The organism is Croceitalea vernalis, assembly GCF_031846405.1.
GTDB lineage: Bacteria > Bacteroidota > Bacteroidia > Flavobacteriales > Flavobacteriaceae > Croceitalea > Croceitalea vernalis.
In genome coordinates, this window is the sequence record NZ_JAVRHU010000004.1 from 57672 (window position 1) to 115342 (window position 57671).

The following is a 57671-nucleotide window of genomic DNA, read 5'->3' on the forward strand; positions in this document are numbered from 1 at the left end:
TTAGAAAAATTCACAAGCTTATATTCTACTCAAGATCATATTATTAAGACAATTTTATATTTGAAGGAGAATCAAATCTGCAATCATCTAGAGATCGAAACTTATACTTGGGAAGTACTTCCAAAACACCTTAAAAAAGAACTTACCGAATCAATTGTTAGAGAAATTGAATGGTTAAAAGGTCAACTAACATGAATAAAACAGTTGTTATAAATGTAGTCGGTTTAACCAAAAGATTAATTGGAGAACATACTCCATTTATAAAATCCTTTTTAGAAAAGGGTAAAAGTAGCTTCATTAGACCCGTCATACCAGCAGTGACATGTACGGCGCAATCTACATATTTAACAGGAGAATGGCCTTCAAATCACGGTATTGTTGGTAATGGGTGGTATTTTAAAGAAGAATGTGAAGTGAAGTTTTGGCGACAATCTAATAAGCTTGTTCAAGCTCCAAAACTATGGAAAAAGCTTAAAAGTGAAAATGAGAGCTTTACATGTTCCAATATGTTTTGGTGGTATAATATGTATTCAAGTGTTGATTTTAGTTTAACTCCAAGACCAAATTATTTAGCAGATGGTCGCAAATTACCCGATGTTTATTCTTTCCCTTCAAGCCTTCGAGATACTTTGCAAAAAAAACTAGGTACTTTTCCTTTATTTAGTTTTTGGGGTCCCAAAACGTCAATTAAATCAAGTAAATGGATAGCTGATGCAAGTATTGAAACTGATAAAATTCATGACCCGACCTTGACCCTTGTTTATCTTCCACATTTGGATTATAACCTTCAGCGATTCGGAATTGATTTTGATATCATTGCTAATGATTTGAATGAAATAGACAAAGTTGTAAAAGACCTTGTAGACTATTACCAATCAAAGAATTCTGAAATCATTTTACTTTCCGAATATGGAATAACTAACGTTAATAACCCGATTCATTTAAATCGAGTGTTACGTGAAAAGAACTACTTAGCGATTAGAGAAGAGCGAGGGCTTGAGTTGCTTGATGCAGGAGCAAGTGAGGCTTTTGCAGTTGCTGATCACCAAATTTGTCATATATACATCAAGAATCAATTGAATGTTAAAGCGATAAAAGCAATAATAGAAGAAGTTAAGGGGGTTGAAAAGGTTATTGAAAAATCAGAATTGAATGAAATACAATTAAATCATGAGCGCGCTGGTGATTTAGTTGTAATTGCAAATAGCTCATCATGGTTCACCTATTATTTTTGGAATGACGATAAAAAAGCACCCGATTATGCTCGTATGGTAGATATTCACAAAAAACCTGGTTATGATCCTGTAGAAATGCTTACTGATCCAAAAGACAAATTGATAATTTTTAAAATATTTTGGAAACTATTAAAAAAGAAACTCGGTCTTAGAACAGTGCTAAATATAATCCCATTAAACGCTAAGCTTATAAAAGGCTCACATGGGCGAATTCCTGAAAGTAAACAGGATTTTCCTATTTTTATTTCTAACAACCGTGATTTGGAATTTAACGAACAAATTGAACCAACTGCTGTTTTCAATATTTTAGAGCAACATATAAACCATTCAAAATGAAAAAAATTCTAAAGATTTTGGCATTTATTTTCGCCGCGTTGTTCATTTATGCGGCAGCAGTGCAATACAATGACCCTGATGCAACTAAGTGGTATGCTATTTATGGTATGGCAGCATTTGCTTCAATATTGTTTGGATTAGGGAGATTACCTTTGAGATGGTCTATAATTTTAGCTATTTTTTATTTAGGACTTACGGCTTATACTTGGCCCGAAAAATTTGAAGGGGTAACCATTGGCGAAGGTGATATTGTGAATGTTGAAAGAGGTAGAGAAGCATTAGGACTTTTGATAGCAGGCATAATGATGTCTCTTTATACTATTGGTAGTTTCACAAAAACGAAATAAGCTATAAATCTAAATCAAACTCCTTTCGTAGTAAATCTAAAGCAGGGTTCTTTTCTCTAAGTTTTTCATATTTCTCTTCAGGTGTAAAGGCAAACTTTTTTGCCACCTCTTCATTAACCGCAATTTTTAAAGAAATACTATAATTATTGAGCTTTTCTTTTAAATAATTCAGCATTAAACTTTGTTCTCTTTCAACTTCCTTTTTCATCGTAGAATTAGGCAATTCAATAAAGATTACATGATTTTCTTTAAGCTTAGGTATATCAGCTTGAAGATTAGCAGCTAGTATTTTTTTGCCATTATTTTCCAATTCTTGAACAAACTCAGTCCAAAGTTCTTGCATTTTTGACTCTTCAAACTCCTCTTCGGGTAATTGTGTATGGTCTACGATATCAACTTTCGCCTTTTCATGTTCTTTTTTTGCTTTTAGACTTGAGATTGATAGGCCTGAAACTCTTTTAGGAGAAATATTAAGATCAATCTTTATGGGAATGGGCTTATCAATAATCTGAGTATTTTTATCTGTAGAATTTGTAAACTCTGGTGCTGTTGTTTCTATATGATAATCCTCCGGTAAATTTGTTTCTTGAGTTAATTTAGCATCAATCATTTCCGTTATTGGTGCTATAGTAACTTCATTTTTTGGAAAAGTCAAATTAGCGAAATGCGAGGCTGGTATTATGAAATCAGACTTTTTTTTTTCTCCATTAAAAGTAATGGAGGCCAGTTTCATCAGGGTAAGTTCAACCAACAATCGTTGGTTTTTACTTGCTTTGTATTTTAAATCACAATCATTAGCCATGTCCATTGCTTTTAAAAGAAAAAGCTTTGTAATTGCTTTAGTTTGTTCTTGATACTTTTTCTTTGTGGATTCACTTACTTCTAATAAGCTAATAGTTTCAGTGTGTTGGCAAACCATTAAATCTCTAAAGTGTGAGGCTAAACCGGTGATAAAATGATGTCCATCAAATCCTAATGCAAGTGTTTTATTTAAGAGAAGGAGTAATTCGGGAATTTTATTTTTCAAAATTAAATCAGTCACTTCAAAGTAAACATCATAATCTAAAACGTTTAAATTTTCTGTTACAGCTTTTCTTGTTAGGTTTTCTCCCGAGAAACTTACAACTCTATCAAATATTGACAGCGCATCACGCATGGCACCATCCGCTTTTTGTGCTATAATGTGTAAAGCATCATCTTCTGCTGAAATACCTTGTTCATTAGCAATATATTTAAGGTAATTCGCCGCGTCCTTTACTGTAATTCTTTTGAAGTCAAAAATCTGACATCTTGAGAGAATTGTAGGTATGATTTTATGTTTTTCGGTTGTGGCTAAAATAAATATTGCGTGTTTCGGTGGTTCCTCCAATGTTTTCAAGAAAGCGTTGAATGCAGATTGAGATAGCATGTGAACCTCATCGATAATGTAGACTTTATATTTACCTACTTGCGGAGGAATTCGAACTTGGTCTGTGAGATTTCGAATATCATCAACGGAATTGTTAGAGGCTGCATCTAACTCAAAAATATTGAAAGCAAAGTCTTCATCCTCAACTTCTGAACCTTCTTCATTAATTTTTTTAGCTAGGATACGTGCACAAGTCGTTTTGCCCACCCCTCTTGGGCCACAAAATAAAAGAGCCTGTGCTAAATGGTTATTTGAAATTGCACTTTCCAAAGTATTGGTAATAGCTTCTTGCCCCACAACATCTTTAAATGTTTGCGGACGAAATTTTCGAGCTGATACTACAAAGGGTTCCAATACTTAGTTTTTGACTAGTTACAAATATAAAAAGAGCGAAATGGATTGGCGAGCGTAGATTAAAAAGCAAACATTTTTTTATTAACAATTAGAGTACCTTTGCCTAGCAGGTCACCTTATCGCTTCTGATTTTTATCAGAAGAGGAAAGTCCGGACACCATAGTGCAGTATAGCGGGTAATACCCGTCACCCAATTAGAAATTTTTGGGGCGGACAAGTGCAACAGAAAGCAAGTACAGTTCGGCTGTAGTGAAACCAGGTAAACTCTATACGGTGAAACGCCATGTAAACCAGTGTTTAAAAACGGCACGTTTAAGCTGGAGGGTAGGCGGTTAGAATTTTTAGGCAACTAGAAACCTAGATAAATGATAAGGATTCACTTATGTGATTACAGAATCCGGCTTATGGCCTGCTTTTTAAATTAAATTATTTTCTAACTCAAAAAAACTAAAGACATTTCCCCCATATTTTCTACTCTCAGAATAATAAAGCATTTTAGATAAATCGGTCTGTTCTGAATGTTCAATAATTAACATTCCGTTTTCCCTCAATAAAGAATTCTCGAATACTAATTGAGGAATTTTGCCAAATTGCTCTTGATTAAAATTATAGGGTGGGTCGGCAAAAATAATATCTGATTTAAAATGTGCTTTACTCAAATATTTAAAGACATCACTCTTAATCACTGAAATATCAAATTTTAGTTCTTCAGAAGTTTTTGATATAAATTGAGCACAACCTGAATGTTGATCAACCGCAATTATATTTTTTACACCTCTTGAAGCGAATTCAAAACTAATATTTCCTGTTCCAGAGAAAAGGTCAAGGATGCTAATGTCTTCAAAGTAATAACGATTGTTTATAATATTAAATAGGGCTTCTTTAGCCATATCAGTTGTTGGTCTAACGGGTAGTTTTTTAGGGGCTGTTATGCGTCTACCTTTATAATTTCCAGATATTATCCTCATTTAAACGTATTAAGGTGGGTAAGGTCGATAGAATCTTTAGGGTTAGATTCTATTTCTTTGGTATTAGGTTCAAAAACAGCTACTTTTTTAATGTATTGATAACAAATATTAAAAAGTTCATCGCCTTCTTCAATAGAGCCAAAAAGCTTAACCTTTACTGATTCTGTATCAAAGCCTAGCTGTTCATAGGTAAATAACAAGTAGTATAAAAAATCTTCTTTGGTTTTATATTGAAATTGGTTAAAGAGTAGTAGTTTCTTTTTGTCAAATGCAATTAACTCGAAGTTAGTCTTAGAAATATGTGCATAACAAACTGGTTTAGAGCCTATTTTATGGTTAAAGAGTGATTGTAATACCATCGAACTATTATGAATAAATTCAAACTCACCGTACAACTCAAAAATTAGATTATTGATGTTAGTGAATGGAACATAAACACTTGTTATTTCATGATGACTCAACTCATCATAAGCAATTTCATCATTTGCTAATAGTTTGGTATTAAATTTTAAATAGTTCGGAAGTTCATTTACATCAAAGAGCGGTTTCGGAACAAGACAAAACATGTCGTTATTGTGAACAACCTGAACCTTTTCAAATAGGGCTTTGTCTAAATTATTTTTTTCAAGTAGTTTTTTTAATTCCTTTTGTAATAAATAAGGGGTAGTATCCACTTTAAAATTAATTTGCTCGAAAGCATCAACTTTTTGTGTGATACTATCTAATACAAAAAAAGAAAGTCCATTCAAGCTAACTTGAATGGACAAATTCTTAAAAGAATCGGTATCGTTTATAGAGACACCTTTATTTCTAGTCGTTTTTTCTGTCATAAATAGGAGGCCAGTTACCATTGGTACTAACATCAGTTAAAGAACCTACTTTAATAGTTGTTCCATTAACTTCCTCAACACTCATATGTGCCTTTTCACGAGCAAGCAAGTCTTTTGGTTGATCAAATAAAACAACTTCCTTATCAACTTTCACTTCAAAAACCGGAGCTTTATACCCACTCTTATCAATAATGTCAGCTTTCATTTCAAATTTCTCTCCATTAGCTGCACCTGGAACATCCATTAAGCTTTTGTAGCGGTCGTCATTTTTGAATAAAGAATCCTTTATTTTGACAAAACCTAAGGTATCGATAATAATGGTATCCTTTTGTAAATCAATTTTATAAACATCACTAAACTCCATGAAAGATGAATCTCTTTGTTGAGTAATTGTGTAGTTAGCGGTATCAACAAATTGAATTAAACTTTTGAAATTACCAGCATATCTTCCATTAACAGATTTATATGCTTCCTGTGAATCTCGAATGTCTTTTAGTTTAGCAATAACCTCTGAGAATCGCTCTTGTCGAACTTTGTTAAACTCAATTGGAGCATTTACTGATTGGTATATCAGATAACCTAAAAAGATGCAAACAATCCAAAGTACAATTTGTATTATGGTCTTCATTTTATAAGTGTTAATTAGATTTAGTGGTTATTCACAAATCTACAATTTTTTTTTAATCACAAAAGTTTTTGTCCTAAAAATGATGACTATATTTGAGGGGTTATGGCCGACTTGAAAACGCAAGATTTTCTTAAGATTTTAATTGATAAATTTCCACATCAACCTACTGTTTTGCAAGAGGCAACCCTAAGCGGATTGTCTGATTTTATATTATCCAAAGAAAAAGACAGGCTCTTTCTGTTAAAAGGTTATGCTGGAACGGGAAAAACAACCATAACGGGTAGTATAGTAAAGAACCTATGGCGAGCTAAAATGAAAGCGGTGATGTTAGCACCAACAGGTAGAGCGGCTAAAGTCATGTCAACCTATTCAGGCACAAAGGCATTTACTATTCATAAAAAGATTTATTTTCCGAAGAAACAATCGGGTGGAGGTGTTCAATTTGTTTTAGCACCTAATAAACATCGTGATACTCTATTTATTGTAGATGAAGCCTCTATGATACCTGATGCCCCTTCAGATTCAAAATTATTTGAAAATGGCTCTTTATTAGATGATCTAATCTTTTATGTGTATTCTGGTCATAATTGTAAATTGATTTTAATAGGGGATACAGCTCAATTACCACCCGTGAGATTAGATTTAAGCCCTGCGCTTAATCAAGATAAATTGTCATTAAATTATAATAAAGAAGTCACTAAGATTGAATTAGATGAGGTAATGCGACAAGGGAGTGAGTCAGGTATTTTATTTAATGCTACAAACCTCAGAGAACAATTACAACAAGAATTTTTCGAAGAATTTAAATTTCAATTGGCGGGTTTTGAAGATATCGTTAGATTGATTGATGGACATGAAATTCAAGAAGCTATTGATGACTCTTATTCTCAAAATGGGAAAGAAGAGACGGCCATAATTGTGCGTTCAAATAAAAGAGCGAATTTGTATAATGAAAATATACGTGAAAGAATATTATTTCTGGACAATGATATTTCTGTTGGAGATTATATGATGGTGGTCAAAAACAATTATTTTTGGCTTAAAGCAACTTCAGAAGCTGGTTTCATTGCTAATGGTGATATTATAGAGGTTTTAGAGTTGTTTTCAATTAAGGAACTTTACGGATTTAAATTCGCCGAAGTCAAGGTTCAAATGGTAGACTACCCTAATCAAAAACCATTTGAAACAGTGTTATTATTAGATACTATAAAGGCAGAAACACCATCGTTGTCTTATGAAGATGGTAATAAATTATATCAAGAAGTTTCCAAAGATTTTGCACATGAAAAATCGAAATATAAGAAGTTTTTAGGTGTAAAAAATAATAAGTATTTCAATGCGCTACAAGTAAAGTTTTCATATGCTATTACTTGTCACAAATCTCAAGGAGGCCAGTGGAATACGGTGTTTGTAGAACAGCCTTATTTGCCCAATGGTATAGAAAAAGAATATTTGCGATGGCTTTATACGGCAGTAACCAGAGCAAAAAACAGACTTTATTTAATTGGATTTAAAAACGATTTTTTTGTTGAAGGGGAATAACCTATTTTAGTTTAAACTGTAAAAATGACTTCAGAAACGATTATCAGCATTTTTTTAGGTATTGGACTAGCAGCATCTGCTGGGTTTCGAGTATTTTTGCCGCTATTTGCTTTAAGTCTAGCTTCATATTTTGGCGTTTGGGACCTTAATGATAGCTGGACTTGGATTGGAAGTTTAGCTGCGGTATTAACACTTGGTATAGCGACTTTAGCAGAGATTTTTGCTTATTTTATTCCATGGGTGGATAATGCACTGGATAGCATTGCAATTCCACTTGCAGCGATTGCCGGAACAGCTGTTATGGTTTCAACAGTTGCTGATTTAGATCCTGTAATTACATGGTCATTGGCAATTATAGCAGGTGGAGGCACGGCCACAGCGATTAAAGGTGCAAATGCAGCAGGTAGATTAACTTCAACTGCAACAACAGGTGGAGTGGCTAATCCAATAGTTTCAACAGTTGAAACTGGCACAGCATTGGCGGTTTCTACAGCTTCAATCTTGGTTCCTCCGTTAGCCATAGTTTTAGTAATTATTATTTTGATTGTCATATTTAGTATTTATAGAAAGCTTAGACCCAAACGTAAATAATAAAATAAAATATAAATCAGGGTGAGAATAATTTCAATGATTCCGGCACGATATCAGGCGTCTCGCTTTCCTGCGAAATTAATGCAAGATCTTAACGGAAAACCGGTAATACTTCGAACGTACGAAGCAGTCATTAATACTAAACTATTTGACGATGTTTATGTAGTTACAGATAGTGAATTGATTTTTGCACTCATTAAAGATAATGGTGGAAAGGCCATAATGAGCATTCAAGAACATGAAAGCGGTAGTGATCGTATTGCCGAAGCAGTATCTACTATGAATGTAGATATTGTTATAAATGTTCAAGGAGACGAGCCTTTTATAGATACCGAAAGTTTGAAACGTATAATTGCAGTATTTAAGAACGATAAAAAGTCAGAGATAGATTTGGCTTCTCTGATGACACCAATTACTGATTGGGAAGAGATTTCAAATCCTAATACCGTCAAGGTCATAGTTGATAATCGTAGTTTCGCACTATATTTTTCTCGTTCAGTTATCCCTTATCCTAGAGATAAAAGTGCTGGCGCTCTTTATTATAAGCACAAAGGCATTTATGCTTTTAGAAAAAGGGCATTGGCTGATTTTCAAAAATTACCAATGCTTGCCTTAGAAGCGACGGAGAAAATAGAGGCCATACGTTTTTTAGAATACGGTAAAAAAATTAAAATGGTTGAGACCCAAGTAACAGGTATCGAAATTGATACTCCCGAAGATTTAGAAAGAGCTAAAAAGGCATGGAAGTAGATTTTTCTAATATAAAAACAATTGCTTTTGACGCAGATGACACACTCTGGGTCAATGAAACATATTTTCGTGAAACTGAAGAAAAATTTGCTGAATTATTAGAAGGCTATGAAACGAAAAATAAAATAGATCAAGAGCTTTTTAAAATGGAAATGAAGAATTTAAAGCTATATGGCTACGGAGTAAAGGGCTTTATGCTATCAATGATTGAATCGGCTTTGGATTTATCCAATAACAATATAGGTCAAGAAAAGCTTTTAGCAATAATAGATCTTGGTAAAACTATGATTGCTCATTCTGTTGAATTATTAGATGGAGTAGAAGAGGTCTTGGCTAAATTGCAATCTCAGTATCGATTGATTGTATTGACCAAGGGCGATTTATTAGATCAGGAGCGAAAGCTTGCTAAATCAGGGCTTTCAAAGTATTTTCATCATGTTGAAGTCTTAAGTGATAAAAAAGAAGAAAATTACAAGAATCTGTTGGATCATTTAGAGATTCAAACAAATGAGTTTTTAATGGTAGGGAATTCATTGAAGTCAGATGTTATACCTATAATTAATATTGGCGCAAAGGCCATTCACATTCCCTTTCATACTACCTGGGCACATGAAATGGTTTCAAATGAAGAAGAACAAAATAACGGACATTTAAAACTTAGCGGAATTCGTGAAATTTTGAAGTACTTGAATTAAGAATGAAGGCAGAAAATAAATTAGAAAACAAAAGTATAGTTCTGAAGAAAAATACAAATTATAAGAACTTTCCAATGGTGCCGAGAGTAGTTTTCGGGAGAGGGAGTTTTGGCCAATTGGCAGATATATTATTACCAAAGAGAAAGAATTCTGATGCTCCATTTATCTTTTTAGTAGATGATTTTTTTGAAAATTCCGATTTTGCTGATCGAATACCATGGTTGTTCAATGATCAAATCATTTTTATTTCAGCAGATGAAGAACCAAAAACTGAGCAAGTAGATTATCTCGTTGAAAAAATTAGAGCTGATTATGATGAATTACCATCAGGAATTGTTGGAATTGGCGGCGGAACCCTTTTGGATTTGGCAAAAGCGGTAGCGATTATGCTGGGGAATAAAGGAACATCGGACCAATACCAGGGTTGGGATTTGGTTCAAAAACCTTCGCTATATCACGTTGGTGTGCCTACAATTAGTGGGACTGGGGCAGAAGTTTCCAGAACGGCAGTTCTATTAGGTCCCGAAAAAAAATTAGGCATAAATTCTGATTTTACCACTTATGACCAAGTAGTTTTAGATCCTGACTTACTTGCTACAGTGCCTAATGAGCAATGGTTTTATACTGGTATGGACTGTTTTATTCATTGTGTAGAGTCTTTAAATGGTACCTATTTAAATGCTTTTAGTCAAAGCTATGGTGAAAAGGCTTATGAACTTTGCAAAGAAGTTTTTTTAAACGATTTAGCAACGGAAGAAGCTGAAGAAAAATTGATGATGGCTTCTTGGCACGGTGGTATGAGTATTGCCTATTCTCAAGTTGGGGTAGCCCATGCAATGAGTTATGGTCTTTCTTACGTTTTAGGTACAAAACACGGAATAGGTAATTGTTTGGTATTTCAACATTTGGAAGAATTTTATCCTGAAGGAGTAATGTTATTTCAACAAATGCTTCATAAACATCAAATTATACTCCCAAAAAATGTTTGTTCCAATTTAACGGAAAAAGAAATGGATGTCATGATTGAAGTAGCTTATTCCATGGAGGCCCTTTGGGAAAATGCACTTGGGACTAGTTGGAAAGAACAGCTTTCGAAAGAAAAGTTGAAATCTATTTATCAAAAAATCTAAGCTCACTTTTTAGTTGAACTCTTCAAAAGAAATTCATGTTACATAGATTTGCCAAGTTTCTATACTTTAAACTAATGGGTTGGCGTATAGAAGGTGAGTTCCCAGATATTGATAAATGTGTTATCATCGTTGTACCACATACGCATTGGTTAGACTTTGTATTAGGTCTTTTAATACGCAAAGTATTAAATAAAGAAATCAATTACATAGGTAAGAAAAGTTTGTTCAAGCCACCTTTTGGGTGGTTTTTTAGGTGGACAGGCGGCGCGCCTATAGATAGAACCAGCGCTCAAAATTCAGTAGAGGCAATGGTTAAGGTTTTTGAGTCTCATAAAATATTCCGATTTGCTCTTGCCCCAGAAGGAACCCGGAAAAAGGTAAAGGAATTAAAGACGGGCTTTTATTATATCGCAAAGGCTGCGAAAGTACCAATTGTCATGGTAGCTTTTGATTTTGGTAAAAAGAAAATCAGTTTTGCCGAACCGTTTCGTCCTACTGATGATTTAGACAATGATTTCAAAAAAATTGTAGGGTTCTATAAGGGGGTTAAAGGTAAAATTCCCGAGTATAGTTTTGAGGTTGAATAATCTAAATAATCATAATTTTTTAAGAACCCTTGTTTTCGTGGTGTCAATCACTTTTTTTGAATTACCCGGAAAGATTAAATTAGTGCTGGAATAACTATCGCCAAAAGTAATAGCAGCAGCATAAACTTGTTGAATTGCATCTACAACCTGTCCTTCAGTTAACTCTTTTAATGGATGAGTATATACAGACCAAATGATTTCATCACTTAATGCATATTTAACATCTAAAACCGAATGAAAATTTGCCACTAGTGCATTTAATAATTGGTCTTCAGTAAGTTTCTGTCGTTCAATGATAGGTGATATGATTCGCATTCTGTTAGCATTTTCATCAAAAATGCAAATCAATAAACCATTGTTTACTTTAAACTGAATTTGATTGCCGCTGATTGATAAAGTATCGGATTCTTGCTCAATAAGTGAAATTAAATTCTCTGGAGTCATTTGTTGGCCAGAAATTATAGTAGTTAAAAAGAACGAAATAATCCATAAACCTTTTAGCATTCATTGTATTTTCCATTTAAGTCGTCTAATTAATAAAAAAATTTCAAAAACTTATCTCAGTATTTTTATCTAAAATTTTGATGGTTCTCATATTGAGTATATTTCCTAAGTGTTATTAATATTTTTTAAGAGTTTTTACTGTTTCAACAAACAAGAACAATTGTTTATTAAATTAAGTTTTATCTAACCTTCATAATAGTAATAGAAAATTTGACGTTCATTTTACTGCTAAAACGTTACATCACTATACTGTATTGTTTTTTCAAAGACTTATTTTTTTGATTTTCCGAAGTACTTACCTAAGAGTAAATCACCGGTCTATTAGTTAAAAATTAGAAATAATCGTTGAACGGTTACCCCTTTATTAAAATACTTAAGAATGGGTATTGATATTCTAAAGTTAGAGTCTTATTTTTAACGATATGCTTACATAAGCTAGTAGTTCCCTCCCCTAAGACTTATTTCTTTTTAAATAATAAGTCCATATTATTTTTTATTGAAACCATTTTACAAACCAACCTTTATGAAAAGAACTACTTTTTTTGCAGTTTTATTAAGTCTTTTTGTTTGCAATCAAATTTTGTATTCTCAAGATGTAATTCCACCAAGTTTAGTTAGTTTAACTCCGAACAATAACACGATTGATGTGCCCTTAGCATCAGATGTGATTTTAACTTTTGATGAAGTTGTGCAACTTGGGAACAGCCCAAACCCCTCTCTTTTTCTAAGAAATGAAACGAACAATAGGGTTGAGGTTAATAGATTCTTGGCCAATATTACCATAGCCGGAAATATTGTGACTATAAATCCTGATAGAAATTTATATCCTAACAAAGAATATACTTTTTTCTTTTCTGCAGGTTTCTTTGAAGATTTAAGTGGTAATCCTGTTAATGAATATGATGGACCTAATGAACCATTCTCATTTTTTACAGTGACTACAACCGATGTTACCGAACCATCTTTGGTTTCAATAGTTCCAGAAGATAATAGTATTGACGTTCCTGTCGATACCAATATTTCTTTGACTTTTAACGAAAATATAAGTATTCAGCAAGACCCAGGTTTTTTTCGATTATTTAGACTGGAGGGCACAGGCACACCAACGCCACAAGATGTAATAAGTCTTGAGGACCTCGGTCCAAATAGCGCAGGTGTCATAATAAATAATAATTCGGTCGAGCTAAGTTTTAATACTGATTTACAGCCCAATACAAGGTATTTGATACAGGTAGTGGGTCGTGAAACATTATTTCAAGATGATGCAGGCAATCCATGGGGTGCTGAAGAAGCGGCTTTTGAATCGCCAGATTTAGCCAATTTAGGCTATATTTTTACCACAGCTGATGGAATTGCAGATATTCCAACAACTGCGATTTTCAATCCCATATCTACCAGTACAAGCGTACCAGCTGATCAAGTTTTTACTGTTCAGTTTAATGAAATATTGCAAATTACCGATGATAATCTTTCGGTAAGTTTGTTAGAGCCAAGTTCATTTGGTGGTGCCGCTTTTTATGAAAGTATGAGTATTGCGAACGGGGGATTAAGTCTTTCTGATGATGGGGTGGTTTCTACATTAATTATTACCCCATCACAGCCTATGCCTTTCAACAAATCATTGACCATATCCATACCTACTGGTTTACTTGAAGATTTGAGTGGAAATGCTTGGCAAGGTACCGAGGCCAATAATGGCTTGGAATGGCAATTTTCGACCGAATTTGGAGATACTTCGTGTGTTTCGGGTGATTTAGATTTAGAAATAACATTTGACAATTTTGCTGAAGAAACTTCTTGGGAAATAATTAATGGTGATGGCAGTGCAATTGTTGATTCAGCTTCATACACAAATAATGAATCTAATACAACAATTACAGATCAAATTACTGGTCTTGCTGATGGGTTGTATACATTTCGTTTTTTAGATGTTTTTGGTGATGGTATTTGTTGTAGTCAGGGTTTTGGTAATTTTAAGGTTTCAAAAAATGATATTGTCTTATTTGAAGGTGGTCAATTTTTAACTCAGCAATCATTCATTATTTGTATTAATAGCAATGTGGATAGCGAAATACCGGTGATTACAAGTTGTGCCTCTGATACAACTGTAGATGCTGGAGCATCATGCTCTTCTTCTGTTTCGGTGGGGCTTCCAACGGCAACTGATAATGTATCAACAAATTTCACTTTTGAAGGCATCCGGGCAGATGGGTTTGAGTTAACCGACCCCTATTTTGTAGGTACAACTGCCATAACGTGGACAGCGACTGATGAAGCCGGTAATGTTTCGGAATCATGTAATCAAATAATAACCGTAAATGGTGCTGGGGATTGTTGGTTCGATATTGGACCCGAATTAAGTGGAACATCTGAATCTAGCTTAGGCTCTGGAGTTTCTATTAATGGCGATGGTAATATTATTGCCTATATGGTGCCTAATGCCAACGGAAATGGTAGTGATGGTAACGCAATAGTACTTGAGAATACAAATGGAATATGGAATCAGCTAGGCACCCCTATTCCAGCTGGTTTTGGTTTTGGTAGAGGCTTTAGTGGAATCGATTTAAATGATTCTGGTAATAGGGTATCGGTTAGTAAACAATCAGGTAATGTTCAGGTTTATGAGTTTAATAATGGAGTTTGGTCCGCCTTAGGTGTGGAGATTCCTGCAGCCGGTCAACCCTTTATTCAAAAAGTAGATTTTGATGCTAGTGGTGATAGACTTGCCGTTGGTTATGCAGGAGAAAATGAAAGCAGAGGTCGTGTTGTTGTTTATGAACTTCAATCAGGTTCATGGTTAGAAATAGGTGGTATTTTGAATGGAGATACCTCCGGTGATTCTTTTGGACGAGATGTTTCTTTAAGTGCAGATGGAACAATTTTGGCTGTAGGAGCTTATCAAATTGGTTTTAATAGTATCCCTCAAGACCTAGGATATGTAAGAACTTTTCAATTAGAGAATGGGGTTTGGACCCAAATCGGCGAAGACATCAACGGAGAGAATCAATCTGATTTTTTTGGGGTTAGCTGTTCTTTAAATGCCCAGGGTAATCGTTTGATTATTGGTGCAAATGCTGCTGGTTATGCCAAAGTCTATGGGTTTAATAACGGTATTTGGAGTCAACTAGGTAGCAATCTTGTAAATAATACTAACGAACAAGCAGGTTATCATGTAGATATTAACGAAGTTGGAGATATAGTTCTAGTCGGGAACTTTTCACAGCCCGCACGAATTTTTCAATGGAATGGGGCTACGTGGAATTTATTGGGGCAACCTATCTATGCCGAAGTTGGTCAAGACGTTGCTATAAATAAGAATGGAAATACTGTAGTATTAGGGGCGCCAGAAGCCAATGGCTTAAAAGGCAAAGTATCGATTTTTGAATACAGTGGTGTTTTAGATTCAGAAGCTCCAGTAATCACATGTTCAGATAATATTGAAGTAGTCATTGGTAATACTGATACCACGGCGAATGTGGTTTTAACTAATCCAACAGCAACCGATAATATTTCAACATCTTTTACCTTTCAAGGAGTGCGTTCTGATGCTTTAGCATTAACCGACCCCTATCCCCTTGGCGTCACAACCATTACTTGGACAGCTACCGATCAAGCAGGTAATGTCTCAACGTCTTGTGATCAAACTGTTTCCGTTTTCGAAGCAGAATCAGAAGCTGAGGTTGTAGACGGAGAACTCGATGTTAAAGATTGTACCAACGATACAGATGACACTTATGACATTGCTGTAGAAGACGGGTTCTTGATTCTTTCCAATAATGCTCCTATCATTGTTAGTGGTGATGGTGTTGAGCAAAGGGATGCCAATACGGTTGCTATTCCCCTAGATGGCCTTACAACTGTGACCATTAATGGGGGTAATGGTAGCGATACGCTTACCTTACCTGCTGGGCTGGATTTAAACACCTTGGGAATTGACTTGGTAACTGATAATATTGACATCTTGCTAAGTGGCACAGGTACCTTGAATTTGGCCAATTTAAGTGTTAATAATGGAAATTTTGAAACAAACGCAGATGTTACGGTCAATGTAGGGGTGGAGGCCAATTTTTTTGCCGATGCTACACTTAGTGGTAATGGTACCATTAGTGGGGTAGTAAACATGAATGTAGATTCTAATCTCTTCCCCGGTACCAGCCCGGGTATTTTGAATACTGGAGATTTGACCTTAGACAATAGCAACAACAATTTTGAGGTCAATGGTTTAACACCTGGTACCGAACATGATCAAGTCGTGGTGACTGGCTCAGTGACCATAGTTGCTGGTACAAGCTTGAATTTATTAGGCGGCTATGCCAACGGTGACGGAGACGAAATTATTTTAATTACCAATGATGGCACAGATGCTATCACAGGCACCTTTAATGGCCTCGCAGAAGGTGAAGAAGTAGTTTTTGGTGACTTTACGGGTACCATAAGTTATGTGGGGGGTGATGGTAATGATTTGGTGTTGAACGGCACTGTGCCAGCTGTTGAATTGCCCTTTATCACAGAATGGATTACTCGCGGGACCAACGATGAGATTGTGATACCTACGAACCCTATTTATACCTATGATTATACTGTTGATTGGGGTGACGGCACGATAGAGAACAATGTTACGGGCGATGGTGTACATACCTATGCCGCTGCTGGGACCTATCAGGTCAAGGTCAGTGGGGCCTTTCCTGCAATTTACTTCAACAATGATAGGGGTTCGAATATAGAGAAGATATTGGGTGTTGCTCAGTGGGGTACTATTTCATGGTCCAGTATGGAGAATGCGTTTGCCGGTGTTGAGCGTTTGACCGTTGATACGCCCGATGTGCCGGACTTATCTAATGTGACCTCGCTTTCTGGGATGTTTTCAGATATCAAGTTTAGTTTGCTTTTCCGAGTTTCCTTGAACGGTTGGGACGTTAGCAATGTTACCGATATGAGCCGTATTTTCAAGGGTACTGGTGGCACCGTGAACGTAGAGGTTTCCAGTTGGGATGTTTCCAATGTCACGGATATGTCAGAAATGTTTTCTGATACGGGCAGTTTTAATGATGACCTTAGCGGTTGGGATGTATCAAGTGTGACCAATATGAGCGGTATGTTCAATGGAGCGGATTCATTTGATGCGGACATTTCCGGTTGGGACGTTTCCAAGGTAACGGATATGGGTGATATGTTCAGGGGTGCGAGAAGTTTCAATGTTGATATTTCAGGTTGGGATGTTAGCAATGTTACCGATATGGGTGGCATGTTCTTTTCAGCTGCGGATTTCAACGTAGATATCAGTGTTTGGGATGTTTCCAAGGTCACCGATATGTCGTTTATGTTCGTAAGTGCCTCTGATTTTAACCAAGATATTGGTGTTTGGGCAACTACATCGTTGACCGATGCCTCACGCATGTTCTCGAGTGCCAACTCGTTTGACCAGAATTTGGGTGGTTGGGACGTATCTAAAGTTACAGATGCGCAAGGTATGTTCGAGGGCATAGCGCTTTCGACGGCTAATTATGATGCTTTGTTGACGGGCTGGTCGCAACAGATGTTGCAGAACGGAGTGATTTTTGGCGGGGGCGATAGCGTTTTTTGTACTGCAGCTATAGATAAACAATCAATCATTGATATCTATGCTTGGGTCATTAGTGATGGTGGAAGTTGTGTTGTAGATTCGGATTCTTTTATCACAGAATGGATTACTCGCGGGACCAACGATGAGATTGTGATACCTACGAACCCTATTTATACCTATGATTATACTGTTGATTGGGGTGACGGCACGATAGAGAACAATGTTACGGGCGATGGTGTACATACCTATGCCGCTGCTGGGACCTATCAGGTCAAGGTCAGTGGGGCCTTTCCTGCAATTTACTTCAACAATGATAGGGGTTCGAATATAGAGAAGATATTGGGTGTTGCTCAGTGGGGTACTATTTCATGGTCCAGTATGGAGAATGCGTTTGCCGGTGTTGAGCGTTTGACCGTTGATACGCCCGATGTGCCGGACTTATCTAATGTGACCTCGCTTTCTGGGATGTTTTCAGATATCAAGTTTAGTTTGCTTTTCCGAGTTTCCTTGAACGGTTGGGACGTTAGCAATGTTACCGATATGAGCCGTATTTTCAAGGGTACTGGTGGCACCGTGAACGTAGAGGTTTCCAGTTGGGATGTTTCCAATGTCACGGATATGTCAGAAATGTTTTCTGATACGGGCAGTTTTAATGATGACCTTAGCGGTTGGGATGTATCAAGTGTGACCAATATGAGCGGTATGTTCAATGGAGCGGATTCATTTGATGCGGACATTTCCGGTTGGGACGTTTCCAAGGTAACGGATATGGGTGATATGTTCAGGGGTGCGAGAAGTTTCAATGTTGATATTTCAGGTTGGGATGTTAGCAATGTTACCGATATGGGTGGCATGTTCTTTTCAGCTGCGGATTTCAACGTAGATATCAGTGTTTGGGATGTTTCCAAGGTCACCGATATGTCGTTTATGTTCGTAAGTGCCTCTGATTTTAACCAAGATATTGGTGTTTGGGCAACTACATCGTTGACCGATGCCTCACGCATGTTCTCGAGTGCCAACTCGTTTGACCAGAATTTGGGTGGTTGGGACGTATCTAAAGTTACAGATGCGCAAGGTATGTTCGAGGGCATAGCGCTTTCGACGGCTAATTATGATGCTTTGTTGACGGGCTGGTCGCAACAGATGTTGCAGAACGGAGTGATTTTTGGCGGGGGCGATAGCGTTTTTTGTACTGCAGCTATAGATAAACAATCAATCATTGATATCTATGCTTGGGTCATTAGTGATGGTGGAAGTTGTGTTGTAGATTCGGATTCTTTTATCACAGAATGGATTACTCGCGGGACCAACGATGAGATTGTGATACCTACGAACCCTATTTATACCTATGATTATACTGTTGATTGGGGTGACGGCACGATAGAGAACAATGTTACGGGCGATGGTGTACATACCTATGCCGCTGCTGGGACCTATCAGGTCAAGGTCAGTGGGGCCTTTCCTGCAATTTACTTCAACAATGATAGGGGTTCGAATATAGAGAAGATATTGGGTGTTGCTCAGTGGGGTACTATTTCATGGTCCAGTATGGAGAATGCGTTTGCCGGTGTTGAGCGTTTGACCGTTGATACGCCCGATGTGCCGGACTTATCTAATGTGACCTCGCTTTCTGGGATGTTTTCAGATATCAAGTTTAGTTTGCTTTTCCGAGTTTCCTTGAACGGTTGGGACGTTAGCAATGTTACCGATATGAGCCGTATTTTCAAGGGTACTGGTGGCACCGTGAACGTAGAGGTTTCCAGTTGGGATGTTTCCAATGTCACGGATATGTCAGAAATGTTTTCTGATACGGGCAGTTTTAATGATGACCTTAGCGGTTGGGATGTATCAAGTGTGACCAATATGAGCGGTATGTTCAATGGAGCGGATTCATTTGATGCGGACATTTCCGGTTGGGACGTTTCCAAGGTAACGGATATGGGTGATATGTTCAGGGGTGCGAGAAGTTTCAATGTTGATATTTCAGGTTGGGATGTTAGCAATGTTACCGATATGGGTGGCATGTTCTTTTCAGCTGCGGATTTCAACGTAGATATCAGTGTTTGGGATGTTTCCAAGGTCACCGATATGTCGTTTATGTTCGTAAGTGCCTCTGATTTTAACCAAGATATTGGTGTTTGGGCAACTACATCGTTGACCGATGCCTCACGCATGTTCTCGAGTGCCAACTCGTTTGACCAGAATTTGGGTGGTTGGGACGTATCTAAAGTTACAGATGCGCAAGGTATGTTCGAGGGCATAGCGCTTTCGACGGCTAATTATGATGCTTTGTTGACGGGCTGGTCGCAACAGATGTTGCAGAACGGAGTGATTTTTGGCGGGGGCGATAGCGTTTTTTGTACTGCAGCTATAGATAAACAATCAATCATTGATATCTATGCTTGGGTCATTAGTGATGGTGGAAGTTGTGTTGTAGATTCGGATTCTTTTATCACAGAATGGATTACTCGCGGGACCAACGATGAGATTGTGATACCTACGAACCCTATTTATACCTATGATTATACTGTTGATTGGGGTGACGGCACGATAGAGAACAATGTTACGGGCGATGGTGTACATACCTATGCCGCTGCTGGGACCTATCAGGTCAAGGTCAGTGGGGCCTTTCCTGCAATTTACTTCAACAATGATAGGGGTTCGAATATAGAGAAGATATTGGGTGTTGCTCAGTGGGGTACTATTTCATGGTCCAGTATGGAGAATGCGTTTGCCGGTGTTGAGCGTTTGACCGTTGATACGCCCGATGTGCCGGACTTATCTAATGTGACCTCGCTTTCTGGGATGTTTTCAGATATCAAGTTTAGTTTGCTTTTCCGAGTTTCCTTGAACGGTTGGGACGTTAGCAATGTTACCGATATGAGCCGTATTTTCAAGGGTACTGGTGGCACCGTGAACGTAGAGGTTTCCAGTTGGGATGTTTCCAATGTCACGGATATGTCAGAAATGTTTTCTGATACGGGCAGTTTTAATGATGACCTTAGCGGTTGGGATGTATCAAGTGTGACCAATATGAGCGGTATGTTCAATGGAGCGGATTCATTTGATGCGGACATTTCCGGTTGGGACGTTTCCAAGGTAACGGATATGGGTGATATGTTCAGGGGTGCGAGAAGTTTCAATGTTGATATTTCAGGTTGGGATGTTAGCAATGTTACCGATATGGGTGGCATGTTCTTTTCAGCTGCGGATTTCAACGTAGATATCAGTGTTTGGGATGTTTCCAAGGTCACCGATATGTCGTTTATGTTCGTAAGTGCCTCTGATTTTAACCAAGATATTGGTGTTTGGGCAACTACATCGTTGACCGATGCCTCACGCATGTTCTCGAGTGCCAACTCGTTTGACCAGAATTTGGGTGGTTGGGACGTATCTAAAGTTACAGATGCGCAAGGTATGTTCGAGGGCATAGCGCTTTCGACGGCTAATTATGATGCTTTGTTGACGGGCTGGTCACAGCAGACGCTTCAGAACGGGGTCGTCTTTGGTGGGGGTGAAAGCGAATACTGTGATGGTGTTGATGGTATTCAAATACTTCGCAATGATAATAATTGGATTGTTAGTGACTTTGGTATTTTACCTGAAGGTTCCTTAGATAACAATGGTGTTGCCATTGCAGATAGTTGTGGTACCACAGACGATAGCTTTGCTCTTTCGGCAAGCGCAGGTAATCTAGTAATCAACAATTCAGGTTCAGAGTTAAAAGTATCGGGTGACCAAGTCGCCCAACAGGATGAAAATACAGTGGCCATACCTATTAATGAGGTAACCACCGGCTTGGAGATTGATGGTGGTGAAGGTGACAATAGTATGACCATTGATAGCTCTTTTGATTTGGTGGGTGAAAACAATGGATTGACCCTTTCCAATTTAGACGTGGCCCTTGATGGCAATGATGATTTGGAACTTAATGCTCTTGAGGTCACAGAAGGTGATTTTAACACAAGTGGCGTCATAACAGTTGTGGATACCGAAGCCAACTTTAATACTGGTGCTTCCCTTAGTGGTGACGGCAGTTTGACAGGTGATGTAAATATGAACCCTGGTTCTACACTTAATGCGGGTAATAGTCCAGGAGTTTTGAACACTGGTAATCTGACCTTGGATAACAATAACAATGAATTCGAGGTCAATGGAAGTACCCCTAGCACGGACCATGACCAAGTGATGGTGACGGGTACAGTAACTATTATCCCGGGCACGACTTTAAATCTCCTAGGGGGGTATCTCAATGGCAATGGAGACCAAATTATTTTAATCGCGAACGATGGCACAGATGCGATTAACGGAACTTTTGATGGTTTGGCTGAAGGTGATGAAGTTGTATTTGGTGATTTTATAGGTTCCATTAGCTACGTTAGTGGAGATGGAAATGATTTGGTATTAAATGGTGTTCAAGGTTTAATACCTGGCGCTTTTGTAACTACCTGGCAAACCACCACGGCCAATGAAAGTATTACTATACCAACTACAGGCAGTGGCTACAATTATTCGGTAGATTGGGGCGATGGAAATATTGATGCAAACCAAACAGGCGACACAACGCATTCTTATGCTACGGCAGGAACGCATACGGTTTCTATAACAGGCGATTTCCCAAGGATTTATTTCAACAATGCTGGCGATAAAGATAAAATTTTAACGGTAAATCAATGGGGTGAGATTGAGTGGGTAAATATGCAATTGGCTTTTTATGGATGCTCTAACCTTGACGTAAAGGCAAATGACGTTCCTGATTTTTCAGGCGTAATAAGCTTGGCAAACATGTTTTTAAATTGTACGGCTCTGGTTGGTACGGGAGACTTTAATAACTGGAATACAAGCAACATTGAAAATTTCAATGGTATGTTTTTCGGCGCTTCACTTTTTAACCAAGTTATCGAAGATTGGGACACATCTGCAGCAAAGGAAATGTTTGGTATGTTTCAAAATGCAATAGCCTTTAATCAAGAGTTAAATACTTGGAACGTATCCAATGTTTCAAATATGAACAGTATGTTTAGTAGGGCAAGTTCGTTTAATGGAAATATTAGTGATTGGGATACGTCTAGTTTAGAAAGTACAATTAGAATGTTCTTTGGTGCAAGAGAATTTAACCAAGACATTAGCTCTTGGGATTTAAGTAAGGTTGTGAACATGGAATTAATGTTCAATGATGCACTGAAGTTTAATCAGGATGTTGGAGATTGGGATGTAAGCTCTGTTGAAAATATGTTTGGTATGTTCTGGAATGCGCAAGCATTTAATCAAGACTTGAGCCAGTGGGATATAAGCAGTATTATACAAAATAGTTCTTTTGATGGAATGGCGTTTATGTTTAGTCAAACCCAATTATCCTTACAGAACTATGATAATACACTTAGTGGATGGGCCACTTTCAGTGTCGGAAATGGGGAAACACAAATACCACTAAACATTACGTTTGATGGTGGCAGTAGCCAGTATTGTTTAAGTGAAACAGCACGACAAAATCTTATTGACAATTTTGGTTGGACCATTACGGATGGGGGCTTAAATTGCCCAATAGATTTTACAGATGCTTTTATTACAACATGGAAAACTGATAACGTAGACTCTCCAATTAGTACCGGTCCAAATCAATTAGAAATACAATTTAATGGCACTCCATTTGATGTAGATTGGGGAGATGGCACAATTGAAACAATCATTTCTGGTGTCGCTGAACATACTTATGCCTTGCCTGGCACTTACATGGTAAAAGTAAAAGGAACTTTAAATGAAATTGACTTTTCTAAAGACAAAGAGAAATTGCTTGAAATTAACCAATGGGGTAGTGAAAAATGGAAATTTATGAGAAGAACCTTTCGAGGATGTATAAACCTTGATGTAACAGCGGAAGATGTTCCTGATTTCTCTGAATTACAAGATTTCGACTTAGATGGACTTTTTGAGAACTGTGAATCTTTGATAGGTAATGAAAGTTTTAATAATTGGGATGTCTCCTCAATTGATTTTATGAGCAATATGTTCAGAGGAGCAATATTATTTAACCAAGACCTGAATAATTGGGATGTATCAAATGTATCTTCGATGGATGGAATGTTTAGAAATGCAACCGCCTTCAACGGGAACATTTCAAATTGGGAGCCTTCCAAAGTTGTTGTTATGGCTGATATGTTCTCAAATGCATCTAGTTTTAATGGTGATTTAAATGGTTGGGATGTTAATGAGGCAGAAGACATGTCTAATATGTTTCGTTTAGCTTCTTCTTTTAATCAAAACATAGGTGATTGGAATATTTCAAATTTAGTAAGGGCAAATAATATGTTTACCAATGTAGAGCTTTCAATAGAAAACTATGATGCCTTATTAAGCGGTTGGTCAACTTTAGATATTGGAGAAACCACTGTGCCAAATAATATAAATTTCTCTGGCGGCAACAGCCAATATTGCGATGGTGAACCCGGCAGAACAATTTTGGAAGGTTTGGGTTGGACCATTACCGATGGTGGTGAATTCTGTAACGATATACCACCAACAATTACCTGTCCAGAGGCTATTGAAGTAAACCAAGATTCTGGAGTCTGTGAGGCAATAGTAATCTTATTAGACCCAACGGCAACTGATGATGTTTCGTTACCAGAGAATATTATTTTTGAAGGTACCCGTTCTGATGGGCTACTTCTCTCAGATGCCTTCCCTGTTGGAGAAACCACCATTTCATGGACAGCAACGGATGAAGTAGGCAATATCTCAGAACCTTGTGAGCAAGTGATTACCGTCATCGATAACGTACCGCCCACCATTAGCTGTCCAGAAACCATTGAAGTGACCATCAATTCGGGTACCGAGGTCAATGTAGACCTCATTTTACCTACAGGGTTTGATCTGTGCTCGGGCATCGATGGTACCACGGCAGTGGGTACATTTGGATCCGACCGTAGTGATGGTAGGCCCATAACCGATTCTTTCCCTATTGGGGAGACCATAATTACATGGACAGCGGCAGATGAGGCCGTGCCCAATCTCAATAGTTCCGAGCCTTGCCAGCAAATTGTACGGGTTGTTTTGGAGGATGTTATGGCTCCAGAGATTACCTGTCCGGATGATGTTACCATGGCAAACGATGTAGGCCTTTGTGCTGCTAGTTTTCCCATTATTCCTGCAACGGCAACCGATAATATATCGGCACCAGAGAATATCACAATTACTGGAGTACGCGGTGATAGTGAAGTATTATTACTTACAGACCCGTTCCCCGTAGGTGAAACTACCATAACCTGGACAGCGACTGATGAAACAGGTAAAGCATCAAGTTGTGAGCAGTTAATAACGATAAATGATACCGAACCTCCCACGGCAGTTTGCCAGGACATTACGGTTCAGCTAGATGCTTCGGGCAATGCCAGCATTACTGCGGCTGATATCGATGGGGGTTCAACCGATAATTGTGGAATCGCCAGTTTAGCGGTAGGCCCAAGCTCTTTTTCGACCTCCAATGTAGGAGTAAATACTGTAACATTAACAGTCACAGATACTTCAGGTAATTCAGCAACCTGCACGGCAAATGTAACGGTTGAAGATAATGTTGCGCCAAACGCAGTTTGTCAATCAATTACTGTTCAATTGGATGGAAATGGTAGTGCAAGTATTTCTGCCTCTGATGTCGATGGCGGTTCTACGGATGCTGCTGGAATTACCTCTATATCGGTATCTCCAAGTACTTTTAGTTGTTCAGACATAGGGGCCAATACGGTAACGTTAACGGTAACAGATGTCAATTCAAATTTTAGCACCTGCACGGCGACAGTAACCGTTGAAGACAATATAGCACCAACGATTACTTGCCCATCCAATATTATGCGAACAAGCAGTACGGCTTTGGGTCTTACCGTTGTTGATATTGGCACCCCTATAACTGACGATAATTGTGGTGTAGCGAGTGTAGTTGGTACGAGGTCTGACAATAATAGTACCGATTTGTTTTCTGATCCGTACCAACAGGGAACTACAACAATTACATATGTAGTTACCGATGACAACGGTCTTAAAAATACCTGTATACAGACGATAACAATTTCATCACCTTCGACCACATCGGTTCCTGGTGTTGTTGGGCTGCCACAGGCTACGGCGGAATCGAACATCATTGCGGCGAATTTAACAGTTGGCACAATTACAACAGCCAATGATGCTCTAGTACCATCTGGCAATATAATCAGTCAAAACCCTTCAGGGGGGGCATCGGCTTTTGAAAGTTCTCCAGTGGATTTGATAGTTTCTTTGGGCCCGCTTTGCGCGGTTTCTATTGAAACACAACCGGAGGATGTTTCTAAGTGCCAATTTGATAGCACGGCCACGCCCATTTCTGTATTGGCCTCTGGTAATGGTACCCTAAGTTATTTTTGGGAAGCATTGCTGCCAGGCAGCTCTTCATGGGCAGAAGTTGTTCCAAGTGCTAATGGTTCTCCACAATTAACATTTAATGCTGTAGACATTTTAGCAAGTGGAACACAATATCGTGTTGTTGTTACATCAGACAACGGCACCCCAGGTGATGATACCGACGATTGTTCGGTGACCAGTGATGCTGCGACCTTAACGGTGAATCCAATGCCGACAGTGAGCTTTACGGCCTTGGCCGACCTTTGCATCGATTCTGGTGTACAGACGGGATTGGGCGGAGCAACTCCTACCGGTGGTGTATATTCAGGCCCAGGGGTAACCGATGATGGCAACGGAATGACTTATAGTTTTTACCCAGCGGTAGCAGGTGTTGGCGTACATACTATTACCTATGATTTTATTAATTCCAATGGCTGCCTCGGTTCGGCAAGTGATGATGTTGAAGTTTTTGCATTGCCCGTGGTCATTTTTACAGCCCCTGCAGATTTGCAGGTAGATGCCGGTGTACAATCTGGTCTTGGAGGCGGCACCCCAACGGGTGGTGTCTATAGCGGCCCAGGCGTCACAGATGACGGCAACGGCATGACCTATAGTTTTGACCCAGCTGTCGCAGGTGTGGGCACACATACAATTACCTATACCTATACCAATGGTAATGGTTGTTCAGATTCAGCAAGTGATGATGTCCAAATTTTGCCAGTGCAACCAGAAATATCCATTGGAGACGTTTCTCAGCTCGAAGGTACGGGTGGTACGACCAACATGAATTTTATGGTAAGTTTGAGCGCAGCCACCACACAGACGATTACGGTGGATTATTCCACTATTGATGACACGGCTGTTGCTCCAGAAGATTATACGGCAGTTTCAACAACAATATTGACATTTAGTCCTGGTGAAATAAATAAAACAATCACTGTCGACATCAATCCAGATTCAGATTTTGAGCTTGATGAAATGTTTACGATAGTTTTGGAAGACCCGGTCAATGCTACCATTGCTGTTAATGAAGGTACAGGAACAATTGAGAATGATGATGTTGAGGGCTGTTCGGCCCCATCGAATGTTGCTTTGAACAAGCCTTCGAGCCAATCGAGCACGTATGGCAACGGTATTGCAAGTTTTGCCAATGATGGCAACCTATCGGGCAGTAGCCCTTGGGATGCCGATCTTCAACATACCTCTGATGATACGACCGGCCCCTGGTGGGAGGTTGACCTTGGCTCTGACCATGATCTCGAAGAAGTGGTGATCTATAACCGTACCAATGGTTTCCAAGACCGTTTAAGTGATTTTTACGTGTTTGTGTCGGATGCACCCTTCAGTTCAAGTGCTACGGCGTCGGACCTTGTTGGTGATGCAAGTGTTTGGAACTATTATTTTGAGGGCTCTGCTGGAGCATTGGAGACGATACCATCGGATATCAATGGTCGCTATGTAAGGATACAGTTGGGTGCCCAGGGCTTTTTACACATGGCAGAACTAGAGGTAATGGGTTGCCCAAGCGGCCCAGATGTCTGTGATGGCGCTGAACCTGTCATGATTACCGCTGCCGGTCCATTTTTGGACAGTGGAGCCCCAGAACAGTTGGTCGCAAGCCCAGCAGGCGGTACCTGGTCGGGTCAGATAAGTGCAACGGGCCTCTTTGACCCATCGATAGGTGCGGGTGACTATATCATCACCTACAGTTATACCAATGGTGATGGTTGTACCCAGAGCGATACAGTAACGATAAACGTAATGCCCGATTCAGACGAACCTGAGCCTTGTGAAGGAACAGATAACGTTGCTTTGAACAAACCTGCGAGCCAGTCGAGCACGTATGGCAATGGAGAGGCTTTCTATGCCAATGATGGTAATCTGGAGGGCGGTTCGCCCTGGAGTGCCGACCTACAGCATACGGTAAGCGGAGAGGCACAGCCCTGGTGGGAAGTAGATTTGGGCTCTGCACATGAACTGACCGAGGTCAAGATATACAATAGGACCAATAGGTTACAGTCACGATTGAACAATTTCTACATATTTGTTTCCGATAGCCCATTCAGCGGTTCGCTGTTGGACCAATTGGGAGACCCCAATATTGAAAGTATCTTCTTTGAGGGCGAGGCCGGTCTTGTGGAGAGTTTTTCAACGATGGCTAGTGGTCGATATGTACGGGTTCAGTTACAGGGTAGCGGTACCCTTCACATGGCCGAGGTAGAGGTTTATGGCTGCCCAACGGACCCATCAATCTGTGATGGTTCGTTACCGGTAACAATAACCCCGGCAGGACCATTTTTGGATACCGAAGGGGAACAGCAATTGACTGCAAACCCAGAGGGTGGAACATGGTCGGGAGCCGTTAGTTCCAGTGGATTGTTCGATCCATCTGCATTGGGTGCAGGCAGTTATGAGGTGGGTTATACGTTCACCAATGAAAATGGCTGTACCAAGAGCGATACGGTTACAATAGTAGTGAACGAAGAGGGCGGTACGGCTCCCTGCACGGAGGCCTACAACCTTGCCTTGGATGGCACAGCAAGCCATTCAAGTACGTATGGCAACGGTGAGGCCTTTTATGCGAACGATGGCAACCAGAGCGGTTCATCGCCATGGAGTGCGGACCTGCAGCATACCCTTGATGAGGACAGCCAACCTTGGTGGCAAGTTGATCTGGGAGAAATGGCAACAATTGAACGCGTTGTGATTTACAATAGAACGGACAAGCTTCAATCAAGGCTGAACAACTTCTACGTGCTGTACTCCGATAGCCCATTTGGCACACAGAGCTTGGATGAACTGTTGGCCGATACGGCTATAGGCCGCGAATTCTTCTCAGGAGCTGCGGGCCTTGAAGAAGAGTTCACGGTTGATGTTATGGCAAGGTATGTACGTGTACAGAAGACAGGTTCCGGTCCATTGCACATGGCCGAGGTTGAGGTCTACGGATGTCCGTTTGCCGCACCACCATTACAAGCGAACCTGAACACGTTCAATGTATGGCCAAACCCTGCGAGCGAAGATGCGAAGGCAAGCTTTGAGAACCCAACAAACGTACTGTCGTTAATGATCTATGACATGCAGGGCAGGATAGTGAAGGTCTATGAGCCCAGCGAATTAAACGCCGGAATGGTGATGGATTTAAATGTGAACACATTGGCCCCTGGGTTATATATCATCAGAACGGAAGATGAAAGGGGCATCCACTTTGAGAAACAGCTTGTGATTAAACGATAATAATAAATTTAAGACTCCAAAAAGCCACCCGGTCACTGAGCCCAGTCGAAGTGGGGTGGCTTTTTTTATTGGAAAGATTAATGAAATTCTGTTGGGTAAAAACCATAGTTTTACTATGGTTTTTTTTACGCAAAAACCTCTTACCGTTTATAAAGGCTTTTAAGCGATTATTAAGTACCTGTTTAGTGCTGATTTTTACTTTTATTGGCTTATAGAATACCAAACTAAACACCGCTATGAAAAAACGATTACTCTTCGTTGCACTTGCCTTCTCCTTAATAATCCAAGCACAAACCAATTCAAACCAGAGAGGAAGTAAGACCATGACGGTTACTTATTTGGGTACCTCTCCCAAACTGACTGAAATTAAACCCATAAGCAGCTTTCCAGAGAAAGCCCGTTTTGAAGATGGTGTATATGTTGTGCCAAATAAATTATCCAAGTCTGGGGTTATTGATCGTATTGAGAATCCAATTTCAGACCCGGTAATACAAAACTCTAATGCCCCGTTGTTTAATGGTGCAGCTGTTAAAGTTGGTTTTGATGGTGGCAGTAATCAAGATAACGCAATAGTAAACGGAATTCAAGTTGCACCGCCGGACACACAAGGGGATGTAGGTCCTAACCATTACATTCAAATGACCAACAGCGTGACTACTATTTTTGATAAAAGTGGTAACACAGTTTTTGGTCCATCACCAAACAGCGTTTTTTTTCAGAATCTAGATCCAAGATTGGCTGGTACCAATGATGGCGACCCTGTGGTCGTTTATGATCAATTTGAAGATAGATGGATAGTTAGCCAATTCGCTATTAGTGCTGGTGCTCCATATTTTATGTTGGTAGCAGTATCTCAAACTGGAGATCCGCTGGGGGCTTATAATCAATATGCTATTGACTATGGAAATGATTTTCCTGATTACCCAAAGTTGGGGGTTTGGAATGATGCCTTGTTCATAACCACTCGTGATTTCGAGAATGGTAGCTCTTTTGCAGGTTTTTCAATAGTTGCTATCGATAAGTTTGATATGTATAGCGGAATTGAAACAAATGCACAACGTTTTGAAATTGATAACCCTGATTTTGATGGTATTTTGCCGGCAGATGCTGATGGTAATATTCCTCCACCGGCGGGCGAGCCTCACTACAGTTTATATCTTTCTGCATCGGGTAATCTTTTAAATCTCGTTACTACGGCAATTGATTTTGACACTCCGGAAAACTCAACCTTGATTTTTAGTACCATTCCTGTGGCTGCTTACTCATTTTTTCAATCTCAAGTATCACAGCCTAATGGCCAAACACTAGATGCATTGCCTTTCTTTTTGATGTATCGTTTGCAGTATATGAATTTTGGAACACATGCAAGTATGCTGACCAACCATACGGTACAACAAGAATCTGGGGGGACTTTTGGGATTAGATGGTATGAGTTTAGAAAAACAGCTACGCCTTGGTCAGTTTATCAACAAGGAACTTATTTGCCTGATGATAATTTAAATAGATGGATGGGTAGTATTGCGATGAATGGTGAGGGGGATATTGCTTTAGGTTATTCCGTCGCAGGTAGCACTTTGAATCCTTCGATACGTTTTGTAGGGCAAACTTCAGATCAGAGTGGTACTGGGTCGTTGAATGTTGCTGAAACCAGCATTTTAGAAGGTACACTTTCAAGCAGAGGAACCAATAGATGGGGAGACTATGCAATGATGAGCATTGATCCGGTTGACGGAGATTTTTGGTTTACTCAAGAATATGTAAAGAATGATTTATCATTTTCGGGTTGGGGAACTTATATTTCAGAATTTGCTTTTGGCAATCCTCCAATTGCGCTTTGTCAAGATATTGCTATTAGCTTGGATGAAACCGGTATCGCAACAATTACTCCTGATCAAATTGATAATGGCTCCATTGACTTCAACGGTGGTGCGGTTACTTTGTCTTTGGATATAGACACTTTTGATTGTAGTAATCTAGGGGAAAATATGGTTAACCTTATTGTGACAGGATCAGAAGGAATACCGGCAAGTTGCAGTGCTAGAGTAGTTGTATTGGACAATATTGCTCCAATTGCAGTTTGTCAAGACATAGCAATAAGAGTAAATAGTACTGAACCAACTGAAATAACATTTGAACAAGTGGACGGTGGGTCAACGGATAATTGTGGTATCAATAACGCAACTTTCAGTAAATCTACTTTTAGCATTGCAGATATTGGCGAAAATATAATTGATGTAACAGTATCAGATGCAAATGGTAATACTTCAGTTTGTCAGTCAACCATAACCGTAATTGATGAAGCAGAAATTGGGCCTCCAATTGCAGTTTGCCAAGATTTGGTCATTCAATTGGATTCTTCAGGAAATGCATCTATAACACCCCAACAAGTTGATAATGGTTCTTTGGATGCTATTGGAGGTGCAGTGGACCTAGCTTTGGATACCACTACTTTTAATTGTTCAAATTTAGGGTTAAATACAGTCGCTTTAACTGTTACTGATGCAGGAGGTTTGACAGATATATGCACGGCAACAGTAACGGTTGAAGATAACCTACCGCCTTCTGTCGAATGCCAAAATATAGCGGTTAACTTAGATGCAGAAGGGGTAGCTACCATAACACCTGAAGAATTGATTAGAACAGGTGGTGGAGAGATTCTTGGTTTGTTTCCGTGGGCCAGTTCTAGTCCAAATACACTTTTTACGTTTGAATATGATTCTACTACCGATGATATTTCCATAAAAGACAATCCATTTGGGTCGCTCCCGGGTAATAATATTTCTATTGCCCAAAACCCAGTTGATAATCAAATCTATGTTTTACTTGATGCAGGAGCCGCACAAGCTCAGAATATAGACCGAGCTCTTTATCCCTTTGATATGGCGAGCAGAACAGTAGGCAATAAGATTACAAGTATAGTCTCTGTTGGTGGGCAGACAACACCAAATGCAATGGACTTTGATAGCGATGGAAATTTATATGTAGTTTTTAAGAATGGAGAAGTCAATAAGTTTGATTTGTTGACAGGTACTGCTTCTGCATTTGCTCAAGTTTCTTTGAACAAGGCGATGGGTCTGACGTATGATGATGACCAAAACCGTTTAATTTATGTGGCACAATCTGCAAGTGGGGCAACTACAAATCTTTTCGAGATAGACTTACAAGGTAATGTAAATTTGTTATTTGAATTAATAAGTCCTTGTGGTTCAACAGGTCAAGCAATGGACTATGTGGGTGGGGGTAAACTTTTAGCAAGCGGCACATTCGGGTGTAACCGAATATTTACTATTGATTTAAATAACCAATCCATTGAAACGATTATCAGTCCTTTAGGTATTAACGCACCAGTAGGTAACCTAAAAGATATTTTATTTTTACCTCAAGGAATTGCTGATAATTGTCAGATTGCCGATATTTCTTTGAGTCAATCTAGTTTTACTATTGATGACTTGGGTGAAAATATTGTTACAGTAACGGTTACTGATACTAGTGGAAACTCCGCTAGTTGTGAGGCGATCGTGACTATTACAGAAACTGCACCGTTCGTTACCACGTGGAATACTTCAATTCCTGATGAGTCTGATGATAGAACTATTGTGATACCAACATTTGATGGTGAGGACTATAATTATAGTGTAAACTGGGGTGATGGTCAAATAGAAACCGGTCTTACCGGTGATGCTACACATATTTATGATGTTTCAGGTACTTATCAGGTCAGTATTTCGGGTGATTTTCCTAGAATATATTTTGCCGGAATCGGTGACAATTCAAAAATAGTTTCTGTCGACCAGTGGGGTGAAATTCAATGGACATCAATGGAAGATGCCTTTAACGGCTGTAATAATCTAGATGTAGTCGCTACGGACGTTCCAGATTTATCACAAGTGACAAACCTCAGCAGAATGTTGGCGGGCTGTAATAGCCTTGTCGGGAATACCACCTTCAATGATTGGGATGTAAGTACAATTACTAAGATGAATGCTTTCTTTTCTCAAGCTAACTCATTTACCCAAGACTTGGATAAGTGGAACGTTTCCAATGTGGAGGAAATGTCGGGGATGTTTTTTGTTAATACAGGTTTTAATGGAAACATTGGCACTTGGGATGTCTCTAATGTAAGGGCTATGAATCAAATGTTCCAAAATGCAACTGCATTCAATCAAGATTTAAACAATTGGAATACAGGGAGCGTAACGGATATGCAGTTAATGTTCGCTGATGCTACTGCATTCAATGGAGATATTACAAATTGGAATACCTCTAACGTCTTTTTTACATTCGGAATGTTCGAGAATGCTATAGTCTTTAATCGCGATATAAGTTCTTGGGATGTTTCAAATGTCAGTACTATGTTTTCGATGTTTGAATCTGCTACAAGCTTTGACCAAGACCTAAGTGCTTGGGACATTAGCAGTATTTTTCAGCAAACACCTGAAACGGGTATGGCGTCTATGTTCTTGAATGCCGGCATTTCACAAACAAACTATGACAATACTTTAATAGGTTGGGCCACTTTATCAGATAGTGAAAGTCAAATACCTCTTGATGTTGTTTTTGATGGTGGTAATAGCCAATTTTGTTTGAGTGAGCTGGCCCGTCAGAATTTAATTGACTCTTTTGGCTGGACCATAACAGACGGTGGAATAACGGCAGATTGCGAAAGGCCTTTTGTGACTACTTGGAAAACGGATAATGAAGGTGTTTCAGCGGATAACCAAATAACCATACCAACCTTCCCAGGAGAAACCTATAATTATACAGTAGATTGGGGAGATGGCTCTAATACGGAAAATGTAGTTGGAAATATTACACATACATATGATGAACCAGGAACCTATGTGGTTTCTATATGGGGAGATTTTCCTAGATTCTTCTTTACAGAGGCTGCGGACTTACAGAAAATTAGCAATATCAATCAATGGGGTGATTTGATATGGTCTTCCTTTGATGGAATGTTTGTTAATTGCTCTAATCTGGATATTTCAGCTATTGATATACCTATTTTAACAGAGGTAGAGTCTTTTAGAGCTGCATTTTTTGGTTGTTCAAACTTGATATGGAATCAGACAGTCGGAAATTGGGATATGAGTAATGCTGTAAACCTTTCAGCTATGTTTTCAAATGCTACTGTATTTAATCAAGATATAAATACTTGGAATTTAGAAAACGTAGAAACAATTAATGACATGTTTAACGGGGCTACTTTTTTCAATCAAAGCCTCAGCAATTGGAAGTTTCCCAAAGTGAATTCTTTAAATAGTTTATTTCAAGATGCTTCTTCTTTTAATCAGGATATAAGCGGTTGGGATTTAAGCAATATATCTGATATCGGGGAACTCTTTTTTGGAGCATCTAGTTTTAATCAAGATATAGGAGGGTGGAATGTTGAAAATGTTATATCTATGTTTGGCACTTTTTATGATGCGATTTCTTTCAACCAAGATTTGAATGATTGGAATGTTTCAAAGGTTCGAGACATGAATTATATGTTTAAAGGAGCTAACACATTCAACGGTAAAATTGGAAGTTGGCAGGTTTCCGAATTAGTTGCTTTTGGATGGAGTTTTCAGGGAGCATCTAGTTTTAATCAGGATTTAAGTCAATGGAAGATTACAAATGTTATTGACATGAGGGGTTTGTTCGATGAATCTGGACTTTCAAACGAAAACTATGACGAAACTTTAATAAGTTGGAGCCAATTACCTTCTCTGCAAAACCAAGTGCAATTAGATGCCCCTAATAATGAATATTGTTTATCCGAAGCGGCCAGACGAAACATCATAGACACCTACGGTTGGACCATCAATGATGGTGGAAAGGCCGCAAACTGCATCGAAACGGAATGTACGACCTTCTCCAATATAGCTTTGGGTAAAACTGCAATCCAATCAACAACTTACGGTGATGGTGTGGCTAGCATAGCGATTGATGGTAATACCTTTGGTGATTCTCCTTGGACAGCTGATGCAACCCTACAGCATACTATTAGTGGTGAGTTTCAACCATGGTGGCAAGTAGATTTAGGCGAAACTTCGGCTATAAAAGGCATTACAATTTTTAATAGGACCGATAAGTTACTGGCTAGATTAAACAATTTTTACATACTCATTTCAGAAACGCCCTTTAATGAAACTGCCACCTTATCAGAATTATTGGTAGATGATACCATACTGAACTACTTTTTTGAAGGAGAAGCTGGTTTAGAGGAAAATTTTGATTTTGATGCCAATGGTCGTTATGTTCGTATTCAATTATCAGGCACGGGTACGTTACACATGGCTGAAGTTGAGGTTTTGGGCTGTGCAGTTGAAGCAGTACAAAGACCTTTTGTCACTACTTGGAAGACGGACAATATGGGATTATTAGAGGATAATCAAGTTACCATCCCAACTTTCCCAGGCGAAACGTATAATTACACGGTAGATTGGGGTGATGGTACGACTACGGAAAATGTAACTGGTGATATAACACATACTTATTCTTCTAGTGGTACTTACACGGTGTCTATTAGCGGCGATTTTCCACGTATTTACCTAAGTAGTTCCATCAGCAATGCGCAAAAGCTATTGACGATTGAACAATGGGGTGATATTGTTTGGAGTTCAATGGAAGAGGCTTTTTATGCTAGTGATCCAAATATTACCGCTAGTGATGTTCCTAATTTAACTAACGTAACATCCTTGAAAAGCATGTTTTATGCTTGTCCAGGTTTAAGAAACGAAAACTTATCCATGAATAATTGGGATGTGAGCGGGATTGAAGACATGGCCTCCATGTTTACTCTTAGTGGTATTTCGGGTATTAAAATACCAGACTGGGATGTAGGAAATGTTAAAGATATGAGTAGCATGTTTGTCTTCGGTTCTATAACTTTTGATATTAACCAATGGGATGTTAGTAGTGTTATTGATATGTCTAATATGTTTTTTGATTGTTCGATTGGTCAAAGTTTAGAGAATTGGGATGTTAGTAGTGTTATTGATATGTCTAATATTTTTGGTGACCCCTCGATGACAAACGACGATTATGACAAGACCTTAATCGGTTGGAGCCAATTACCCTCATTACAGAGCGGTGTACAATTGGATGCACCGAGTAAACAATATTGTTTGTCTGAAGAGGCAAGACAAAGTATTATTGATATTTACGGTTGGACCATCAATGATGGCGGTAAGGCAGTTGACTGTGAAGAAACTGAATGTACCTCATTTACAAACATTGCCTTAAACAAGATAGCTACACAATCTTCAACTTATGGCGATGGTGTTGCAAGTATTGCCATTGATGGTAATACTTTCGGCGATTCCCCTTGGACTGCCGATGCGACTTTACAACATACGATTAGTGGGGAGTTCCAGTCATGGTGGCAAGTAGATTTGGGAGAAATATCGACAATTAAAGGACTGAATATCTTCAATAGAACAGATAAGTTGCAAGGTAGATTGAATAATTTCTATATTCTTATTTCGGAGACACCTTTTAGCGAGACGGCCACCTTATCAGAATTATTGACTGATGGTACCATATTTAACTACTTTTTCGAGGGAGAAGCAGGTTTGGAAGAGAATTTTGATTTTGAAACCAATGGTCGTTATGTGCGTGTTCAGTTATCTGGAATAGGCACTTTACATTTGGCAGAGGTTGAGGTGATGGGCTGTGCAGGTGAATTAACACAAAGACCTTTTGTCACCACTTGGAAAACAGATAATCCTGGTGAATCTGAAGACAATCAGATATCCATTCCGACATTTGACGGAGAAACCTATGATTACTTTGTGGATTGGGGTGACGGTACTACATCTGAAAATGTAACAGCTGATATTACACATTCCTATGCTGTGCCAGGAAGCTACACGGTTTCGATTTCAGGTGAGTTTCCGAGGGTTTATTTTAATTATTACGGAGACTCCAACAAATTGTTAAGTGTTGATGAATGGGGTAGTATCAAGTGGTCATCTATGGAAGATGCATTTTCAGGAGCTCGCAACTTGGATGTTATTGCTGAAGATGTACCCGACCTTTCCCAGGTTATCACAACACGTAATATGTTTGCTAATTGTAGAAATTTAAAAGGGACCATAAGTTTTGATAATTGGGATGTTTCAAATATAGAAAATATGGATTCCATGTTCGTGTGGGCACTTTTATTTAATCAACAGCTGAGCGAATGGGATGTTTCCAACGTCGAAAACATGAATTATATGTTCGGTTTTAACCTAGAATTTAATGGAGATATTTCGAACTGGAATACGCCAAATGTCGAGATAATGGCTGGTATGTTTGACACAGCTAATTCTTTCAACCAAGACATAGGTAATTGGAATGTTTCCAAAGTAAAAGACATGTCATTTATGTTTTTATCGTCGGAAACCTTTAATCAAAATATTAGTGGATGGGATGTATCGAACGTGACCAAGATGACTGAAACATTTCAATCGGCTCCTTTGTTTGATCAAGATTTAAGTTCTTGGCGAGTTTCAAATGTAACCGACATGTCAAGAATGTTCCAAAGTTCTGGCTTATCAAATGAAAATTATGACAAGACTTTAATAGGTTGGAGTTTGCTACCATCATTGCAAAATGGAGTTCAGTTGGACGCACCTAGTAATCAGTATTGTTCGTCCCAGGAGGCTCGCCAAAGTATTATCGACAATTACGGTTGGACCATCAATGACGGTGGTAAGGCTATTGGCTGTGAAGAAACTGAATGTACCTCATTTACAAACATTGCTTTAAATAAGATGGCTACACAATCTTCAACTTATGGTGATGGTGTTGCAAGCATAGCAGTTGATGGCAATACTTTTGGTGATTCACCTTGGACAGCTGATGCAACCCTGCAGCATACCATTAGTGGTGAGTTTCAACCATGGTGGCAAGTAGATTTGGGCGAAACTTCAGCCATAAAAGGTATCACTATTTTTAATAGGACGGATAAGTTACAGGCCAGGCTGAACAACTTCTATATTTTAATTTCAGAAACGCCATTTAGTGAAACAGCCACCTTATCAGAATTATTGGTAGATGATAACATATTGAACTACTTTTTTGAGGGGGAAGCAGGTTTAGAAGATAATGTTGATTTTGACACCAACGGTCGTTATGTTCGTATTCAATTATCTGAAACTGGTACCTTACATATGGCTGAAGTTGAGGTTTTGGGCTGTGCAGGTGAAGCGGTTCCAAGGCCTTTTGTTACTACTTGGAAGACGGACAACCCCGGTTTATCAGAGGATAATCAAATTACCATCCCAACTTTCCCAGGCGAAACGTATAACTACATTGTAGATTGGGGTGATGCCACGACCTCTGAAAATGTGACCGGTGATATTACACATACTTACGAAACACCGGGAACTTATACAGTATCGGTTAGTGGTGATTTTCCAAGAATTTACTTTAATGCTGCATTCGATGTATCAATTAATGATAGCGATAAAATTATCGCTGTAAACTCATGGGGAAATAATGAATGGAGTTCAATGCAAGTGGCTTTTTCTGGATGCGAGAATTTAAATGTAATAGCTGATGACGTTCCTAATTTGTCAATAGCCAATAGTACGGCTGCCATGTTTTTGGGCTGCAGCAATTTAGTTGGAAATTTAAAATTTAATGAATGGAATATGTCGAATATAGAGGAAATGCAATCGATGTTTAACAGGGCTATTCTATTTAATCAACCATTAAATAACTGGAATACCGAAAAAGCTCTTAATATTAATGGAATGTTCGCTTACGCAGCCAGTTTTAATCAATCTATTAATTCTTGGAATATTGAAAACGTCGAAAATATAGGGGTAATGTTTGGTTTTGCTTCCTCTTTCAATCAATCATTACAAGATTGGGATACGTCTTCTGTCACCAATATGAATGGTGTTTTCGCTGAAGCAATTACATTTAACCAAAGTTTGGAAAACTGGGATGTTTCCAAGGTGGAAGATATGTCTGGTATACTAGATTTATCTGGCCTTTCAATTGCAAATTACGACGCTACATTAATTGGCTGGAGTCAATTAGGTTCATTGCAAAATGATGTTGTCTTAGGTGCTTTTGAAAAGGAGTACTGTTTATCTGAATTTGCGAGACAAAACATTATTGATAATTTCGGTTGGATTTTTAATGATGGTGGAAAGGCCGTAGATTGTAATCCTGGTGGTTGTTTAAAACCTGGTAACCTTGCTTTTGGCAAACCAACGGAACAATCAACAACTTATGGTAACGGACTTTCGCTTTATGCAGTAGATGGCAATATTGTTGGAGAGTCACCATGGTCAGCTGATTTACAGCACACTATTTCTGGTGAATCTCAGTCTTGGTGGCAAGTTGACTTAGAGGATAATTTTTCAATTGAAAATATGGTGATTTTTAACCGTTCAGATAAGTTACAATCGCGGTTGAATAATTTTTATGTTTTGATATCAGAAACACCATTTTCACCGACCGCTACATTAGATGAACTCTTGACTGATGAAAATATTGAATATATCTTTTTTGAAGGTGCAGCAGGTCTGGAATCAGAAATTGCCTTTGAAACTACAGGTAGGTATGTACGAGTTCAATTATCAGATGTCGGTACATTGCACATGGCAGAGGTGCAAGTATTTGGATGTTCTATTGCAGTGCCATTAACGGCTAATTTAAATGAAATGAATTTATATCCAAATCCAGCGAATGATTATATTAATGTAAGTTTTTCTGAGGTAGCTAAGGTTGATGTCTTTTATGTCTATGATATAAGTGGACGAATGATTCAATCAAGTAAAGCTAATGCGAATGAGAATAATTATTTATTGAATGTAACCCAACTAACTACGGGTACGTACTTTGTAAAAGCTATTGATAATCAAGGGATTGAATATTATAAACAAATGGTAATCAAAAGATAAAGAAAAGCCACCCAACTGGGTGGCTTTTTAATTTAAGACATTTTTTAACTACTATTCCTGCATGGTGTGATAAACGTTTTGAACATCGTCATCTTCTTCAATTTTTTCTAGTAATTTTTCTACATCGGCTACCTGTTCTTCATTCAGCGCCTTAGTAACTTGAGGTATTCTTTCAAATCCTGAAGATAAAATTTCAATCTCCCTAGTTTCTAACTCTTTTTGAATAGCTCCGAAACTTTCGAAAGGGGCATATATTAAAATCCCATCATCATCCACAAAAACTTCTTCTGCACCAAAATCAATGAATTCTAGTTCTAGTTCTTCAGCATCAATACCTTCTGATGGTATTCTAAAGTTACATGTATGGTCAAACATAAATTCTACAGAGCCTGAGGTGCCTAAGCTACCATTACATTTGTTGAAATAACTTCTAACATTTGCAACCGTTCGGGTATTGTTATCAGTTGCAGTTTCGATAAGCACCGCGATACCATGCGGAGCATAACCTTCAAACAAAACTTCTTTATAATCACCAAGACTTTTATCACTTGCTCTTTTAATAGCACGTTCTACATTGTCTTTTGGCATATTAACTGCCTTAGCATTTTGGATAACAGCCCTAAGTCTTGAATTGGCATCTGGATCCGGACCACCTTCTTTTACGGCCATAACAATATCTTTACCAATGCGTGTGAACGCTTTGGACATTGCTGACCATCTTTTCATTTTACGTGCTTTTCTGAATTCGAAAGCTCTTCCCATAAAAACTAAATTTTAGAACGAAAGCAAATTTAAGAAATCACTTTGCATTAGCAAATAAGGCAATAAGTATTACGAATTTACAATCGACTCAATTGTTGCGGCCAAATTGAAATCATTTTGAGTAATACCGCCAACATCATGTGTGTTTAATTTGATAGTTAAGGAGTTGTATACATTCTCCCATTGAGGATGGTGATTTTGAGCTTCACATTCAAATGCAATCCGAGTCATTATTGCAAAAGTTGTTTTGAAGTCTTTAAATTTATAGGATGTAGTGATTGAACCATTTTCATAGGTCCACCCGGTTAGTTTTGTAAGCTCTTGTTCTATTTGTAAATCGTTCAACTTTTCCATATTAATAAATTTAATCAATCTACGGTTAAATGATGGTCTATTATTTCTTGTGAAGTAATACTTAAATTTTTAGGGAGCTTATTATCTTTTGGAAGCACAGCCAAGTAACGATCTTCATTGGTGGTATAAACTTTTTTTAGAATTGAATCATAATTACCTAAACGATGAATAACTTCTTTGATAAAATCTTGATGGTGAATTAAATCTGTACTTCCTAAATGAAAAATACCATACTTGTCTTGATTAATTAAATAGTGTATCTGTTGTGTTAGTCTATCGTCATTCGTAACATTAATAATTAGATTAGGAAACACTTCTATTGGTTCATTCAAATCAAGCAATGCCTTTATTTCTTTAATTCTGGGTGATGTATTGCCAAAAACCATAGGTACCCTTAAAATACCTACTTTAGTTTTAGGCATGCGCATCATCATGTTTTCTATTCTAATTTTCAACCTTCCATAAATACTTTCGGAGAGGGTTTTGTCATTTTCATAAGAAGGATATTTACTGTAAGCATCAAAAACATTTGCCGAAGAAATAAAGTATAGTTTACACTTAGATTTTAATAGATATTCCATCAAATGAAGATGTGCTTGAACTTGAGAAGTGAAATCCCCTCTTAAAGCAGAAATAATGTAGTTAGGTTGGGTGGCGTCAAGTATTTTAAAAATATCATCTTCTTGTATATCATATCTAAAAAACTTCTTATTTTCTCTGTATAACGGATTCGTACAATATGTTCCGTAAGTATCAAAGTAATTACAGAGTTCCTTATATAGCGCATTCCCAATGAATCCGCTTGCACCGAGTATGAGTATTTTTTTCTTTTTATTGTCCAAAACAGAATACTAGCTTTTATAAAAAGGTAGTTTTATCACTGTTGCAGGAATGGCATTTTTTCGAATTTGAATATTAATTTTACTCCCTACTTCAGAAAATATTTTCGGTACATACCCCAAACCAATGCCTTTACTTAAAGAAGGAGACATAGTCCCAGAAGTGACGACACCAATTTTTTTGCCTTGACCATCAACAATATCATAATCATGCCGTGGAATACCGCGTCCATCTAATTCAAAAGCTATAAGTTTTCGTTCTAGCCCATGGGCCTTCTCTTTTTCAAGAGCTTCACTATTTACAAAGTCTTTTGTGAATTTGGTAACCCAACCAAGGCCAGCTTCCAATGGCGAAGTATTGTCGTCAATATCATTACCATATAAACAATAACCCATCTCTAAACGTAAAGTGTCTCTTGCAGCTAATCCGATTGGTTTGATGCCGAAATTTGCCCCTGCTTCAAGTACTTTATCCCAAACCTGTTTAACCTCTGAGTTTTTACAGTAGATTTCAAAACCTCCAGAACCAGTATACCCAGTTGCAGAAATAATAACATGTTCAATACCGGCAAAATCACCAACTAGAAAATTATAAAACTTAATCGCCGATAAATCATGGGATGATAATGATTGCATAGCTTCTACTGCTTTTGGACCTTGAATGGCAAGTAATGAGTAATTATCAGATAAATCTCGCATTTCAGCCCCAATTGCCTCATTATACTTTAAAATATGATTCCAATCTTTTTCAATATTTGAGGCATTAACGACCAATAAATACGTTTCATCTTTAATTTTATAAATAATTAGATCATCAACAACACCTCCATTTTCGTTAGGTAAATAACTATATTGGGCTTTACCCACACTTAATTTTGTAGCATCATTAGCACTTACTTTTTGAATTAAATCTAACGCATTAGGACCTTCTATTAAAAATTCTCCCATATGAGAAACATCAAATACTCCTACTGATTTTCTAACAGTTTCATGTTCAATATTAACGCCTTCATAAGAAACAGGCATATTGTAACCGGCAAAAGGGACCATTTTAGCTCCTAAGGCCGCATGAGTTTGTGTAAGTGCTGTATTTTTCATCCGCTAATATTATTTTTTATCAGTCAAATGGAATTCGCCTTTAAATATTTTAGCAGACATTATACCTGTCTTTGGCTCATTTCATTGTTCATTATTAATCGTCGTAAAAATATTGAAATATTGATGGAAGATTAGTAATAATTAAGAATGTTTTTTAAATAAAATTATGATTGAAGTAGATGCGATTTAAGCCCGTCGTACGAAGATATTTTAAGAGCAATTTTTGTTTTACCCATTACTTTTTTTATTTGTTCAGGTATGCTTGGACTTATATTTAAGGTCTCTTCAACTACATCTAGAAATTTTACGGGATGAGCTGTTTCAAGAAAAACACCAAATGTGTTTGGATTATGTTTTTGATAATGTTGTAAGCCTAGATATCCGACAGCTCCATGGGGGTCGGTTACATATCTTGTTTTATTGTAAATTTTTGTCATTGTTGCTTTGGTGGTGACATCGTCAAAAGAATACGAAGAAAAGTTCTCTTTAAGTTTCGAAAAATCATTTTCATATAATTCTCGAATTCTAATAAAATTACTAGGGTCGCCAACATCCATTGCATTTGAAATAGTAGCTGTAGATGGTTTTGGTTGATATTCGCCAGTTTTCATGAACTGTGGTACAGTATCGTTAACGTTTGTTGCCGCAATAAAATGTTTGACCGGCATTCCAAGTTTTTGAGCTACCATACCCGCGCAAACATTACCAAAATTACCAGAAGGTATAGAAAAAACGATGTCTCTACCTTTTGCTTTTACTTGTTTAAACGCGAATAAGAAATACAATAATTGTGGTAACCATCTAGCTACATTAATACTATTTGCAGAGGTTAATTTTTTATGCTTTGTAATTTCATTATCTAAAAAAGCTCTCTTTACCATTCGTTGACAATCATCGAAGGTGCCATCAACTTCTAAGGCAGTAATGTTTTTGCCTAAAGTAGTAAGTTGTTTTTCTTGAATTTCACTGACTTTACCACTAGGATATAATATGACCACCTTAACCCCTTTAACTCCAAGAAAACCATTGGCAACAGCCCCTCCGGTATCACCAGATGTAGCAACCAAAACAGTGACTTCTTCATTATTTCCTTCAGAAAAGTATCCTAAACAATTAGCCATAAAGCGCGCGCCTACATCTTTAAAGGCCATGGTAGGACCATGAAATAATTCCAGTGCAACTATATTTTCTTCAATTTCAACTATTGGAAAATCAAAATCAAGTACTTCATCTAAAATAGCATTCAGTTTTGAGTCAGGAATAGTTTCTGAAACAAATTGATGGATTGCGGTAAAAGCAATTTCTTTGTTTGATAGTAATTCAATCTTATCAAAAAATGAATAGGGCAGTGGTTTTATTTCTTTAGGGAAGTACAAGCCTTTATCCGGTGCAATACCTGATATTACAGCCTCGTCAAATGATACTTCAGGAGATTGGTGATTTAGACTGTAGAATTTCATAATTATATTAATTTGACTCCTTTTGAACAGATTTTAGAAACGTGAACATCAAAATCTAAACCAATTTCTTCGTATACTTTAGACATGGTTTGCGCCACTATTTGTGCAGTTTCTTGTCCTTTACTTAATGCAAAAATAGACGGGCCAGAACCAGAAATTCCGCAACCTAAAGCACCAGCACTAATGGCCGAAGCTTTTACGGCGTCGAAACCCGGAATTAAGATGGAACGAACAGGTTCAATAATATGGTCTTCTAATGAACGACTTATTAACTCATAATCTTCAGTAAATAAACCAGCTATTAATCCACCTAAATTACCCCACTGCTTAATTCCTTTTTCTAATGAAATATTAGTTTTTAATATTTTACGAGAATCGGAAGTTTTAATTTCTATTTGTGGGTGTATTACTGTTGCATATAGTTGGTTGGGTGTATTAACAGGCACTATGTCTAGCGGCTCATAACTTCTAACGAGGGTAAATCCGCCAAAAATTGCAGGCGCCACATTATCAGCATGAGCCACGTTGCTTGCTAATTTTTCCCCCTGCATGGCAAACTGAACTAGTTCAAGTTTTGAAAACTGTTTATCAATTAATTCATTCATTGCCCAAACGGCTCCAGCTGAACTTGCAGCACTACTACCTATACCGCTACCTGGTTTTATATTTTTAAAAATTTCTATTTCAAACCCGCCTTTGTAATTACTTGCATTTAAAAGTGCTAAACCAGCGACTCCAGCAACATTTTTGTTAGTTTCTAAGGGTAAATCTTGACCCTCAATTTTTGTAATTTTAATACCTGGAGTTTCCTTTTTGCGCACTAACATTTCATCTCCAACAGATTCCAATGCTAATCCGAGAACATCAAAGCCGCAGGAAACATTGGCGATTGTAGCTGGGCAAAAAACCTTGATTTCTTTCATCATTAGAAATTTCCAATTCTAACTACATCCGCAAAAATACCAGATGCAGTAACATCTGCTCCGGCTCCAGCTCCTTTAATTATCATAGGTTGATTAATATATCTTTCCGTGTAAAAAAGAATAATATTATCACTTCCCTCAAGACTATAAAAATCATGGCCTTTAGGTATTTCTTGTAATCCTACTTTGGCGGTTCCATTCTCAAATTGAGCCACATATTTTAATTTACATTCTTTTTTGGCTGCATTCTGATAAAGTCTTTGAAAATCTGATTCATATTTTATCAAAGAGTCAAAAAACTGTTCGTTGGAATTGGTTTCAAGACTTTCTTGGGGTAGGAATGCATCATTTTTAATGGCTTCAATTTCTAATTCATGACCACTTTCTCTAGCTAAAATTAAAATTTTTCTCATCACATCAATACCACTTAAATCTATGGTGGGGTCAGGTTCTGTATAACCTTCTTCTTGGGCTTGTTTCACAACATCATGAAATGTGGTGGTGTCATTAAAGTTATTAAAGACAAAATTTAGACTACCCGATAATACAGCTTGTATTTTTATGATTTTATCACCTGAAGCAATAAGGTGTTTAAGTGTGTCTATAATGGGTAGGCCAGCACCGACATTAGTTTCAAATAAAAACGGTGAATTATATTGCTTAGCTAATTTTTTAAGTTCTTTATAATTTGAGTACTCTGATGAACAAGCAATTTTATTACAAGTAACAACCGATATGCTACTTTTTAAATATGTTGCATAGTGGCTCGCAATTGTTTTATTTGCCGTATTATCAACGAATATGCTATTTCTGTAATTAAGTTCTTTGATAGCTTGAATAAATCGTTCAGAATTCGCTTTTTGACCTTCGTCTAAGAAATTTTGCCAATTTTCAAGTGGAATACCATTCTCATGAAAAGCCATAGTTCTTGAATTAGAAATTCCGATGACCCTTAAGTTGAGTTTTAATTCTTCTTTTAAATAGCTTTTTTGAAGTCTTATTTGCTCTAAAAATTTGGAACCTACATTTCCAACTCCCATAACAAATAGGTTGAGCTGTTTTATATTTTCTTCAAAAAAGGTCTCATGTAAAGTGTTTAATGCCTTTTTAACGTCTTCCTTGCGAATAACCGCAGAGATATTACGTTCAGATGCTCCTTGAGCTATTGCACTTATGTTCACATTGTTTTTACCTAAAGTACTAAACATTTTACCGCTCAGTCCTTGATGACTTTTCATATTATCACCAACAAGTGCGATTATAGCCAATTCGCTTTCGATACTAATTTCTTTTATTTTGTTCGAGGCAATTTCATATTCAAAAGCTTTGTTAATGGCTAATAAAGCTTTTTTGGCATCTTTATCAGAAATACCAACACATATTGAGTGTTCAGAGGACGCCTGAGTAATCATTACCACACTAATTTGTTCATGTGATAAAGTTTCAAAAAACCGCTTAGAAACACCGGGTATTCCAACCATGCCGGGACCTTCAAGTGATAATAAAGAGATTTCACTAACATGACTAATTCCTCTAACAGTTTTTCCGCTGCCGTTTTTGTTTTTGGTGATGGTTGTACCTTCATCATCGGGTGCAAATGTGTTTTTGATGATGATTGGAATTTCTTTATGCAGTACTGGTTGAATTGTTGGAGGGTAAAGTACTTTAGCACCAAAATGTGAAAGTTCCATTGCCTCCTCATAAGAAATATGTGCAACACATTTGGCTTGTTTGACCAATTTAGGATTTGCGGTATACATGCCACTAACATCTGTCCATATTTCTAAAACTTCAGCATTCGTAGCAGCGGCCAGAATAGCTGCGCTATAATCTGAACCACCACGTCCTAAAGTAGTTGGTTTTCCGCTATAAGAAGAAGAAACAAAACCGGGTATAATAGTAACTTTATGAGGCGTATTGGTAAAGTAATTATTGCAATGCGTGTATGTTAATTCAAAATCAACAGTCGCACTACCAAAAACTTCATCGGTTATTATTAGTTCTCTACCGTTTTTTAATTCAAGTTCGATTCCCTCGCTTTTAAAGAATTGACTGATGATAAAAGAAGAAAGTATTTCTCCATAACTAACTACTTTATCTCCGAGCTTTGGTGTTACTTCACCAATTAGGTATGAGCCTTCTAAAAGCGTTTCTAAATCATTGAGTTCGCTTTTAACTTTACTTAATATGCCGCTTTGTAATTCAACTGGGAATAATTCTTTAATTGTTTGTAAATGACGTTCTTCAATCTTATTCAAATTATTTTCATAATTTAAATCTTGTTGAGATGCTAAATTTAAAGTACTAAGAAGTAAATCAGTAACTCCTCCAAAGGCTGAAACTACAACTGCCATTTTGGTTCCTTCATTTTTTTGAAGAATATTTTTTACGAGTTTAATATTCTCAGCATTGGCTACCGAAGTACCACCAAATTTTAAAATTTTCATGATGCGAATTCTTGAATATGCAATAGGTAATATCTAAATAGGACGGACAATTGAATATATAGCAGTTTACCCCAAAGGGGTAGTTATAAAAAAAGTAATGATGCTATTACTATTTAGAATCATCGAAATTGTTTTATTGGCGATTGATTAAATTTCATACTAAATTCAAGTTTTCAAATGTAGTACTTTTGTTTAGTGCGTCAAATGATTCTTAAATTTTTATCAAATTATCAATTATTCATTAACTATCGTATTGAATGAAAATATTTACCTCGGAACAAATCTATGCAGCTGATAGATTCACAATTGAAAAACAACAAATTACTAGTGACATCCTTATGGAGCGTGCTTCTGTTCAGATTTTTGAATGGATGAATTCGCGCTTGCAAGGTGCGCAAGTTAAAATTCATCTTTTTTGTGGAATTGGTAATAATGGAGGAGATGGAATTGCACTAGCCAGGCACTTGCAAGAACATGGATACTCGATTGGTGTTTATGTAGTCAATTATAGTGAAAAGCGCTCTAAAGACTTTCTATTGAATCTTGATAGATTAAAAGAACGAAAATTGTGGCCGGAATTTTTAGATTCTGAATGCGAGTTCCCTGAATTGGGCAGAGATGATATAATTGTAGATGCGATTTTTGGAATTGGACTAAACCGTAATCCAGATAATTGGGTTGCAACACTCATTCAACACATAAATAGCTCTTCCGCTTTTATTTTGTCAGTTGATATTCCATCAGGTCTTTATATGGAACAATTGCCAAGTAGTTCAGATAACGTAATCCGTGCAAATCATGTTCTCAGTTTTCAAGCTCCTAAACTGGCTTTCTTTCTTCCGCAAACAGGGGTGTATATTAATCAATGGGAATTATTAGATATTGGTTTAGACGCGGAATTTCTCTATAAGACAAAAACCGGTTATGAATTCATCGGTAAACCCGAAGTTTTACCCATGTATCGCCCAAGGTTAAAATTTTCACACAAAGGTAATTATGGACATTCGTTGATAATTGGCGGTAGCTACGGCAAGATTGGGGCTGTGCAATTGGCTGGTAAGGCCTGCTTAGAAATTGGAGGTGGTCTTTTAACTGCGTTGATACCAGAATGCGGATATACAACTCTACAAACAGCTTTACCTGAGGCCATGGTCATTACATGTGATAATGATGATCTCATAGACGATATCAGTTATGAAATTCAACCGACAGTAATTGGAGTTGGAATGGGAATGGGTTTAGATAAAGTTAGTATTAAGGCATTTAGTGCTTTTATAGAAAAAAATAATATCCCTTTGGTGGTTGATGCAGATGGTTTAAATATAATTTCAAAAAACCCGAAGCTTTTAAAAAACCTACCAAAGCAAACGGTACTTACCCCACATCCTAAAGAGCTTGAAAGACTTTTAGGTAAATGGAATGATGATTTTGATAAACTAGAAAAAGCAAAATCGTTTTCTAAAAAATACGACTGCATTATAGTTATAAAAGGTGCGCATACCATTGTTGTTTATAAAGATGTTGGTTTTATAAATTCTACAGGTAATCCGGGTATGGCTACAGCTGGTAGTGGTGATGTTTTAGCTGGTATGATTACGGGATTAATTTCCCAAGGGTATGAACCTTTAAGTGCTGCTATCTTTGGTGTATATCTTCATGGGTTATCTGGAGACTTAGTGGTCTCAGACAATGGATATGAAGCTGTAACCTCTTCAAAATTAGTAGGTCATATAGGGAAAGCTTTTATGGAACTATTCAGAAGACCAGAACAAGAACAAAATAAAGAAATAAAAGAAGTTTAGACCTTTTTTCTTTTCTTCTTCTTAAGCCGTTTTTTTACCCATGCTAAGGCATTTTCATACTCGATAAAGAATTCCATGTTCTTTTTGTAGAACATTTTTTCAATTTTGAAATTATGCATATCAATCTCTTTTTTCGAGACAATAGCAAATGCTTTTAAATTATCTAATTCTCTTACATAAGTATAAACAATAGGGTCAATAGCGTAAGAGTTTTTTCTAAGACTAACATATCCAAACTCTTTACCTCTGAAATGTATTTCTGAAATACCAATTATTTGATATGCTCTTTCTAGCGTTAAAGTAGCTCCTTCATCAAAAATAGCAACGATGTAATTTTCAAAAACCTGAACTACCCCGATATCTAAATTATATTCCTTAACTACAATGGCTTTTTTAGTAAAACCAATTTTCATCCCCATAATAAATAGTGTCTGAGGCTAAAGTAGTTTTCAAGTCAGCTAAACTGAAAATTTTTAGATTAAGTGCGTAAATATCGTTTATAATGTTAAAATCTATTTATGGAGCGTCTTAATTCTTACACGAAATGTGAGCATAAAAAAAGGAACCCTTTTGAGGTTCCTTTAGTATAATGGCATGTTATTACTTATTCCGCTTCAGAAGATTTTTTAGCTTTTTTAATTTTTATGGTAAGTTCTTCTTTTTTCTCATTCAAATCCATAAAAATACTATCACCTTCATTTAGGTTTGAGTTAACAATCTCTTCAGCTAATGCATCTTCAATATATTTTTGAATAGCTCTTTTCAGTGGCCTGGCACCATATTGCTTGTCAAAACCTTTGTCAGCGATATAGTCTTTGGCTTTTTCTGATAGGTTTAAATCATAACCAATGTCTTTTATTCGATTAAAGAGTTTGTCTAATTCGATATCAATAATCTTGTGAATATCTTCTCGTTCTAGCGCATTAAACACAATAACATCATCTATCCTATTTAAAAACTCTGGAGCAAATGCCTTTTTTAAGGCATTTTCAATAACACCTTTTTGATGCGAATCAGCTTGAGCTTTTTTAGATGCTGTGCCAAAACCAACACCTTGACCAAAATCTTTTAACTGTCTGGCTCCTATATTTGATGTCATGATTATGATAGTATTTCTAAAGTCAATTTTACGACCTAAACTATCGGTTAAGAAACCATCATCTAAAACTTGAAGCAGCATATTAAAGACATCAGGGTGTGCTTTTTCAACTTCATCTAATAAGATAACCGAATATGGTTTTCTTCTAACTTTTTCTGTCAATTGTCCACCTTCTTCATATCCAACATATCCAGGAGGAGCTCCTACTAGTCGAGATATTGCAAACTTTTCCATGTATTCGCTCATATCAATACGAATAAGAGCATCTTCAGAATCAAAAAGCTCTTGGGCTAATACTTTAGCTAATTGTGTTTTACCAACACCTGTTTGTCCTAGAAAGATAAAAGAACCAATAGGCTTATTTGGATCTTTAAGACCAGCTCTATTTCTTTGTATTGCTTTTGCAACTTTAGCTACGGCTTGGTCTTGACCTATAACGTTACCTTTAATTAAATCTGGTAATTCTGCAAGTTTGTTACTTTCAGTCTGAGCAATCCTGTTTACAGGTATGCCACTCATCATTGAAACAACATCAGCTACGTTATCTTCTGAAACTGTTTCACGATTTAATTTGCTATCTTCTTCCCATCTTTCTTGTGCAGATGCTAAATCTTTCTCTAATCTTTTTTCGTCGTCTCTAAGTTTAGCGGCCTCTTCATATTTCTGCTTTTTAACAACGCTATTTTTCAGTTCACGAACGTCTTCCAACTTTCCTTCTAGTTCTAAAATTTGTTTTGGAACATCCATATTAACGATATGAACTCGCGAACCAGCTTCATCTAAAGCATCAATGGCCTTGTCTGGTAAAAATCTATCAGTCATGTAGCGATTCGTCAATTTCACGCAAGCGAGAATTGCTTCATCTGTATACATCACATTGTGATGATCTTCATATTTACCTTTAATATTCATTAAAATTTCAATGGTTTCCTCTACTGTTGTAGGCTCTACCATTACTTTTTGAAAACGTCTTTCTAAGGCGCCATCCTTTTCAATATACTGTCGGTATTCGTCTAGCGTAGTAGCACCAATACATTGAATTTCACCTCTTGCAAGAGCAGGTTTAAACATATTTGATGCATCAAGACTACCTGTAGCGCCACCAGCCCCAACTATGGTATGTATTTCATCAATAAAAAGAATAATATCATCATTCTTTTCTAATTCGTTCATTACAGCTTTCATTCGCTCTTCAAACTGACCTCTATATTTAGTACCAGCCACCAATGAAGCCAAATCTAAGGTTACAACGCGTTTACCATAAAGAATTCTAGAAACTTTTTTGTTTATAATTCTTAAAGCAAGCCCTTCTGCTATTGCACTTTTACCAACGCCAGGTTCTCCAATGAGTAAAGGATTATTCTTTTTTCTTCTACTTAGTATTTGAGATACGCGTTCAATTTCTTTCTCACGCCCAACTACAGGATCAAGTTTATTCTCCTCGGCCATCTTAGTCAAATCTCTACCAAAATTGTCTAGTACAGGAGTTTTTGATTTTTTATTGCCCTTTTGAGCACCAGAAGAACCGAACGTACTTTCTTTAGAATCACCACTAGTGTCTTCAGGTTCTCCTGGAAAAGACTCTGAAGTTGGAGAATCTATATAATCATCATCACTAGTTATCATTGATTTGAACTGTTCTTTTACATTATCGTAATCAACTTTAAGCTTGTGAAGTAGTTTGGTGGTTGGGTCATTCTCGTTTCTAAGAATACATAATAAAAGATGTGCAGTATTGATAGACGAACTTTGAAAAAGTTTTGCTTCTAAAAAGGTAGTTTTTAAAGCCCGTTCAGCTTGTCTGGTCAAGTGTAAATTTTTCTTATCTTTTTGAACAGAACCTGTATTTGGATTAGCAGGACTTAGAATCTCTACTTTTCTTCTCAAATGATCCAAATCAACATCAAGTGCATCTAATATATTTATAGCCTTTCCATTACCGTCTCGTAATAGACCAAGCATTAAATGTTCAGTTCCAATAAAGTCATGACCTAGACGCAGTGCTTCTTCTTTGCTGTAGGCAATTACGTCTTTGACTCTTGGGGAAAAATTATCATCCATAAATTCTCTTTTCAGCAATTAAAATTAATAAAAGTATCCTTACCAAGGTCAAATACCGTACCCATAATCGTTAAAGAAAGGTCAAATCACGAAAAAAGACGCCTTTTGGTTACTTTTTAACGCTTTTTTGGCTTTGATTATTGTTGTGATTTCATGTTGATAATTTTTTTAATAAACTCTTTTGAACTTGTGTAGCAACCTCCGATTTTCTGTATATTGCTACGATGTTTTAACCACAAAAAAGAACTAATATTTTAGCATGGCTGAAGGAGAAAAATTGATACCTATCAACATCGAAGACGAGATGAAGTCCGCATACATTGATTATTCAATGTCGGTCATTGTGTCACGTGCCCTGCCAGATGTCAGGGATGGATTGAAGCCAGTTCACCGTAGGGTGCTTTTTGGCATGTATGAGCTTGGTGTAAGATCTAGTAGTGCACATAAAAAGTCCGCGCGTATTGTCGGGGAGGTTTTAGGTAAGTATCACCCACATGGTGATACTTCTGTGTATGATAGTATGGTGCGTATGGCGCAGGAATGGAGTTTAAGGTATATGCTTGTTGATGGCCAAGGGAACTTTGGTTCAGTCGACGGTGATAGCCCTGCTGCAATGCGTTATACTGAAGCGCGAATGCGTAAAATAGCTGACGAAATGTTGGCGGATATTGATAAGGATACCGTAGACCACCAATTAAATTTTGATGATTCGTTAAAAGAACCTACTGTTTTACCGACTCGGGTACCAAGTTTATTGGTAAATGGAGCTTCTGGTATTGCGGTTGGTATGGCTACAAACATGCCCCCGCATAACCTGTCTGAGGTGGTTGATGGAACAGTAGCTTACATTGATAATTCTGATATTGAGATTGATGAACTAATCACACATATCAAAGCGCCAGATTTTCCAACAGGAGGAATTATATATGGATATGATGGTGTAAAAGAAGCATTTCATACTGGGCGAGGTCGAGTTGTTATGCGGGCAAAAGCCACTTTTGAAGAAGTTCAAGGCAGAGAATGTATCATCGTGACTGAGATTCCTTACCAAGTGAATAAGGCAGACATGATTAAGAAAACTGCCGATTTAGTTAATGATAAGAAAATTGAAGGTATTTCAACTATTAGAGATGAATCTGATAGAAAAGGAATGCGCATCGTTTACATTCTAAAGAGAGATGCAATACCTAATATTGTGCTAAATATGCTGTATAAGTATACAGCACTTCAATCGTCTTTTAGTGTTAATAACATTGCCTTGGTTAAAGGAAGACCAAGATTGTTGAACCTAAAAGAAATGATTCACTATTTCGTTGAGCATAGGCATGAAGTGGTGGTTAGAAGAACAAAATTTGAGCTTAAAAAAGCAGAAGACCGGGCACATATTTTAGAAGGCTTAATAATTGCTTCTGATAATATTGATGAGGTTATAGCAATTATTAGAGGTTCATCAAATGTTGATGAAGCTAGAACTAGTTTGATGGAACGTTTTAAATTAACGGAAATTCAGGCTAAGGCTATTGTTGAAATGCGTCTACGTCAATTAACTGGTCTTGAGCAAGACAAGTTAAGAGAAGAATATGATGCACTTTTAGTGACAATTGAAGACCTTAAAGATATTCTTGATAAGAAAGAACGAAGAATGCAAATTATCAAAGATGAGCTTTTAGAAGTAAAAGCTAAATATGGTGATGAAAGACGTTCTGAGATTAATTTTGCTGGTGGTGATTTGAGTATTGAAGATATGATACCAGATGAGCAAGTGGTTATTACTATTTCTCATGCAGGTTATATTAAGAGAACTCCTTTATCTGAGTACAAGACACAGAATAGAGGTGGGGTTGGACAAAAAGCATCTTCAACTCGTAATGAAGACTTTCTAGAACATCTTTTTGTAGGTACCAATCACCAATACATGTTATTCTTTACTCAAAAAGGAAAATGTTTCTGGATGAGGGTTTATGAAATTCCCGAGGGAAGCAGAACATCAAAAGGTAGAGCCATACAAAACCTTATCAATATTGAAAATGAAGATAAGGTCAAAGCATTTATTTGTACTCAAGATTTAAAAGATGAGGAATATGTAAATAGCCATTATGTTATTATGGCTACAAAAAAGGGTACTGTCAAGAAAACATCTTTAGAACAGTATTCAAGACCTCGTCAAAATGGTATAAATGCAATAACCATCCGCGAAAATGATGAGTTATTAGAGGCTAAATTAACAACTGGTACAAGTCAAATATTCTTAGGGTTAAAATCAGGTAAAGCTATTCGTTTTGAAGAAGGTAAAACAAGACCTATGGGTAGAAATGCTGCTGGTGTTCGTGGAATTACTTTGGCCAATGACGACGATGAGGTTATAGGAATGGTTTCTGTACACAATTTTGAAGACAATTTACTAGTCGTCTCGGAAAATGGGTATGGTAAAAGATCTAACATCGATGATTATCGCGTAACTAACAGAGGTGGTAAAGGTGTAAAAACTATCTCCATTACGGATAAGACGGGTGGGCTCGTAGCGATTAAAAACGTTACAGACTCTGATGATTTAATGATTATCAATAAGTCTGGGATTGCCATTAGAATGGGAGTTGAAGATTTAAGAGTAATGGGGCGTGCCACTCAAGGTGTGAAATTAATTAACCTAAAAGGTAATGATAGCATCGCAGCTGTTGCTAAAGTAATGAAAGATGAAGATGCGGTTGATGAGGCCGATATACTGGATATAGAGGTAGAAGGAGAAGATGGCACGGCAATTGATAATGATACTGATGAAAAACAAGAATAATAAATAAACACTAAATTTTTAATTAAGTAAAAACGATGAAAACTAGAATTTTAATACTTCTTGCCTTTACAGTTTCCATGGCAGGATTTTCACAAAAAAATGAAATTAAAGCAGCTGAAAAGGCAATGAAAAGTGGTAATGCCGCTGAAGCAAAGTCTACCCTTGAAGGTGCTGCTTCTTTGATGGAAGGAGCAGATGCTAAGTACCGAGCGCAGTACTATTCTATTTTAGGTAATGCAAACGTGAATTTATCTGAGTACGATGCTGCAATTGAGGCTTTTAACAAGGTCATTTCAGTAGAGGAGGCTTCAGGAAAGCAGAAATTTACTGCAGATGCTAGACAAAAAATGAGTCAAATGACTGCTGATTTGGTCAACGCTGCTGTAGATGATAATGCTAATAAGAAGTATAAAGAAGGAGCTTCAAAATTGTATAGTGCTTTCAAACTGAGCCCACAAGACACTATCTATTTGTATTATGCAGCAAGTAGTGCCGTCAATGCTGGTCCAGATAATTATGATCAAGCTATTCAATTTTATGAAGAGTTAAGAGATATTAATTATGATGGTAGTGAGAAAAAGTTCACTGCGGTAAATGTTGCTACTGGCGAAGTTGAAGCGATGGATAAAACCAGTCGCGATTTATATGTAAAAGCTGGAACACATAAAGACCCTAATGAAGAAGTAACTCCTTCAAAAAAGGCAGAGATAGTTAAAAATATTGCACTTATTTATCAAGAACAGGGCAAGAATGACAAAGCCTTAGCAGCTTATGATGATGCTATTTCAAATAACCCTGAAGATGTTAATTTAGTTTTGAATAAGGCAAATCTTTATTACACCATGGGTGATAAGGACAGTTTCAAGACTTTAATGAATAAGGCTTCTGAAATGGCACCGGATAACCCTGATCTAATTTATAACATTGCTGTAATAAACATGGAGCAAGGTAATTTAGATGATGCACGTGCGGCTTACAACAAGGTTTTAGAAATTGATCCAACTTATGTTAATGCACAATTAAACCTATCGACATCATATGTAAATGAAGGGAATGGATTAATTGATGAAATGAATACCTTAGGTACGTCAAGAGCAGATACTGCGCGATATGATGAACTAAAGAAAAAGAAAGATGATTTATTTCTTGAAGGAGCAAAAATTTTAGAAGGGGCTCTTAAAACAAACCCTGATAACGAAGGTGTTCTAGCTCAATTGAAAAATATTTACGGAGCACTTGGTGATACGGATAACTTTATGAGAATTAAAAAGCTATTAGGAGAATAGTTCTTTTAAAAAATAAATTGAATAGAAGCCTCGATTAGTCGGGGCTTTTTTATGCAGTAATCTTTTTTATTACTCTTAATTTATGAGAATAATTTTTCTCTTGCACATTAAATATTCCAGTATGGTCAATTCTATCAATTCTAACTTTACCATGGGAGTGTATAATATAGTTGTCTTTTAGAATGATTCCTACATGGTTGATAATACCGTCATTATCGTCAAAAAAGGCTAAATCTCCAGGCTCACTTTCTTCTATAAAACTCAAAGGTTCACCTTGGGTAGATTGCTGTTCTGTTGCTCTAAAAAGTTGAAAACCATTTATTTTATAAACCATTTGGGTTAAACCTGAAGCATCAATACCAAAGGGTGTTTTTCCACCAGATAAATACGGCGCATTCAAATATAGTAAGGCAGTTTCAACTAATTTTTCTTTGGATTTTTTTACTATTGGAGCATTTCCTTCAAAAGAATGGTTCAATAAATTTGATAAATCAATTCGTGACCCAAGAAGCAATGGCGACAAGAGCTGTTCATTACAATTTAAATGCGCAATAAAATCAGTGCTTAGTCTTTGGTCAGTATAAGAACTAGCTTCTTTAAAATCATCCTCAGAAATAAATGAGTATTGCTTATTATCAATCCATCCTTCAAGTTTGTCAAAAGCGATTTGAATCTTACTGCAAGTTTTTCTTATTTCCTTGACTTTAAAATGCTCTCCATAGAGTAATTGGGTAACCATTTGGTCATGGCAATTGGCACCATTTCTGACAGATACTACGCTTAAATGA

At 37.4% G+C, this 57671-nt stretch carries 29 protein-coding genes and 1 other RNA gene (2 of these 30 cut by a window edge); 15 read left to right on the forward strand and 15 right to left on the reverse strand.

All coding sequences use genetic code 11. The features are described 5' to 3' along the window. The 3 genes in view from eboE to RM520_RS13260 are tightly spaced (each overlapping or abutting the next) and all read left to right on the forward strand, a layout consistent with a single transcriptional unit that may run on beyond the window. Positions 1 to 195: the 3' portion of a metabolite traffic protein EboE gene (gene eboE, locus RM520_RS13250; protein WP_311388318.1), read on the forward strand. Its footprint begins 1002 nt before the window's first position; only the last 195 of its 1197 coding nucleotides appear in the window; its start codon lies beyond the left edge, outside the window; the stop codon is at positions 193 to 195. Then, the gene (locus RM520_RS13255; protein WP_311388319.1) at positions 192 to 1571 is read left to right on the forward strand and encodes an alkaline phosphatase family protein; all 1380 of its coding nucleotides are present in this window, start codon (positions 192 to 194) and stop codon (positions 1569 to 1571) included. The genes eboE and RM520_RS13255 overlap by 4 nt, the downstream gene beginning before the upstream one ends. Further along, complete coding sequence (locus RM520_RS13260; RefSeq protein ID WP_311386330.1) at positions 1568 to 1918, forward strand: transmembrane 220 family protein; 351 nt, start codon at positions 1568 to 1570, stop codon at positions 1916 to 1918. Before RM520_RS13255 ends, RM520_RS13260 begins: the two co-directional genes overlap by 4 nt. A gap of 1 nt (position 1919) precedes the next feature. On the opposite strand, the gene RM520_RS13265 is transcribed toward RM520_RS13260, so the two are convergent. Further along, positions 1920 to 3680, reverse strand: coding sequence for a DNA polymerase III subunit gamma/tau (locus RM520_RS13265; protein WP_311388320.1), 1761 nt, complete (start codon positions 3678 to 3680; stop codon positions 1920 to 1922). A 103-nt stretch (positions 3681 to 3783) separates the two neighbouring features. Between RM520_RS13265 and rnpB the strand changes: the two genes are divergently transcribed. Beyond that, positions 3784 to 4100, forward strand: an RNA gene (gene rnpB / locus RM520_RS13270) — RNase P RNA component class A. Here the strand turns inward: rnpB and RM520_RS13275 are convergent. Genes RM520_RS13275 through RM520_RS13285 form a run of 3 tightly spaced genes read right to left on the reverse strand, consistent with a single transcriptional unit; the run spans position 4097 to position 6106 of the window. Continuing rightward, positions 4097 to 4648 carry an RsmD family RNA methyltransferase gene (locus tag RM520_RS13275; RefSeq protein ID WP_311388321.1) on the reverse strand — a complete coding sequence of 184 codons (552 nt, stop codon included), beginning with the start codon at positions 4646 to 4648 and terminating at the stop codon, positions 4097 to 4099. The genes rnpB and RM520_RS13275 overlap by 4 nt on opposite strands. Beyond that, positions 4645 to 5478, reverse strand: a complete 834-nt coding sequence (locus tag RM520_RS13280; protein ID WP_311388322.1) for a DUF3822 family protein — start codon at positions 5476 to 5478, stop codon at positions 4645 to 4647. Before RM520_RS13280 ends, RM520_RS13275 begins: the two co-directional genes overlap by 4 nt. Further along, positions 5459 to 6106: a hypothetical protein gene (locus RM520_RS13285; RefSeq protein WP_311386334.1), complete on the reverse strand. Its 648-nt coding sequence runs from the start codon at positions 6104 to 6106 to the stop codon at positions 5459 to 5461. Before RM520_RS13285 ends, RM520_RS13280 begins: the two co-directional genes overlap by 20 nt. A 102-nt stretch (positions 6107 to 6208) precedes the next feature. Here RM520_RS13285 and RM520_RS13290 point away from each other — a divergent pair, with 102 nt between their 5' ends. From RM520_RS13290 to RM520_RS13315, 6 genes are read left to right on the forward strand one after another with little or no spacing between them, the layout of a single operon-like run. After that, on the forward strand, positions 6209 to 7648 hold the full coding sequence (locus RM520_RS13290; RefSeq protein WP_311386335.1) for an ATP-dependent DNA helicase: 1440 nt from the start codon (positions 6209 to 6211) through the stop codon (positions 7646 to 7648). Between the two features lie 24 nt (positions 7649 to 7672). Beyond that, positions 7673 to 8239, forward strand: coding sequence for a DUF4126 domain-containing protein (locus RM520_RS13295; RefSeq protein WP_311386336.1), 567 nt, complete (start codon positions 7673 to 7675; stop codon positions 8237 to 8239). Between the two features lie 36 nt (positions 8240 to 8275). Next, positions 8276 to 8989: a 3-deoxy-manno-octulosonate cytidylyltransferase gene (gene kdsB / locus RM520_RS13300; RefSeq protein ID WP_311386402.1), complete on the forward strand. Its 714-nt coding sequence runs from the start codon at positions 8276 to 8278 to the stop codon at positions 8987 to 8989. Then, complete coding sequence (locus RM520_RS13305) at positions 8980 to 9684, forward strand: HAD family hydrolase (RefSeq protein WP_311388323.1); 705 nt, start codon at positions 8980 to 8982, stop codon at positions 9682 to 9684. Before kdsB ends, RM520_RS13305 begins: the two co-directional genes overlap by 10 nt. 2 nt (positions 9685 to 9686) lie before the next feature. After that, on the forward strand, positions 9687 to 10814 hold the full coding sequence (locus RM520_RS13310) for an iron-containing alcohol dehydrogenase family protein (protein ID WP_311388324.1): 1128 nt from the start codon (positions 9687 to 9689) through the stop codon (positions 10812 to 10814). A gap of 35 nt (positions 10815 to 10849) precedes the next feature. Continuing rightward, a complete protein-coding gene (locus tag RM520_RS13315) occupies positions 10850 to 11401 on the forward strand; it encodes a 1-acyl-sn-glycerol-3-phosphate acyltransferase (RefSeq protein WP_311386339.1) in 552 nt (183 codons plus the stop codon). A 9-nt stretch (positions 11402 to 11410) separates the two neighbouring features. Here RM520_RS13315 and RM520_RS13320 read toward each other — a convergent pair whose 3' ends face one another. Next, complete coding sequence (locus RM520_RS13320) at positions 11411 to 11905, reverse strand: hypothetical protein (RefSeq protein ID WP_311388325.1); 495 nt, start codon at positions 11903 to 11905, stop codon at positions 11411 to 11413. A gap of 523 nt (positions 11906 to 12428) precedes the next feature. Between RM520_RS13320 and RM520_RS13325 the strand changes: the two genes are divergently transcribed. Both RM520_RS13325 and RM520_RS13330 read left to right on the forward strand, forming a co-directional pair. Next, positions 12429 to 29072 (forward strand): BspA family leucine-rich repeat surface protein, encoded by a 16644-nt coding sequence (locus tag RM520_RS13325; protein WP_311388326.1) that lies wholly within the window; start codon positions 12429 to 12431, stop codon positions 29070 to 29072. 236 nt (positions 29073 to 29308) lie between these two features. Continuing rightward, positions 29309 to 39961 (forward strand): BspA family leucine-rich repeat surface protein, encoded by a 10653-nt coding sequence (locus RM520_RS13330; RefSeq protein WP_311388327.1) that lies wholly within the window; start codon positions 29309 to 29311, stop codon positions 39959 to 39961. Between the two features lie 51 nt (positions 39962 to 40012). On the opposite strand, the gene RM520_RS13335 is transcribed toward RM520_RS13330, so the two are convergent. The 7 genes from RM520_RS13335 to thrA all read right to left on the reverse strand — a co-directional run bounded on the left by RM520_RS13335 (position 40013) and on the right by thrA (position 47844). Then, the gene (locus RM520_RS13335) at positions 40013 to 40723 is read right to left on the reverse strand and encodes a YebC/PmpR family DNA-binding transcriptional regulator (protein WP_311386342.1); all 711 of its coding nucleotides are present in this window, start codon (positions 40721 to 40723) and stop codon (positions 40013 to 40015) included. A 69-nt stretch (positions 40724 to 40792) separates the two neighbouring features. Beyond that, positions 40793 to 41077, reverse strand: coding sequence for a 4a-hydroxytetrahydrobiopterin dehydratase (locus RM520_RS13340; protein ID WP_311386343.1), 285 nt, complete (start codon positions 41075 to 41077; stop codon positions 40793 to 40795). Positions 41078 to 41091: 14 nt separating this feature from the next. Further along, positions 41092 to 41919 carry a sugar nucleotide-binding protein gene (locus RM520_RS13345; RefSeq protein ID WP_311388328.1) on the reverse strand — a complete coding sequence of 276 codons (828 nt, stop codon included), beginning with the start codon at positions 41917 to 41919 and terminating at the stop codon, positions 41092 to 41094. A 9-nt stretch (positions 41920 to 41928) separates the two neighbouring features. Then, entirely contained in the window at positions 41929 to 43014 is a 1086-nt protein-coding gene (gene gcvT, locus RM520_RS13350) for a glycine cleavage system aminomethyltransferase GcvT (protein ID WP_311388329.1), read from the reverse strand. A 164-nt stretch (positions 43015 to 43178) separates the two neighbouring features. Further along, the gene (gene thrC / locus RM520_RS13355) at positions 43179 to 44474 is read right to left on the reverse strand and encodes a threonine synthase (protein WP_311388330.1); all 1296 of its coding nucleotides are present in this window, start codon (positions 44472 to 44474) and stop codon (positions 43179 to 43181) included. 2 nt (positions 44475 to 44476) lie between these two features. Beyond that, positions 44477 to 45397, reverse strand: coding sequence for a homoserine kinase (locus RM520_RS13360; RefSeq protein WP_311388331.1), 921 nt, complete (start codon positions 45395 to 45397; stop codon positions 44477 to 44479). A gap of 2 nt (positions 45398 to 45399) precedes the next feature. After that, positions 45400 to 47844 (reverse strand): bifunctional aspartate kinase/homoserine dehydrogenase I, encoded by a 2445-nt coding sequence (thrA, locus tag RM520_RS13365; RefSeq protein ID WP_311388332.1) that lies wholly within the window; start codon positions 47842 to 47844, stop codon positions 45400 to 45402. Between the two features lie 257 nt (positions 47845 to 48101). On the opposite strand from thrA, the gene RM520_RS13370 reads away from it, so the two are divergent. Next, the gene (locus RM520_RS13370; RefSeq protein ID WP_311388333.1) at positions 48102 to 49646 is read left to right on the forward strand and encodes an NAD(P)H-hydrate dehydratase; all 1545 of its coding nucleotides are present in this window, start codon (positions 48102 to 48104) and stop codon (positions 49644 to 49646) included. Here RM520_RS13370 and RM520_RS13375 read toward each other — a convergent pair. Both RM520_RS13375 and RM520_RS13380 read right to left on the reverse strand, forming a co-directional pair. Further along, positions 49643 to 50059 (reverse strand): STAS/SEC14 domain-containing protein, encoded by a 417-nt coding sequence (locus RM520_RS13375; RefSeq protein WP_311386403.1) that lies wholly within the window; start codon positions 50057 to 50059, stop codon positions 49643 to 49645. The genes RM520_RS13370 and RM520_RS13375 overlap by 4 nt on opposite strands. A gap of 191 nt (positions 50060 to 50250) precedes the next feature. Next, on the reverse strand, positions 50251 to 52806 hold the full coding sequence (locus RM520_RS13380) for an ATP-dependent Clp protease ATP-binding subunit (RefSeq protein WP_311388334.1): 2556 nt from the start codon (positions 52804 to 52806) through the stop codon (positions 50251 to 50253). Between the two features lie 259 nt (positions 52807 to 53065). On the opposite strand from RM520_RS13380, the gene gyrA reads away from it, so the two are divergent. Together gyrA and RM520_RS13390 are read left to right on the forward strand one after the other, a co-directional pair. Next, complete coding sequence (gene gyrA / locus RM520_RS13385) at positions 53066 to 55597, forward strand: DNA gyrase subunit A (protein WP_311386351.1); 2532 nt, start codon at positions 53066 to 53068, stop codon at positions 55595 to 55597. Positions 55598 to 55632: 35 nt separating this feature from the next. Further along, positions 55633 to 56883: a tetratricopeptide repeat protein gene (locus tag RM520_RS13390; protein ID WP_311388335.1), complete on the forward strand. Its 1251-nt coding sequence runs from the start codon at positions 55633 to 55635 to the stop codon at positions 56881 to 56883. 49 nt (positions 56884 to 56932) lie between these two features. Here the strand turns inward: RM520_RS13390 and RM520_RS13395 are convergent, their stop codons facing one another. Beyond that, positions 56933 to 57671 carry the 3' portion of a C40 family peptidase gene (locus RM520_RS13395; protein ID WP_311388336.1) on the reverse strand. Its footprint extends 17 nt past the window's final position, so the window shows 739 of its 756 coding nt (coding positions 18-756); the start codon falls outside the window, past its right edge; its stop codon occupies positions 56933 to 56935.

Coding starts and splice junctions, on each gene's coding strand:
- RM520_RS13255 (WP_311388319.1), top strand. CDS start 192: ATGAATAAAACAGTTGTTATAAATGTAGTCGGTTTAACCAAAAGATTA.
- RM520_RS13260 (WP_311386330.1), top strand. CDS start 1,568: ATGAAAAAAATTCTAAAGATTTTGGCATTTATTTTCGCCGCGTTGTTC.
- RM520_RS13275 (WP_311388321.1), bottom strand. CDS start 4,648: ATGAGGATAATATCTGGAAATTATAAAGGTAGACGCATAACAGCCCCT.
- RM520_RS13280 (WP_311388322.1), bottom strand. CDS start 5,478: ATGACAGAAAAAACGACTAGAAATAAAGGTGTCTCTATAAACGATACC.
- RM520_RS13285 (WP_311386334.1), bottom strand. CDS start 6,106: ATGAAGACCATAATACAAATTGTACTTTGGATTGTTTGCATCTTTTTA.
- RM520_RS13290 (WP_311386335.1), top strand. CDS start 6,209: ATGGCCGACTTGAAAACGCAAGATTTTCTTAAGATTTTAATTGATAAA.
- RM520_RS13295 (WP_311386336.1), top strand. CDS start 7,673: ATGACTTCAGAAACGATTATCAGCATTTTTTTAGGTATTGGACTAGCA.
- kdsB (WP_311386402.1), top strand. CDS start 8,276: ATGATTCCGGCACGATATCAGGCGTCTCGCTTTCCTGCGAAATTAATG.
- RM520_RS13305 (WP_311388323.1), top strand. CDS start 8,980: ATGGAAGTAGATTTTTCTAATATAAAAACAATTGCTTTTGACGCAGAT.
- RM520_RS13310 (WP_311388324.1), top strand. CDS start 9,687: ATGAAGGCAGAAAATAAATTAGAAAACAAAAGTATAGTTCTGAAGAAA.
- RM520_RS13315 (WP_311386339.1), top strand. CDS start 10,850: ATGTTACATAGATTTGCCAAGTTTCTATACTTTAAACTAATGGGTTGG.
- RM520_RS13320 (WP_311388325.1), bottom strand. CDS start 11,905: ATGCTAAAAGGTTTATGGATTATTTCGTTCTTTTTAACTACTATAATT.
- RM520_RS13325 (WP_311388326.1), top strand. CDS start 12,429: ATGAAAAGAACTACTTTTTTTGCAGTTTTATTAAGTCTTTTTGTTTGC.
- RM520_RS13330 (WP_311388327.1), top strand. CDS start 29,309: ATGAAAAAACGATTACTCTTCGTTGCACTTGCCTTCTCCTTAATAATC.
- RM520_RS13335 (WP_311386342.1), bottom strand. CDS start 40,723: ATGGGAAGAGCTTTCGAATTCAGAAAAGCACGTAAAATGAAAAGATGG.
- RM520_RS13340 (WP_311386343.1), bottom strand. CDS start 41,077: ATGGAAAAGTTGAACGATTTACAAATAGAACAAGAGCTTACAAAACTA.
- gcvT (WP_311388329.1), bottom strand. CDS start 43,014: ATGAAAAATACAGCACTTACACAAACTCATGCGGCCTTAGGAGCTAAA.
- thrC (WP_311388330.1), bottom strand. CDS start 44,474: ATGAAATTCTACAGTCTAAATCACCAATCTCCTGAAGTATCATTTGAC.
- RM520_RS13360 (WP_311388331.1), bottom strand. CDS start 45,397: ATGAAAGAAATCAAGGTTTTTTGCCCAGCTACAATCGCCAATGTTTCC.
- thrA (WP_311388332.1), bottom strand. CDS start 47,844: ATGAAAATTTTAAAATTTGGTGGTACTTCGGTAGCCAATGCTGAGAAT.
- RM520_RS13370 (WP_311388333.1), top strand. CDS start 48,102: ATGAAAATATTTACCTCGGAACAAATCTATGCAGCTGATAGATTCACA.
- RM520_RS13375 (WP_311386403.1), bottom strand. CDS start 50,059: ATGAAAATTGGTTTTACTAAAAAAGCCATTGTAGTTAAGGAATATAAT.
- RM520_RS13380 (WP_311388334.1), bottom strand. CDS start 52,806: ATGGATGATAATTTTTCCCCAAGAGTCAAAGACGTAATTGCCTACAGC.
- gyrA (WP_311386351.1), top strand. CDS start 53,066: ATGGCTGAAGGAGAAAAATTGATACCTATCAACATCGAAGACGAGATG.
- RM520_RS13390 (WP_311388335.1), top strand. CDS start 55,633: ATGAAAACTAGAATTTTAATACTTCTTGCCTTTACAGTTTCCATGGCA.